55 protein-coding genes (1 of these 55 running past the window's edge) are annotated in these 57,671 nt (G+C 66.2%); 29 read left to right on the top strand and 26 right to left on the bottom strand.

Annotated elements, in window-relative coordinates; translation table 11 throughout:
* The 5 genes from GV792_RS22535 to GV792_RS22515 form a co-directional block, all read right to left on the bottom strand.
* Window positions 1-14, bottom strand: partial view of an MCE family protein gene (locus GV792_RS22535; RefSeq protein ID WP_256668090.1) — the start only. The gene continues 1,114 nt to the left of window position 1, outside the view; only the first 14 of its 1,128 coding nucleotides appear in the window; it begins with the start codon at window positions 12-14; the stop codon falls past the left edge of the window.
* A gap of 130 nt (window positions 15-144) precedes the next feature.
* Window positions 145-996, bottom strand: coding sequence for an MlaE family ABC transporter permease (locus GV792_RS22530; protein WP_163826275.1), 852 nt, complete (start codon window positions 994-996; stop codon window positions 145-147).
* 4 nt (window positions 997-1,000) lie between these two features.
* The gene (locus GV792_RS22525; protein ID WP_163826274.1) at window positions 1,001-1,765 is read right to left on the bottom strand and encodes an MlaE family ABC transporter permease; all 765 of its coding nucleotides are present in this window, start codon (window positions 1,763-1,765) and stop codon (window positions 1,001-1,003) included.
* A 292-nt stretch (window positions 1,766-2,057) separates the two neighbouring features.
* Entirely contained in the window at window positions 2,058-2,963 is a 906-nt protein-coding gene (locus tag GV792_RS22520; protein WP_163826273.1) for a 3-oxoacyl-ACP reductase, read from the bottom strand.
* 120 nt (window positions 2,964-3,083) lie between these two features.
* Complete coding sequence (locus GV792_RS22515) at window positions 3,084-3,272, bottom strand: ferredoxin (RefSeq protein ID WP_163826308.1); 189 nt, start codon at window positions 3,270-3,272, stop codon at window positions 3,084-3,086.
* A 178-nt stretch (window positions 3,273-3,450) separates the two neighbouring features.
* On the opposite strand from GV792_RS22515, the gene GV792_RS22510 reads away from it, so the two are divergent.
* On the top strand, window positions 3,451-4,644 hold the full coding sequence (locus GV792_RS22510) for an acyl-CoA dehydrogenase family protein (protein WP_163826307.1): 1,194 nt from the start codon (window positions 3,451-3,453) through the stop codon (window positions 4,642-4,644).
* A gap of 28 nt (window positions 4,645-4,672) precedes the next feature.
* Window positions 4,673-5,779 carry an acyl-CoA dehydrogenase family protein gene (locus GV792_RS22505; protein WP_163826272.1) on the top strand — a complete coding sequence of 369 codons (1,107 nt, stop codon included), beginning with the start codon at window positions 4,673-4,675 and terminating at the stop codon, window positions 5,777-5,779.
* A gap of 128 nt (window positions 5,780-5,907) precedes the next feature.
* On the opposite strand, the gene GV792_RS22500 is transcribed toward GV792_RS22505, so the two are convergent.
* A complete protein-coding gene (locus GV792_RS22500; RefSeq protein ID WP_163826271.1) occupies window positions 5,908-7,557 on the bottom strand; it encodes an acyl-CoA synthetase in 1,650 nt (549 codons plus the stop codon).
* 79 nt (window positions 7,558-7,636) lie between these two features.
* On the opposite strand from GV792_RS22500, the gene GV792_RS22495 reads away from it, so the two are divergent.
* A complete protein-coding gene (locus GV792_RS22495; RefSeq protein WP_163826270.1) occupies window positions 7,637-8,419 on the top strand; it encodes a crotonase/enoyl-CoA hydratase family protein in 783 nt (260 codons plus the stop codon).
* A gap of 63 nt (window positions 8,420-8,482) precedes the next feature.
* Here the strand turns inward: GV792_RS22495 and GV792_RS22490 are convergent, their stop codons facing one another.
* Entirely contained in the window at window positions 8,483-8,902 is a 420-nt protein-coding gene (locus GV792_RS22490; protein ID WP_163826269.1) for a VOC family protein, read from the bottom strand.
* 212 nt (window positions 8,903-9,114) lie between these two features.
* Between GV792_RS22490 and GV792_RS22485 the strand changes: the two genes are divergently transcribed.
* The gene (locus GV792_RS22485) at window positions 9,115-10,104 is read left to right on the top strand and encodes a sigma-70 family RNA polymerase sigma factor (protein WP_163826268.1); all 990 of its coding nucleotides are present in this window, start codon (window positions 9,115-9,117) and stop codon (window positions 10,102-10,104) included.
* A 7-nt stretch (window positions 10,105-10,111) separates the two neighbouring features.
* On the opposite strand, the gene GV792_RS22480 is transcribed toward GV792_RS22485, so the two are convergent.
* A complete protein-coding gene (locus GV792_RS22480; RefSeq protein WP_163826267.1) occupies window positions 10,112-11,047 on the bottom strand; it encodes an AMP-binding protein in 936 nt (311 codons plus the stop codon).
* Window positions 11,048-11,199: 152 nt separating this feature from the next.
* Here GV792_RS22480 and GV792_RS22475 point away from each other — a divergent pair, with 152 nt between their 5' ends.
* Entirely contained in the window at window positions 11,200-12,075 is an 876-nt protein-coding gene (locus GV792_RS22475) for a hypothetical protein (RefSeq protein ID WP_163826266.1), read from the top strand.
* 45 nt (window positions 12,076-12,120) lie between these two features.
* Here GV792_RS22475 and GV792_RS22470 read toward each other — a convergent pair whose 3' ends face one another.
* The 4 genes from GV792_RS22470 to GV792_RS29825 form a co-directional block, all read right to left on the bottom strand.
* A complete protein-coding gene (locus tag GV792_RS22470) occupies window positions 12,121-13,524 on the bottom strand; it encodes a hypothetical protein (RefSeq protein WP_163826265.1) in 1,404 nt (467 codons plus the stop codon).
* Window positions 13,525-14,724, bottom strand: coding sequence for a YcaO-like family protein (locus GV792_RS22465; protein ID WP_163826264.1), 1,200 nt, complete (start codon window positions 14,722-14,724; stop codon window positions 13,525-13,527). It lies immediately after the preceding gene.
* Window positions 14,699-15,964: a TfuA-like protein gene (locus GV792_RS22460; protein WP_256673869.1), complete on the bottom strand. Its 1,266-nt coding sequence runs from the start codon at window positions 15,962-15,964 to the stop codon at window positions 14,699-14,701. The genes GV792_RS22465 and GV792_RS22460 overlap by 26 nt, the downstream gene beginning before the upstream one ends.
* A 63-nt stretch (window positions 15,965-16,027) precedes the next feature.
* Window positions 16,028-16,150, bottom strand: a complete 123-nt coding sequence (locus GV792_RS29825; RefSeq protein ID WP_256668087.1) for a hypothetical protein — start codon at window positions 16,148-16,150, stop codon at window positions 16,028-16,030.
* A gap of 463 nt (window positions 16,151-16,613) precedes the next feature.
* Between GV792_RS29825 and GV792_RS22455 the strand changes: the two genes are divergently transcribed.
* Both GV792_RS22455 and GV792_RS22450 read left to right on the top strand, forming a co-directional pair.
* Window positions 16,614-18,059 carry a DUF4135 domain-containing protein gene (locus GV792_RS22455; RefSeq protein ID WP_163826262.1) on the top strand — a complete coding sequence of 482 codons (1,446 nt, stop codon included), beginning with the start codon at window positions 16,614-16,616 and terminating at the stop codon, window positions 18,057-18,059.
* On the top strand, window positions 18,056-19,324 hold the full coding sequence (locus GV792_RS22450; RefSeq protein ID WP_163826261.1) for an MFS transporter: 1,269 nt from the start codon (window positions 18,056-18,058) through the stop codon (window positions 19,322-19,324). The genes GV792_RS22455 and GV792_RS22450 overlap by 4 nt, the downstream gene beginning before the upstream one ends.
* A 56-nt stretch (window positions 19,325-19,380) precedes the next feature.
* On the opposite strand, the gene GV792_RS22445 is transcribed toward GV792_RS22450, so the two are convergent.
* Entirely contained in the window at window positions 19,381-20,418 is a 1,038-nt protein-coding gene (locus GV792_RS22445) for an LLM class F420-dependent oxidoreductase (protein ID WP_163826260.1), read from the bottom strand.
* 61 nt (window positions 20,419-20,479) lie between these two features.
* Between GV792_RS22445 and GV792_RS22440 the strand changes: the two genes are divergently transcribed.
* From GV792_RS22440 to GV792_RS22420, 5 genes are read left to right on the top strand one after another with little or no spacing between them, the layout of a single operon-like run.
* Window positions 20,480-21,496 carry a Zn-ribbon domain-containing OB-fold protein gene (locus tag GV792_RS22440; RefSeq protein ID WP_375154332.1) on the top strand — a complete coding sequence of 339 codons (1,017 nt, stop codon included), beginning with the start codon at window positions 20,480-20,482 and terminating at the stop codon, window positions 21,494-21,496.
* A 12-nt stretch (window positions 21,497-21,508) separates the two neighbouring features.
* Window positions 21,509-22,576: a thiolase domain-containing protein gene (locus tag GV792_RS22435; RefSeq protein ID WP_178124438.1), complete on the top strand. Its 1,068-nt coding sequence runs from the start codon at window positions 21,509-21,511 to the stop codon at window positions 22,574-22,576.
* Window positions 22,573-23,742 (top strand): thiolase domain-containing protein, encoded by a 1,170-nt coding sequence (locus GV792_RS22430; protein ID WP_163826259.1) that lies wholly within the window; start codon window positions 22,573-22,575, stop codon window positions 23,740-23,742. Before GV792_RS22435 ends, GV792_RS22430 begins: the two co-directional genes overlap by 4 nt.
* Entirely contained in the window at window positions 23,739-24,614 is an 876-nt protein-coding gene (locus GV792_RS22425) for a TIGR03619 family F420-dependent LLM class oxidoreductase (RefSeq protein ID WP_163826258.1), read from the top strand. The genes GV792_RS22430 and GV792_RS22425 overlap by 4 nt, the downstream gene beginning before the upstream one ends.
* Window positions 24,615-24,634: 20 nt before the next feature.
* Window positions 24,635-25,066, top strand: coding sequence for a nuclear transport factor 2 family protein (locus GV792_RS22420; RefSeq protein ID WP_175583085.1), 432 nt, complete (start codon window positions 24,635-24,637; stop codon window positions 25,064-25,066).
* Window positions 25,067-25,182: 116 nt separating this feature from the next.
* Here the strand turns inward: GV792_RS22420 and GV792_RS22415 are convergent, their stop codons facing one another.
* Window positions 25,183-26,454, bottom strand: a complete 1,272-nt coding sequence (locus tag GV792_RS22415; RefSeq protein WP_163826257.1) for a cytochrome P450 — start codon at window positions 26,452-26,454, stop codon at window positions 25,183-25,185.
* Window positions 26,455-26,641: 187 nt separating this feature from the next.
* On the opposite strand from GV792_RS22415, the gene GV792_RS22410 reads away from it, so the two are divergent.
* Window positions 26,642-27,805 (top strand): steroid 3-ketoacyl-CoA thiolase, encoded by a 1,164-nt coding sequence (locus GV792_RS22410; protein ID WP_163826256.1) that lies wholly within the window; start codon window positions 26,642-26,644, stop codon window positions 27,803-27,805.
* 362 nt (window positions 27,806-28,167) lie between these two features.
* Window positions 28,168-28,584, top strand: a complete 417-nt coding sequence (locus GV792_RS22405) for a helix-turn-helix domain-containing protein (RefSeq protein WP_014348820.1) — start codon at window positions 28,168-28,170, stop codon at window positions 28,582-28,584.
* Window positions 28,585-28,750: 166 nt separating this feature from the next.
* On the opposite strand, the gene GV792_RS22400 is transcribed toward GV792_RS22405, so the two are convergent.
* The 5 genes from GV792_RS22400 to GV792_RS22380 form a co-directional block, all read right to left on the bottom strand.
* The gene (locus GV792_RS22400) at window positions 28,751-29,788 is read right to left on the bottom strand and encodes a hypothetical protein (RefSeq protein WP_163826255.1); all 1,038 of its coding nucleotides are present in this window, start codon (window positions 29,786-29,788) and stop codon (window positions 28,751-28,753) included.
* Entirely contained in the window at window positions 29,785-30,300 is a 516-nt protein-coding gene (locus GV792_RS22395; protein ID WP_036532694.1) for an ImmA/IrrE family metallo-endopeptidase, read from the bottom strand. The genes GV792_RS22400 and GV792_RS22395 overlap by 4 nt, the downstream gene beginning before the upstream one ends.
* A 6-nt stretch (window positions 30,301-30,306) precedes the next feature.
* Window positions 30,307-31,578 carry a hypothetical protein gene (locus GV792_RS22390; protein ID WP_163826254.1) on the bottom strand — a complete coding sequence of 424 codons (1,272 nt, stop codon included), beginning with the start codon at window positions 31,576-31,578 and terminating at the stop codon, window positions 30,307-30,309.
* 546 nt (window positions 31,579-32,124) lie between these two features.
* Complete coding sequence (locus GV792_RS22385) at window positions 32,125-33,036, bottom strand: SDR family oxidoreductase (protein ID WP_163826253.1); 912 nt, start codon at window positions 33,034-33,036, stop codon at window positions 32,125-32,127.
* An 83-nt stretch (window positions 33,037-33,119) separates the two neighbouring features.
* Window positions 33,120-33,923, bottom strand: coding sequence for an SDR family oxidoreductase (locus GV792_RS22380; RefSeq protein ID WP_163826252.1), 804 nt, complete (start codon window positions 33,921-33,923; stop codon window positions 33,120-33,122).
* A 60-nt stretch (window positions 33,924-33,983) separates the two neighbouring features.
* Between GV792_RS22380 and GV792_RS22375 the strand changes: the two genes are divergently transcribed.
* The 5 genes from GV792_RS22375 to GV792_RS22355 all read left to right on the top strand — a co-directional run bounded on the left by GV792_RS22375 (window position 33,984) and on the right by GV792_RS22355 (window position 38,718).
* A complete protein-coding gene (locus GV792_RS22375; protein WP_163826303.1) occupies window positions 33,984-34,748 on the top strand; it encodes an enoyl-CoA hydratase family protein in 765 nt (254 codons plus the stop codon).
* Window positions 34,749-34,754: 6 nt separating this feature from the next.
* Complete coding sequence (locus tag GV792_RS22370) at window positions 34,755-35,630, top strand: CoA transferase subunit A (RefSeq protein ID WP_163826251.1); 876 nt, start codon at window positions 34,755-34,757, stop codon at window positions 35,628-35,630.
* Complete coding sequence (locus GV792_RS22365) at window positions 35,627-36,439, top strand: CoA-transferase subunit beta (protein ID WP_175583086.1); 813 nt, start codon at window positions 35,627-35,629, stop codon at window positions 36,437-36,439. The genes GV792_RS22370 and GV792_RS22365 overlap by 4 nt, the downstream gene beginning before the upstream one ends.
* Window positions 36,436-37,527 (top strand): NAD(P)H-dependent flavin oxidoreductase, encoded by a 1,092-nt coding sequence (locus GV792_RS22360; RefSeq protein WP_163826250.1) that lies wholly within the window; start codon window positions 36,436-36,438, stop codon window positions 37,525-37,527. Before GV792_RS22365 ends, GV792_RS22360 begins: the two co-directional genes overlap by 4 nt.
* 135 nt (window positions 37,528-37,662) lie before the next feature.
* Window positions 37,663-38,718 carry a Gfo/Idh/MocA family protein gene (locus GV792_RS22355; RefSeq protein ID WP_163826249.1) on the top strand — a complete coding sequence of 352 codons (1,056 nt, stop codon included), beginning with the start codon at window positions 37,663-37,665 and terminating at the stop codon, window positions 38,716-38,718.
* A gap of 27 nt (window positions 38,719-38,745) precedes the next feature.
* Here the strand turns inward: GV792_RS22355 and GV792_RS22350 are convergent, their stop codons facing one another.
* Entirely contained in the window at window positions 38,746-39,132 is a 387-nt protein-coding gene (locus GV792_RS22350; protein ID WP_163826248.1) for a MerR family transcriptional regulator, read from the bottom strand.
* A 65-nt stretch (window positions 39,133-39,197) separates the two neighbouring features.
* Here GV792_RS22350 and GV792_RS22345 point away from each other — a divergent pair, with 65 nt between their 5' ends.
* A complete protein-coding gene (locus GV792_RS22345) occupies window positions 39,198-40,304 on the top strand; it encodes an alkene reductase (protein WP_163826247.1) in 1,107 nt (368 codons plus the stop codon).
* 7 nt (window positions 40,305-40,311) lie between these two features.
* On the opposite strand, the gene GV792_RS22340 is transcribed toward GV792_RS22345, so the two are convergent.
* The 5 genes from GV792_RS22340 to GV792_RS22320 form a co-directional block, all read right to left on the bottom strand.
* On the bottom strand, window positions 40,312-41,460 hold the full coding sequence (locus tag GV792_RS22340; RefSeq protein ID WP_163826301.1) for an acetyl-CoA C-acetyltransferase: 1,149 nt from the start codon (window positions 41,458-41,460) through the stop codon (window positions 40,312-40,314).
* Between the two features lie 49 nt (window positions 41,461-41,509).
* Complete coding sequence (locus tag GV792_RS22335; RefSeq protein WP_163826246.1) at window positions 41,510-42,118, bottom strand: TetR/AcrR family transcriptional regulator; 609 nt, start codon at window positions 42,116-42,118, stop codon at window positions 41,510-41,512.
* A gap of 49 nt (window positions 42,119-42,167) precedes the next feature.
* Window positions 42,168-42,908, bottom strand: coding sequence for a hypothetical protein (locus tag GV792_RS22330; protein WP_256670422.1), 741 nt, complete (start codon window positions 42,906-42,908; stop codon window positions 42,168-42,170).
* Window positions 42,909-43,140: 232 nt separating this feature from the next.
* Window positions 43,141-43,944, bottom strand: a complete 804-nt coding sequence (locus GV792_RS22325; RefSeq protein WP_163826245.1) for an SDR family oxidoreductase — start codon at window positions 43,942-43,944, stop codon at window positions 43,141-43,143.
* Window positions 43,941-45,116, bottom strand: coding sequence for an acyl-CoA dehydrogenase family protein (locus GV792_RS22320; protein WP_163826299.1), 1,176 nt, complete (start codon window positions 45,114-45,116; stop codon window positions 43,941-43,943). The genes GV792_RS22325 and GV792_RS22320 overlap by 4 nt, the downstream gene beginning before the upstream one ends.
* Window positions 45,117-45,253: 137 nt before the next feature.
* Between GV792_RS22320 and GV792_RS22315 the strand changes: the two genes are divergently transcribed.
* The 9 genes from GV792_RS22315 to GV792_RS22275 all read left to right on the top strand — a co-directional run bounded on the left by GV792_RS22315 (window position 45,254) and on the right by GV792_RS22275 (window position 57,021).
* Window positions 45,254-46,828, top strand: a complete 1,575-nt coding sequence (locus tag GV792_RS22315; protein WP_309138580.1) for a FadD3 family acyl-CoA ligase — start codon at window positions 45,254-45,256, stop codon at window positions 46,826-46,828.
* Window positions 46,829-47,731 (top strand): enoyl-CoA hydratase, encoded by a 903-nt coding sequence (locus GV792_RS22310; RefSeq protein WP_163826244.1) that lies wholly within the window; start codon window positions 46,829-46,831, stop codon window positions 47,729-47,731. It begins immediately after the preceding gene.
* On the top strand, window positions 47,732-48,871 hold the full coding sequence (locus GV792_RS22305; protein ID WP_163826243.1) for an acyl-CoA dehydrogenase family protein: 1,140 nt from the start codon (window positions 47,732-47,734) through the stop codon (window positions 48,869-48,871).
* Window positions 48,868-49,908 (top strand): acyl-CoA dehydrogenase family protein, encoded by a 1,041-nt coding sequence (locus GV792_RS22300; RefSeq protein WP_163826242.1) that lies wholly within the window; start codon window positions 48,868-48,870, stop codon window positions 49,906-49,908. The genes GV792_RS22305 and GV792_RS22300 overlap by 4 nt, the downstream gene beginning before the upstream one ends.
* A complete protein-coding gene (locus GV792_RS22295; RefSeq protein ID WP_163826241.1) occupies window positions 49,905-50,963 on the top strand; it encodes an acyl-CoA dehydrogenase family protein in 1,059 nt (352 codons plus the stop codon). The genes GV792_RS22300 and GV792_RS22295 overlap by 4 nt, the downstream gene beginning before the upstream one ends.
* A 273-nt stretch (window positions 50,964-51,236) precedes the next feature.
* Complete coding sequence (locus GV792_RS22290) at window positions 51,237-51,779, top strand: MarR family winged helix-turn-helix transcriptional regulator (RefSeq protein WP_309138581.1); 543 nt, start codon at window positions 51,237-51,239, stop codon at window positions 51,777-51,779.
* A 13-nt stretch (window positions 51,780-51,792) separates the two neighbouring features.
* Window positions 51,793-53,034 carry an MFS transporter gene (locus GV792_RS22285; RefSeq protein ID WP_163826240.1) on the top strand — a complete coding sequence of 414 codons (1,242 nt, stop codon included), beginning with the start codon at window positions 51,793-51,795 and terminating at the stop codon, window positions 53,032-53,034.
* Window positions 53,035-53,309: 275 nt separating this feature from the next.
* The gene (locus GV792_RS22280) at window positions 53,310-56,207 is read left to right on the top strand and encodes a VWA domain-containing protein (protein WP_163826239.1); all 2,898 of its coding nucleotides are present in this window, start codon (window positions 53,310-53,312) and stop codon (window positions 56,205-56,207) included.
* Window positions 56,208-56,274: 67 nt separating this feature from the next.
* Window positions 56,275-57,021 carry a DUF427 domain-containing protein gene (locus tag GV792_RS22275; RefSeq protein ID WP_163826238.1) on the top strand — a complete coding sequence of 249 codons (747 nt, stop codon included), beginning with the start codon at window positions 56,275-56,277 and terminating at the stop codon, window positions 57,019-57,021.
* A gap of 138 nt (window positions 57,022-57,159) precedes the next feature.
* On the opposite strand, the gene GV792_RS22270 is transcribed toward GV792_RS22275, so the two are convergent.
* Window positions 57,160-57,671, bottom strand: a 512-nt coding sequence (locus GV792_RS22270) for an AraC family transcriptional regulator (RefSeq protein WP_163826237.1), incomplete at its 5' end; no start/stop codon positions are given.

Raw genomic sequence — 57,671 nt, 5'->3', positions numbered from 1 at the left:
AGGCCCAGCACCATACCGATACCGGCGAGCCGGATAACCCACGGCTTCTCCAAAGTGTCTTTCCGTCGTTCTTTCGAAACCGGGCCGGCGCCCATGGGGGCTCCGGCGGCATCTCGATCGTGCGTACCCGCCATTTTCGCTGCCCTACCCGGAGAGATGGAAGTTGCCGGAGGTGCCGTATATCGCCAGCGACGTCAACAACGTCACCATGACCACCGCGACCAGCGAGGCCCGTACCGCATTACCGACTGCGACGCCGACGCCGACCGGTCCGCCGGCGGCGTGGAACCCGTAGTAGGTGTGTATCGCCATGACCGCTACGGCCATGAAGATCGCCTGCGCGAACGACCAGAGGATGTCACTGGGAATCAGGAACGTTTCGAAGTAGTGGTCGTACACGCCCGCCGACTGTCCGTAGACGACCACTGTCGAAAAGCGACTCGCCAAGAACGAAGCGACGACCGCGAGTGAATACAACGGAACGATGGCGAGCATGCCCGCGAGGATGCGGGTGCCGACGAGGAATGGCACCGGACGGATCGCCATGACCTCCAATGCGTCGATTTCCTCCGATACCCGCATGGCGCCGAGCTGGGCTGTCGTACCGGCCCCAAGCGTCGCCGCCAGCCCGATACCCGAAATCACCGGGGCCGCGATTCGGACGTTGATAAATGCAGCAAAGAAGCCGGTAAGAGCTTCGACACCGATATTGCCCAGCGAACTGTAGCCCTGGATGGCGATGACGCTACCCGCACCGAAGGTCAGGAACCCGACGATCGCGACGGTGCCGCCGATGACCGCCAGAGCTCCGGTCCCCATGGATATTTCGGCGATGAGCCGGATGGTTTCGGTGCGGTAGTGAATCAGTGCGCGAGGTACTGACGCCACCGACCGCAGGTAGAACACCGCATGGTTGCCAATGGAATCGAACGCTGCCACTGCCCGGCGGGCGCGATTGGTCATCCGCGGGAATCGGGATGCGATTACGAATGCCATATTCTCACCGCATCGCGAACTTGAGGCCAACGGCGGTCACGACGACGTTCAACACGAACAGCACGATGAACGAGAAGACAACAGTCTGATTGACGGCGTCTCCGACACTCTTGGGCCCTCCCTTGACATTCAGCCCCAAATAGCATGCGACCAGGCCGGCGGCCAGACCGAACAGGGTCGCCTTCACCTCGGATATGACCAATTCCGGGAAGTGCGTCAGCAACGTGATGCCGTTGACGAATGCACCCGGATTGACGTCTTGCAGGAACACCGAGAAAAAGAAGCCGCCGAGAATTCCGATCGTGCTGACCAGGCCGTTCAGCAGGGCCGCGACGAACATCGACGCGAGTACCCGCGGCACGACCAGTCGCTGGATGGGGTCGATTCCGAGGACCCGCATCGCGTCTATCTCCTCGCGGATCGTGCGAGCGCCGAGGTCCGCGCAGATAGCGGTAGCGCCGGCTCCGGCCACGATGAGCACGGTGACCATGGGTCCGACCTGCGTGACCGAGCCGAATGCGGCACCTGCGCCGGAAAGGTCGGCGGCGCCGATCTCGCGCAGCAGAATGTTGAGCGTAAAGCTCACCAGCACTGTGAACGGGATAGCGACCAGCACCGTCGGAACGATGGATACGCGGGCGACGAACCACGACTGATCGATGAATTCACGCAGCTGAAACGGCCGGCGCACACTCGCGCGCACCACGTCCGCGGTGAGCTCGAAGAACCCGCCGACAGCCCTTAGTGGCACGGCAAGGACTTCGTTCATCGCCGATCCTCCTTGCCTGACTACCTATCCAGCTGGCGGGCGCGTTGCTGCGACTCCGCCCCGGACAAGTAGAACATGTTCACTAGATTCCGCGAGGGTTTTTGGCCCCATTTGAAGTGCTATTTCATCCAAATCCGAGGACTCGGATTGAAACCTGTTTCATACGTGTTGAGCATCACGGTTGTGAGCCTTGGCACATACGATCCTCATGTCTACCAACTACTGGACGACTGATCAACTCTTGGACGCTCGTTCAGAAGGCATACGAACTGACCGGATAGCGATCAGGCGGTCAGCCCAGTTCGTGCAGAGATGTTGCAGAGAACGTACGACCTTCGGGCCGCTCGGCGAAGTACCCGCCCAGCGTGGCGGCCAGATCGCCGGTCGACCACTGCTCCCCCGGCGCGTCGAAGCGCTGCTCGACCACCGGCGCCGCCATCAGCGCGACCATCGGCCCATACACCACGAACACCTGACCGTTGACCGTTTCGGACGCGGGCGAGGACAAGTAGGCCACCAGCCGCGCGACATGGTCGGGCGAGAGTGGATCGACCACCCCTTCAGGTGCCTCACTGAACACCGATTCCGTCATCGCCGTGCGAGCACGCGGACAGATCGCGTTCGCCCGCACGCCGTAGCGAGACAGACCACGCGCGGATGACAGCGTCAACGCGGTAATACCCGCCTTGGCCGCGCCGTAGTTCGCCTGCCCCTCCGGTCCGAGCAAACCCGCCTCGGAGGAGGTGTTGACGATGCGGCCGTACACCGGCCCGCCGGCCTCCTTGGATTTGGCCCGCCAATACGCGCCCGCATTGCGGCACAGCAGGAAATGCCCGCGCAGATGGACGGCGATCACCGCGTCCCAGTCCTCGTCGGACATATTGAACAGCATGCGGTCGCGGGTGATGCCCGCATTGTTGACCACGATGTCCAGCCCGCCGAACGCCTCGGTGGCGGCCCGGATCAGCTCGTCGGCGGTCGCCCGTTCGGCGATGCTGCCCGCGACGAACTCCGCCTTTGCACCGAGCGCGCGAATGTCGGCCATGGTCTTGGCCACGGCTTCCGACTCGGACAAGTCGTTGACGACGACCGAGGCGCCGGCACCGGCGAGGGCCAGCGCCTCGGCGCGACCGAGGCCGGCACCCGCCCCGGTCACGATCGCAACACGTCCGGCAAGGCTCACATCGTTATCACTCACGACCGGGCCTCGCTGGCGCTCGGCCCGGCCGTTCCCGGAGACGCTGTGTTGTCGGTTCGCTCGCTTCGCTCACTCACGGGGCCGACTTTAGAACGTGTTCCAGTTCACGGCAAGAGTCGGTCACAACAATTTCAACGCCGCTTTCGGGCATTGCGCGACCGCATCCTCCACCTCGGCGACGCGATCGGCGGGCACTTCACCCTCGGCGATGTGCAGCACGTCTTCATCGTCGAGTTCGAACACGTCGGGGGCGATTCCGACACAGATTCCGTTCGCTTCACACTGGTCGAGATCAACACTGACCTTCATCAGAACTCCTTCACCGCGGCTCTCGCCGAAGAGTAACAAGCCGATGCGGCCACGCGGGCCGACATCGAGTGGATCCACTATCAATACTGGAACATGTTTCAGTCGATATGCAATGATCGGAACGCCGGTTTCATATCCGCGTGTCCATATTCGATGAATGAAGGCCGAGGTAACGCCCATGCGTATCGCCTACACGCCGCAGCAGCAAGAGCTACGAGCGGAGCTGCGCGACTACTTCGCCAAGCTGATCACCCCCGAACGTCGAGTCGCGCTCAGCGCGCAGACCGGCGAATACGGGCAGGGCAACGTGTACCGCGAGGTCGTGCAGGAGATGGGTCGCGACGGATGGCTGGCCCTCGGCTGGCCAAAGGAGTTCGGCGGCCAGGACCGCCCGATGCTCGATCAGCTGATCTTCACCGACGAGGCCGCCATCGCGGGTGCGCCGGTGCCGTTCCTGACCATCAACTCCGTCGCGCCGACGATCATGCACTACGGCAGCGACGAGCAGAAGAAGTTCTTCCTACCCAAGATCGCCGCGGGTGAGCTGCACTTCGCCATTGGCTACTCCGAACCGGGCGCAGGCACCGACCTGGCCTCCCTGCGCACCACCGCGGTCCGCGACGGCGACGACTACGTCATCAACGGCCAGAAGATGTGGACCAGCCTCATCGCCTATGCCGATTACATCTGGCTGGCCTGCCGCACCGATCCGACGGCGAAGAAGCACAAAGGCATCAGCATGCTGATCGTGCCGACCGACGCCGAAGGCTTCTCCTACACCCCGGTGCACACCATGGCCGGTCCGGATACCAGCGCCACCTACTACCAGGACGTACGCGTACCAGCGACCTCGCTGGTCGGTAAAGAGAACGGCGGCTGGCCGCTGGTCACCAACCAGCTCAACCACGAGCGCGTCGCACTCACCTCGTCCGCGCCGCTGGCCCTCGCGCTGAGCCAGACCGTCGAATGGGCCAGGGAGACCACCTCCTCGGACGGATCACGGGTGATCGATCGTGAATGGGTGCGACTGAACCTGGCCCGCGTCCATGCCAAGGTCGAGTATCTGAAGCTGCTGAACTGGGAGATCGCCAGCCGTGCCGATGCGGGCGGCGACGCCGCGCCCCGACCGTGGGACGCCTCGGCGTGCAAGGTGTACGGCACCGAACTGGCCACCGAGGCCTACCGCCTGCTGATGGAGGTCCTCGGACCGCAGGCCTATCTGCGCCAGGACTCCCCCGGATCGGTGCTGCGCGGCCGGCTCGAGCGGATGCACCGGGCCGCGCTGATCCTCACCTTCGGTGGCGGCACCAACGAGGTCCAGCGCGACATCATCGCGATGACCGCGCTGAAGCAACCCGCCGCCGCCCGCTGACACCGGACTTCGAAAGTAGGTATTCACCATGGATTTCACCCCTACCGAGGCCCAGGGCGATCTGTCCCGGCTGACCGGCGAGGTATGCGCCAAGCTGGTCACCGACGACCGTCTGCGCGAACTCGATACCGCCGCGGTGCGCTTCGACGAACCGCTGTGGCAGTCGCTCGGCGACACCGGTGTGCTCGCGGCGGCGCTTCCGGAATCGGTCGGCGGCAGCGATTTCGGCGTGCTCGAGCAGACCTCGATTCTGCGCGAACTCGGCCGGTACGTGGCGGCCGTGCCATATCTGTCCTCGATCGTGCTCGGCGCGGGCGCACTCGCCCGCTACGGCAGTACCGACCAGCAGGAACTCGCTCGGCAGGCCGGCGCGGGCGAGGTGATCCTCAGTGCCGCGCTGACCGAGGAACGCAATTGGGATACCGGGAAACCGGACACCACCGCCACCGAGACCTCCGACGGCTGGCACGTCACGGGCGTCAAGACCACCGTCCCGGTCGCCGACCGCGCGCATCGGATCCTGGTGCCCGCCGTCGCGTCCGGGCGGACCGCGGTGTTCCTGGTCGACCCGTCGCATCCCTCGGTACAGGTGACTGCTCAGCAGGTGGTCGACCGCAGCGCGGAATACGCCGTCGAGCTCACCGAGACGCCCGCCGAACTGCTCGGCACCGTCGAAACCGGTGCCGAGATCCTGGATTGGCTGTTGCTGCGGGCCTGGCTCGGGGTCAGTGCCCAGCAGCTCGGCACCCTGGAACGCGCGCTGGAACTGGTGGCCGAGTACGCCCGCGAACGCGAACAATTCGGTAAGGCCATCGGCAGCTTCCAGGCCGTGGCCCAGCGCTTGGCCGACGCCTACATCGATGTCGGCGGTTTGCGCTTGACCGTCACCCAAGCCGCTTGGCAGCTATCGGAAGACCTGCCCGCGGCACCGGCGGTGCACACTGCCAAGTTCTGGGCCGCCGAAGCAGGCCACCGTGTGGCGCACACCGTCGTCCACGTCCACGGTGGCGTCGGCATCGACCGCGACCACATCGTGCAGAACTACTTCACCGCCGCCAAACACAACGAATTCGCCCTCGGCCCCACGCCTGACCACCTACTCCCCCTCGCACAGCACCTGGCCGACTCCGCCTGAGCCGCCCGAAACGAGATCGGCCCGCCGGACCTCCGGCGGGCCGTTCTCGTTCTGTCAGTGAGTGACGTGCACGGACACGCCGATCAGGGCCGCCGCGGAGTTCGCGGCGGCCCTGATCGGTGGTGTGGCTACTTGCCGCTCGCGTCGGCGTGTTCGTCGGCGGGGCGATCTTCCGTCTGCGCCTTGGCCCAGCGGTAGTCGGGCTTGCCGGCCGGGGAACGCTTGATCTCCTCGACGAACCAGAGGCTACGGGGCATCTTGTAGGACGAGACTTCCTTGGTCAGGACCGGGCGCAGCTCTTCGAGGGTCGGGCGCTTGTCGCCGCGACACTGGACGACCGCGGCGACCCGCTGACCCCAGCGCTCATCAGGGACACCAACGACCAAGGCATCGAAGATCTCCGGGTGGGTCTTGAGTGCGCCCTCGACCTCTTCCGGGTAGATCTTCTCGCCACCGCTGTTGATGCTCACCGAACCGCGGCCGAGCATGGTGACGGTCCCGTCCTCCTCTACGCGGGCATAGTCACCCGGGATCGAGTAGCGGACCCCGTTGAACTCCTTGAACGTCGCAGCCGTCTTGACCGGGTCGCCGTAGTAGCCGAGCGGGATGTGACCCTTGCGGGCGATCATGCCGACCTGGCCCGAGCCCGGCACGACCGGATTGCCGTCGTCGTCGAGCACCTCGGTGGACGCGTCGATCTTCACCCGCGGACCACCGGTATGCGTCGCCCCCTTGGCTGCGATCGACAGGCCGCCGAACCCGGTCTCCGAGGAGCCGATCGAGTCGGTGATAACGGTGGTCTGTAGCAGTTCCAGGTACTGGTCCTTGAGCGTCGGCGAGAACAACGCGGCACTGCTGGCCATCGCCCACAGGTTCGAATGCTGGTAGGCCGCACCGGTTTCCGGGTTGCCTTCGCGCAGCGCGTCCAGCATCGGACGGGCCATCGCGTCGCCGGTGATAAAGATCATGTTCACGCCGTGGCGATCGATCGCCTGCCACACGCTGTGTCCGTTGAACTCCGGCAGCATGACGGTCTTACCGCCGTCGAACAGCCCGTGGAACGTCGCAGCCTGCGAACCACCGTGGATCATCGGCGGGATCGGGTAGCGCACCAGCGGCGCACCACTCGCGCCCGCCTTGGCCTGCTGCCATTCGTCCTCGACCTTCTCGCCGGTACCGAAGTTGATGCCACCGCCGAGCACCCGCCACCAGTCCTCCTGGCGCCACATCACACCCTTTGGCATGCCGGTGGTGCCGCCGGTGTAAATCATGAAGGTGTCGTCGGGGGAACGTTCACCGAAGTCACGCTCGCCCGAGGAGCCGGCGAGGGCGGTCTCGTATTCGGCCGAATCCACTGCGGTGGGCACCTGTCCGGCGGTATCGTCGTCGACCACGATCACGGTCTTCAACTTCGGCGCATTCGGCCGTACGGCGGTCACCTTGTCGGTGTAGCGGCGCTCGTGGATCAACGCGACCATGTCCGAATTATCGAAGATGTATTGCAACTCGTTCTCGACGTAACGGAAGTTGACGTTGACCATCACCGCGCGCGCCTTGAACACCGCGACCATCGCCTCGACGGCCTCGATGGTGTTGCGCGAGTAGATGCCCACTTTATCGCCCGGCTGGACACCCTGTTCCTGCAGGTAGTGGGCTAGCTTGTTGGTCCGCTCCTCCAACTGGGCATAGGTGACCTCACGAACGTCGTCGACCAGTGCGACGCGATCGGGCATGAGGTCGATGGTGTGCTCGATGAGGTCCGCTATGTTGTAGCTCACAGACCTAAAAATAGAACGTGTTACTGTTCCTGACAAGGGTGCTTTTTACACCACGTCCTCGAGCCAGGAGATTTCCGCGATGCCGCACTGCCTCGTCGAGAAGCGCGACCACGTTCTCATCGTCACCATGAACCGCCCCGAGGCCCGCAATGCGCTGTCGGGCGAGATGATGGCGATCATGCGCGATGCCTGGGATCAGGTGGACAACGATCCCGAGATCCGGGTCGCGATCCTGACCGGTGCGGGCGGCGCCTTCTGTGCCGGTGCGGATCTGAAGGCCATGACCTCGCAGCACCCCGGTGACTCGTTCTCCGGCGGCGGCTGGGATCTGTCCAAAATCGAGGCACTGCTCAAGGGCCGCAGGCTCACCAAGCCGTTGATCGCGGCCATCGAGGGTCCTGCCATCGCCGGCGGCACCGAGATCCTGCAGGGCACCGATATCCGGGTCGCGGGTGAGAGCGCGAAGTTCGGTGTGTCCGAGGCGCGTTGGGGTCTGTTCCCGCTCGGCGGTTCGGCCGTGCGGCTGGTGCGCCAGATTCCCTACACCGTCGCCGCCGACATCCTGCTCACCGGCAGGCATGTCACGGCCGCCGAGGCCAAGGAGATCGGTCTGATCGGCCATGTGGTGCCCGACGGCACCGCACTGGACAAGGCGCTGGAGCTGGCAGAGAAGATCGCGGCCAACGGCCCACTGGCGGTGCAGGCCATCCTGCGCACCATCCGCGAGACCGAATGCCTGCCCGAGGAAGACGCCTTCAAGATCGACGCCGAGCTCGGCATGGCGGTGTTCAAGTCGGCCGACGCCAAGGAAGGCCCGAAGGCCTTCGCCGAGAAGCGCAAGCCGACCTTCAGCGGTAACTGAACGCTTCCCACACCACAATGTCCCCGGCGGGCTCGACGCGCCGGGGACGTGTGCTGTCCGGGGTCAGTTGGCGCCCGGGTAATCCATCCAGAAGGGCTCCCACTGGTGGCCGTCGGGGTCGAGGAAGGTACGCCCGTGCATACCGACCTGGGCCTCCTGGGCGCGCTTGTCCTCGTTGATCTCTTCACGACCACCCGCGGCCACCGCCGCGTCGGTGAGCTGGTCCACTTCCTGCGCGCTGCCGAGTGAGAGGGCGTAGCCGGCGGCCGCGGTCGCCGCGGTGTCGGCGATCGGGCGCGTGCTGAAGGTGGCGAAGTACTCCCTGGTCAGCAGCATCAGGCAGATATTGTCGTCGATCACGATGCAGGAGGCGTTCTCATCGGTGAAGTCCTGGTTGACCTTCCAGCCGAGCGCCTCGTAGAAGCTCTTGGACCGCGCCAGGTCGGTCACGGGGAGATTCACGAAGATCATCTTGCTGCTCATTGTTTCGGCCTCTCGGTCGTTGTTTGCTCGCTTCACCCATAGAGACGGGGGCCGTTTCGGAAACTCATCGCTGTCGCCGAATCGGGTTCAGAGAGTCGATACCCGTTACTGACGGTACTGGTGAGATGCGTGTGACTGAGGTGGTGTTTCCGTCGGCAAACGACCACGTCGACGTCTGTTTGTTGTCGGTGGCTTGTGCCACAGTGACATCCATGAGCGAGACGTCGGGCACAGCCACCGCCGAAGTCATGGATTCTTTCGAGGTACACCGCCGAGAGTTGTGTGCCTACGCCTACCGCATGCTCGGATCCTCGTTCGAGGCCGAAGACGCGGTGCAGGAGACCTTCACCCGCGCCTGGAAGGCCTACGACGGGTTCGAGGGCCGGGCGAGCCTGCGGTCATGGCTGTACCGGATCACCACCAACGTCTGCCTGGACATGCTCGACGGTCCGCAGCGGCGGGCGCGGCCGATGGATATGTCCGGTCCGTCGAGCCCGGATTCACCACTCACCGCGCCGCAGCCGGATTACGTCTGGGTCGAGCCCATACCCAACGCCTTGGCCTTCGGCGCCGATCCGGCGGAGCACGCCAGCGCCAAGGACACACTGCGGCTGGCTTTCGTTGCGGCCTGTCAGCATCTGCCGGCCACCCAGCGCGCCATCCTGATCATGCGTGAGGTGCTGCGTTTCTCCGCCAGCGAGACGGCTGAGGCCCTCACCATGTCGCCGGCCTCGGTGAACAGTGCCCTGCAGCGCGCCCGCGCCACCATGTCCAAGGTTCAGCCCGCGGTCACGGACACCTACGACGATACCGACGACGATCAGCGCAAACTGATCGACGATTTCGTGAAGGCGTTCGAGTCCTACGATATGGACACCCTCACCACGTTGTTGAAAACCGATGTGGCGCTGTCCATGCCGCCGCTCGAGTTCTGGGTGTCCGGGCCTGCCAATGTCGCGGAGTTCATGCTCGGCCACGGCTCGGCCTGCCGGGATTCGCGCCTGGTCCGGCTCGAAGGCGCCAATGGCCTGCCCGCATTCGGCCACTACAAGCCGAGCGGCGAGCCCGGCGTGTGGGTGCCGTGGTCGATCACCGTCCTCGAGTTCACCGACGGCGAGATCTCCGGACTCAACTTCTTCCTCGACACCGACAAGCTGTTCCCGCTGTTCGGCTTGAAGCCGGAGCTGCGCGAAGCCGCCTGAGTACCGGTCAGCCGGGAATCAGGTCCGAGTGGCGGTCACGGTCCGGGTCGCCGGTCGCCGTGGCGACCTCGGTGGCGCGTCGATAGTCGGTGAGCACGGGGCCCAACCAGTCGAGCATGCGCTGCTCGGTGGCCGAGGGGCACGGCGCGGGTCCGTGCACGATCCGGCGCAGGGACGACAGGTCGTACCGGTACCGGATCGCTTCGGGCAGCGCGAGTAGACGGTCGAACTGCGCCGGTGTCACGAAACTGTGTGTGACCCGGTGCCGTTCGATCAGACGCAAGGCTTCCGCGGGATCCCACCCATCCATCAGCACCGCGCGATGGCCGAGCTGGATCGAGACGGTGAGGAAGTCGAGCGCCTCGGGACCCGATAGCGCCGATCCACACAGGTGCACATGTTCGCCGTGCGGCGCGAGCCCGAACAGGCCGAAGAATCCGGTCGAATGCGGTGCGACCACTTCCGGATCGGCTCCGGTGAGCGGCCGCCGGATACCCGCAGCACCGAGCCACGCCAGCGATTTGAACCCCTCGATATCGCCGTCGGAAAACCGCACCGCGCCAGGCAATCCCGCGGCGTCGGCGGCGAGCCGGGCGGATTCGCCGAACCGCTGCCCGGCGACGAACGCTTCGGCCGCACTGTCGAGGAGTACGTGCGCGATCTCTGGCACGGTCAGATGCCAATCCACCGCCACCAGATACAGCCCGGTCTGAAACGCCGCGAAATACATCGCAACCGCCTCGACACCGTTGGGCAGCATGCTCGCCACCGTGGCACCGGGCCGTAGTCCCAGCGCCCGCAGGCCACCCGCGTACCGGTCCGCCAGAGTGGCCAGTTCCCGGAAGCTCACCATCCGTCCCGATGGTGCGATCAGCGCGATCCGCCGCGGCTGGGCCGCGGCGATATTCCACAATCCGAGAACTTCAGCCGACTCCTGCGTCACGCCATCGAATTTAGAACGCGTTCTATATATCGACAAGGGTCGTCGTCGACCCTTTCGGATCCGACGGCCGAGACCTGCTCCGCCGCGTAGGCGAGGGATATGCTGGCGATGCCCGGAGTCCCGTTCGGGGCAGATGATTTCATGGGGGGATCATGGCCGAGTACGGCAGTCACGTTGTGCCATCCGACCTGAGTCACGACGATGTCCAGCGCGGATACGCGCGCATCGAGCGCGGCATTCTGTCCGAGGCGACGCCGCGCTCGGAGTGTCCGCGCACAGCGGACTACGCGATCGCTTATCCACCCGTGTGCCGCAAGCCGTATCTACTGGTCAATTTCCACGGCATGGTGACACGGCCCAAATATCAGCCCCCGATCTACGGCCGCTTCACCTCGTCGGCGCAGCTGGGCGCGATCACAGTCTTCGTCTCCGACCCGGTGTTACGAATGCACCCGGAATCCCGTATCGGCTGGTTCCTCCAGGCCGAGCCGATGTCGGATGATCTGCTCCGGCTGGCGGTCGGCATCGCCCGGCGAAACGATCTCGCTGCCATCGTCTGGAACGGGTGGTCTGCCGGCGGCTACGCTGCCATCCGCTATGCGTGGCGAGCATCTTCGGAATCGATGCCTTCCATGGCGTTCGCCTATGCACCACAAAATTACCCCCCGGATCTTTCCTGGTGGGGCAACTACCGCTCGTCACTACCCGCTGAACTGGCATCGGATCCATACTGCGAGCGGACCGGGCAGCACCCGCCACGACGCCAGCTGCCCCGGCGGGTCTGCACGCTGTTCGAGGAGGAGTTCCGAAACGACTATTTCCGGGCCGCTATTCGCGCCAACGATGGCGATGTCGCCCACATTGTCGAGCATCTTCGCCCGATCCTCACCTCTGCGCGCGAATCGGATCGACTGGATTGGGCGGTGCTACGCAACGGCCTCGGACACGGCGAGGAGTCCAACGAGATCTTCTGGGAGGAATTCGAGATCGCCACGACTCGGTGGTGGCGGGCGCACGGGACGACCTGACATGCCGGCCGCAACTCGACCCGGCCGACGACGGGATCCGACAGATCAGCCGACGACGGGATCCGACAGAACAGCCGGGATCAACGGAGGAAACAGCAGACAACACGCCCGGTCCGAGGACAGGTCGGTCCAGCCGGAGATGTCTTCCGCCACCATCGGCATCATCCGGCCGAGGCGCGGATCCGCGAGCGCGCGGCAGGCTACCAATGTCGCTCCGTGATCACGGAATGCCCGCGCCAGCCAGGTAGCTGTCGAACGGTGCACGGCCATCTCGCCGGATGTCGCTGCTTTGAGAAAAACCGGCGGCACGTGGCTCAGCAAGGACACCGGGATCTGTTGCGGCAGCCGCAGGAAGTAGTACCGGGGTTCGATGAGCGGACGTGGAACGAGATAGATCCAGTCCGTCCCGTAGGGGCGGAGATTGGACAACATCGCGAAAGCGAACTCCAGGCGGGCACCGAGCACGACGGCACCCACCGTTGACATGAGCGTCAGCAGCAGCGGGACGACCCCAACAGCCACTGTGACCGCGGAATCGACCGTGACCAGCGACGCCAAGGAAAGCACACCGAAGAACAACGCGGCGAACAATTCGTTGATCAGCCCGGACCGCCGGTTCAAGTAGTGCCAGGTGCACTGCCAAGCTCCGGTCGCAGCCACCAGCATGGCGAGGTAGACGACGGTTCCGGGACCGGCCGACACGACTCGATCGACGACCTGCCCGAGCGAAACCGGTTGCGAAAGCACGACCAACGCCAACCAGACGGCCACGGCGACCATCGAGAATTCGAAGTTGCCGCTGATCCCGAACGCGAAGTGCAGCAGCAAGCCCACCAACAGACACCACAGCAGCGGGGCGCCGACGATCATCGCTACGGCGAGAATGATCTCCGCTCCTGGCACCACCACCATGGCCGCGAGGTTCATCAACCGACGAAGGCCCGCTGGTGTACGAGCGAGCAGGTCGGAATTGTTGTTCAGGTTCAACTCGACAACACGCCGACCGAGGCTGCGTTCGCCGCGAAGGTAGCCGCGGTTCAGCTTCGCGATACCGGCGGCTGCGTACATCGCCGCGAGTACCGCCGCGGTCGTGGCGGCGGCCGACGCCCGATCCGAGCTCAGCGACAGCATCACGATCGTGACGACGGCCAGAAACGAGTGATTCGAGACCCGTAGGTTCTTACACAGCAGCCAGAACCCGAGCAGACCGATGACGACGACGTTGCGGAGGAAGTCGCGCTCACTCAGCGCCACCAATGCCACGCTCACGCCCGGCGGAGCAGCGACGTTTCCGATCAGCACCAACCGACGCGGCAACGCGATACCGAACACCGGCGAGAAATTCCAGCTCAGTGCCCGGCGGCCGAGCATCAGATACTTCGTGACCGCGAACGTGTTGAGCGGCAACGATACGATGAAAGCGGCCTGCACCGCACTGATCATGGCCATTCAATCGGCTCGACGCGCCTGCGTCGGCCCGGGGATCCCGCCGCGGCGGTCCGCTGCCGCACCTGGCAGTAGCACCTTGATCACCGAGAGGTCCGCGCGCATCCCCGAATCGGTCAGATCGAGAAGCACCGGCTCGAACCCGGTGACCGACAACGCGCGATGCGCTGCTTCGGCGAGGTCGTCGGTGATCGTGTCGCCATCGATCGCACGAAACCCGTACTCCGCGGTGGCTTCCTGTACCGACCTCGGCTCGCTCGCCGTCGACCGTCGCGGACCGGCACCGAGGTGCTCCCACACCGGTACCACCGGCAGGTCGTCGCGAGTACCCGATATTCCGGTAAGCCGGGTCTGTGCAGCCTCACTGAGGGCACGGCTCATCGCGATGCCGCTGTCGCCATGCGTACCCGCCCCGGCGCATTCGACCGGAAATTCGTGGGAGAAGACGCTCGCGATGAACGTCGGCACACCGAAACGGGAGGGAACAGCATCGAGTGTGACCTCCCACCCGGCCTCCAGCATGCGCTCGATCAGAAACGCGCAGTGCGTGTCCCGCACCGACAGCAGGTCGATCGGAATCCGATCCCCGGCCGTGCCGAGGCCGGCGCTACTGTCACGTTCGAAGATCTCGTAGAGCCCGTGTAGTGCCGCTTCGTCGGCACTGTTGCCCGACGCAAGCCCCGAACTCGTCTCCCGGAACGGATTCATGCGGAAATCGCACCGCGCGAAGCTGATATCGACGAGACCGCGCGGAACGGCGGTCGGCTCGCGGGAGATCATGGTCGTCGCCGGGTAGTACTCGATTACCTCGTCCACCAGCAGCGGACGGCAGAGGTGACTGCCGAATTCCGATGTCACGCCGTATCCCAGATCGCGCCGGCCGTGCGGTTCACGCATCGTGGGTAGGTCGATATTCTCGGCGTGCCAGGTTTCGAGTGATTCCATCGCCGCGGATATCTTCGCCAGGGGGCGGCTGGCACCTTTGCCCTGCGACACCGACAACGATTCCGACAGGGGCCGGACCGCCATCGCCACCGGGATCCGGACGTAATCCAGGTCGGTCACGTCGGCGACCCTGGTGATACCTGCCGTCTGGAGATACGGTTCTATCCGGCGCCAGGTCTGGTCCGCGGTGCGCGTTCGCGCGGTGCCGTCCAGCCGAATCTTCGGCGCGAGTTCACGGTCGTCGATCGGTGTGCGCATCGGTGGTCCCCCGGATTATGTCGTGATGACTGAAGATAAAGCGGCGCAGTGCCCGCCGTGCGTACTTCACACCGGCGAACCCCCGGCGGCGGCACTCGTCCTCGAGGGCGAGACCCGATCCCCAGAGCTCACGCAGTAGCTCGTCCGCGACGTCCGCTTTGAGCTGTCTGGACCCAGGGATGTTCCGTTCCGATTCCGCATGCTTGGCCATACGTACGCGGGTCACATCCGCCGCGGATTCCGCCGATAGCAGGATCGCCACTGTCTGCGCGTCGGCGAGTGCGTAGCGAGGGAGGAATACCTGGGGTAGGCGATCGGGCGCTGCGGAGGATGCCATCGATCGAAATCGGTCGCTCATAGATCGCCCCGGCGACGAATCGTAGGGGTGCTCGGAAATGTAATCCAGATACCTCAGCCAGATGGCCGGAAATTCGGCACAGTAGAGTTGCTGGTATTCGACCCTGGCGACGAGCCGACCCGAATCGATCGTATCGTTCTGCCACTGATAGAAATACGGAGTTCGCCAATCCGCCGTCGCCAGCTGCGACCGGCGGCCATCTGATGCGGTATCAGAGAAATGCGCGTGTCGAAGCGCGGTGAGCGCGTCGAGTTTCTTGACGTCATGTTCTCTACGCATTTTCTTATCCGGCAGAAGAGCTGATGCGACCGCCGAGCCGAGTTGCGCCTCGATGGCATTGACGAGCGCCGAGCCAGAGCGCTCGGCATAGAAAATCTCGCGGGCGATCGAGATGATCCGGTCGACAACGGCCGAATCGAAACCACAGCGCTGTGCGGCGTACCGGATATTCACCATCGGAATGCTCAATGGCCGCCACCCATGCTCATCGTCGAGATGCGCAACCGCGACTTCGGCGTCGGAATCGATCTCGCCGTGCACATACCATTGACCGACCGTTCCGACGACTTCCATTCCGAAGCGAGACAGTTCGGCGCCCCTGATCGCACCGATGCTGCTCGCACCGATCACCCGCGCACCGGCATGCAATGCGTGCAGGTATTCCTTGTGCCGCAACGCGGGGTTCTGGTGGTAGAGACCGTCGATGACGACGACGGTCTCATCCGGTCCGAGTGCCGAACCGAACAGGTCTCCGTGCTTGATCGGCGACCGCAGCACAGTCGTTGTGTGGTGCTCACGATCGAATTCGGCCACGTCATCCCGGTTCAGAGTCGGACCGGCGTACACCGTAACGTTTCCCCCCACTACTTTCACCCTTCTCATAGCCCGGACCCACGAGAACATTGCGGGCAGGCAATGGAATCGCCTGCCCGCAACGAATGCCCGTTAGTCGGGCTCGGCCGTGGCGGCGTTGTTGGTCCGAACCACTGCGGTCGGATCCTCGAAGATCTTGTCGAATTCCTCGACCGTGATGTACTTCTCGACCGTGGTAGCAAGCGAAGTGCTCATGATTTCCCTCCCTTCAGTTCTCGACTGAGTGATCAATGATCACCCTTCGGACGTTAGCAAGACTTTCCGGCCTCGACCAGTGACATATGGCCTCTCGGCCGAGAGGTCACGAAACGCCGGCTCTACGCACATCCCACTGCCGCCGCACGAACGCGGGCCGATGCGGATCACTGCGATCACAAACCTTGACACGGTTCGCAGGGCGATCCGCCTCCTAGCTGGCCAATCCTTCCTAGCCACATCCAAAATGAAAGGCTCACAACGCGTTCCACCCTCTGATAAGAGCGATTCGGGCTTTCGACAAAGCAGTCCTCACAACCCTTGATGTGATGTAAGTCACTAAGCCTCCGCGACGGGCAGTCAGAACGTTCGCGATGCGCACAGCCGTGACTACGATCGAAACCGGCGTTCACCGTCGGCCACTGCGTCACGGATCGGCCAATCGAGAAATGGGGAGGTTCTCATGCGGTATTCCGACTATGACCTGATGGTGCTCGAGGTGTTCGATGACCACCTTCACGAGTCCTACCGGGTTCCCGGATACATCGATCTCACGAGAATGCGGCACGAATGGTTGCGGTACCTGATTCTGCGGATCGCGGTCGTATCCAAAGAGACTGGAACAGCGGTGAACGCCGGCAATGCCGGTCGACTCCTCCCCGAACTCGCTCGTCGTGTTTTCGACGACCCCATCATCTGGCGCGGCATCGTGGCTCCGCAGATCGCGCTCTGCCTCGACGAAGCCGGGCGCCTGCACCGGGCGCTGACCGACGGCGGCGCCGAGCCCGACCGCATCGAACCGGGAATCGGTGATCCACACCGTTACGGCAGGACGACCACCAAGGTCTCCAGGAACGGTTCGTTTCAGTACTACAAGCCCGGCCGCGTCTCGCGCCGCGCCACGCTGACGGCCCTGTTCGGCGAGGCCGATATCTCGGAGTCCATCCACGTTCCGCCCGATACACCGATTCTCGATGGCTACCTCCAGGATGCGGTCCCGGCACCGTCCTCCCCCGCTCCGGACGAGGAGTTCTGGTATCACGCGGGAATTTTCGCCGCCGCAGCCGACTGCGCAGGGATCATCGATCTGCATTACGGCAATATCGCGCCGACCGATGATGCCGTAGCCATCATCGACGATGAGACCGTTCTGGCCCTGAGCCCCTTCGATCGTGAACGAAACCTGCTGACCACCTTGCTACTTCAGGATCCCACCCCCAGCGAAACGGAGGTATCTGCCGGGTTCATGGCGATCTCGACTCCCGGCATATCCAGATACTTCCCGTCACTGCGGGAGTCGGGTCCGGACCGGCAGCTCACCGTTCGCATGACCACCCGGCTGGATAGCAAGCCGACCCCGATCGGACGCCATTTCCGGAGCCTCCGCGAGTACGTCGACGAGTTCGTCGCGGGTTTGGCGCACGGATACGCCAATATTCGCCGGAACAGACACGCCGTGGTACACGCACTCCGGTCCTGCCCCCGAGAGTCGCGATCTCGAGCGCTCATGTACTCGACCCCTGGATACGCGCGACTGTCGGCACTGGTCGCCGTTTCCCCGTCCGCCGCGTCCTCCAGCGAAATCCACGACCGCTTGGTCGAGGAATTGGGCCGGTATCCGCGCGCCACCGTCGGCCGAGAGATCATCGCGTCGGAGGCCCGTCAACTCCTCAGCGGCGACATTCCCCTGTTCAGCATTGATCCGCACTCGACCCACATCGTCGACGGCGCAGGCCGAGTAGGCCGGGTTCGACGCGCCCCGATCGACGAATGCTGCCGGCGAATCCTGGCCCTCGACCAGAACTACGCGACGGAGCAGGCGCGGATCGCAGCGCAGTGCTTTTCGGCCGACTACCTTGCCTCCCCGGACAACAGGGGAGCGGCAATCGCGACGGAGGTGCCGGCTTGACCACCGTCTCAGACGAGGACAGGTCGGAGGTCCTGAAGGTCCCCGATTTTCGCAACCTCTGGCTGGCGAATGGTTTCCGCGACGCGTCAGGGGAGATCGCGGGCTTCGCGCTGCCGATCACCGCAGTGATCCTGCTGGGCGCATCCCCGGTCCAGATGGCGTTCATCGCGATGTGCGCCAATATCGGCTATCTACTGTTCGGGCTTCCGGCGGGTGTGTGGGTCGACCGCATGCCAAAACGCACTGTGTTGTCGGCAGCCGAGACGGCATATGTGCTCGCGCTCGCGAGCATCCCCATCGCGTATCTCGCCGGTTCGCTCACCGTGGTTCAGCTCATGCTGGTCGCGGTAATACTGAGTGTCGCAGAGGTGTTCTTCGGGATCGCGCATCTGAGCGTGCTACCGCTGATCCTGCCCAAGAAGCGGGTTTCCGACGCCAAAGCGCGACTGACGACGTCGTCCACGTCCATCAGCGTCATCGCGCCCGCAGCGGCAGGCGCGGCCGCTCAATCCATCGCCGCACCCGTCCTCTACGGCGTCGCGGCGGCATGTCAGCTGGTGTCTGCCGTCTTGGTCCGCCGCATCCATCCGGTCGAACCGCCACCGCCACAGCAGGTTCAACGCAACTTCCGCGCCGAGATCATCGATGGCGTCCGGATCGTATTCCGCCAGCCTCTACTGCGCCTGCTGCTCGGTCAGACAGCGGTGAACAACCTCGGCGCCGGAATCATGATCGCGGTAATGGCGTATTTCTTGCTCGACACTCTTGCCATCGAACCGTGGTTGTTCGGGGCGTTGTCCGCCGTCGGCGCGGTCTCCGGCCTGATCGCGTCGTTGGTATGCCCCTGGCTACGGCGGCGGTTCGGCGAAATCCGGATGACGATGCTGTTCTCGGGACTGGCGCCGGTCGCGATGTTGTTCCTGCCCCTGGCCGGGGTGCTGCGCGATCAGGCGATCGTACTGATCGCGATCGGGCAGATACTTCTCGGATCGGCCCTGGTCGGCCGTTCGGTGGCGGTCGCAGGGCTGCGCACACGCGTCACCCCGAATCGGTATCTGAGCCGCGTCACCGCCGCGGCGGCGGTCGTCACACAGGGCGCGACACCCCTCGGCACCGTCGCCGGTGGGTTTCTTGCCGGAGTGTGGTCGGCGCAGACGGCGCTGTGGGTCGGTGTGGCCGTCATGACCGTTCCGATCGTGATGCTGCTCCGGTCACCGCTACGCGCGCATAGGACCCTGCCACCCGAGTGGGAGATCGACGACTGAGCACCGTCCCAGATAATTGCGGGCGGCCGCGGCCGCCCGCAATTCTGCAACATGTTCTATGGGGCGACCAGTGGCGTCAGACGCCGCAGTTGATCGAGATCGCTCACCGAGACGAGCATCATCGTGACACCTGCTGCCTCCCACACGCCGATCTGCTTACGCACCTCGTCCTCGTTGCCGATGATCGTGGTATCGAGCACCATCTCGTCCGGGACAACGGCCGCGGCCTCGGCCTTGCGGCCGGCCTGGAAGAGCTTGCCGATCTCTTCCACCTCGCGCTCATAGCCCATCCGCCGATAGACCTGGGCGTGGAAATTGAGTTCGGGTGCGCCCATGCCGCCGATGTAGAGCGACATCACCCAGCGCAGCCGTTCGATCTCGGCGGCCGGGTCGTCGGTGACGATCACCTGGGCGCTGGCGGCGATCTCGAAGGTCTCGCGGGTCCGGCGAGCGCCGGCGCGGGCAAACCCCTCGTCGAGCCATTCGTTGTACATCCCGGCGAGCCGGGGTGCGTAGTAGATGGCCAGCCAGCCGTCGGCGATCTCGGCGGTCAGCGCGACATTCTTCGGACCCTCCGCACCCAGCCAGATCGGCAGATCCGCACGTATCGGGTGCACGATCGGCTTGAGTGGCTTGCCGAGACCGGTGGCACCGGGGCCGGTGTAGGGCAGCGTGTAGTGCGGCCCGTCGCTGACGACCGGCGCCTCCCGCGCGAGCACCTTGCGGATGATGTCGACGTACTCCCTGGTGCGCTGCAACGGCTTGGCGAACGGCTGCCCGTACCACCCCTCCACCACCTGCGGACCGGAGACACCGAGCCCGAGGATGGCGCGTCCGCCGCTGAGATGATCCAGCGTCAGCGCGTGCATCGCGGTCGCCGCGGGGGTGCGCGCCGACAGCTGCGCGACGGAGGTACCCAGCCGGACCCGACTGGTCGACGACCCCCACCAGGCCAGTGGGCCGAACGCATCAGACCCCCACGACTCGGCCGCGAACACCGCGTCGAAGCCGGCCTCCTCGGCGGCGACAACCAATTCACCGACCTGCTGCGGCGGCGCCGCACCCCAGTATCCGAGCTGCAATCCGAACCGCATATCGGTCCCCTTTCCGGTCCACTGCTTGCCAGCAGAATAAGAACCTGTTCTACTCGATATCGTGACTCTTGGGAATACTGCACCCACGGCAATCACGCAGGATCGCCCGCCCGGATTGGAACCGAGCGACGTACTCAGCGCGCCGCTGCGAATGAAATTCGACTACACCCGCTCGGTGGGACCGATCATCGGCAGGTTCCTGACCGAGTTGCGCGATCGCCGCATCGTCGGCGTGCGCGGATCGGACGGCCGAGTGCTGGTTCCGCCGTCCGAATACGATCCGGTGACCGCCGATCCGCTCAGTGATTTCGTCGATATCGCCGATGTCGGCACGGTCGCCTCCTGGACCTGGGTCCGTGATCCACTGCCGGGTCAGCCCTTCGATCGCCCATTCGCCTACGCGCTGATCAAGCTGGACGGCGCCGACACCGCAATGCTGCATGCGGTGGATGTCGCGAGCCCGGACCAGATCAGCACCGGGATGCGCGTCCGCGCCCGCTGGGCCGCCGAAACCACCGGCAGCATTCACGACATCGCCTGCTTCGAGCCCGGCGAAACCTCCACCGCGGGCGGACAAACCCCGGCCTCGGACGCTGATCCGGTCACCATGCTCGTGACGCCGGTGGATATGAGCTACAAGCACACGGCCTCGCCGCAGGAGACGGTGTATCTGCGTGGGCTCAAGGAAGGCAAACTCATCGGTGGTCGTACCGACGCCGAGGACAAGGTCTACTTCCCGCCGCGCGGCGCCAATCCGACCACCGGCAAGCCGACCGATGACATGGTCGAGCTGGCCGATACCGGCACAGTCACCACCTTCTGCATCGTCAACGTGCCCTTCCTCGGACAGCGGATCAAGCCGCCCTACGTGGCCGCCTACGTCCTGCTCGACGGTGCCGACATTCCGGTGCTGCATCTGGTGCTCGGGTGTGCGGCCGACGAGGTCCGGATGGGTATGCGGGTGCGTGCGGTGTGGAAGCCGCGCGAGGAGTGGGGTTACGGCCTGGAGAACGTCGACCACTTCGAGCCCTCCGGCGAGCCGGATGCCGATTACGAAACCTACAAGCATCACCTGTGAGAGGGCTCCCGAGTGACCATCACCGAGCGTTCGACCGATAACGCCACCGACATCGCCGTCGTCGGCTTCGCGCACGCGCCCCATGTGCGGGAGACCTTCGGCACCACCAACGGCGTGGAAATGCTGCAACCGTGCTTTCAGCAGCTCTACGACCAGCTCGGCATCACCAAGTCCGATATCGACTTCTGGTGCTCCGGCTCCTCCGATTACCTTGCCGGACGCGCCTTCTCGTTCATTTCGGCGGTCGACACGATCGGCGCGGTTCCGCCGATCAACGAATCGCACGTCGAGATGGACGCGGCCTGGGCGCTGTACGAGGCGTGGGTGAAGCTGCGTTCCGGCCAGGCCCGTACCGCGCTGGTCTACGGCTTCGGCAAGTCCTCCGCCGGCACGCTGCGCCAGATCCTGTCGATGCAGCTGGATCCGTATCTGGTGACGCCGCTGTGGCCGGATTCGCTGTCCATCGCGGGCTTGCAGGCCAGGGCAGGCTTGGATTCGGGCCGCTGGAGCGAGCGCGATATGGCCGCGGTCTCGCGGGCACATCGCAGCGACGGAACCGCCATCGACGAGCTGCTTGCCGGACCCTATGTGGCCGATCCGTTGCGTGAGCACGACATCGCACCCATTACCGACGGCGCGGCGGCGATCGTGCTCGCGGTGGGTGACCGGGCCCGCGAACTGTGCGAACGTCCGGCCTGGATCACCGGTATGTCGCACCGGATCGACTCCTCGGTCCTCGGCGGGCGTGATCTGACCGCCTCCCCGTCGACGCAGGCCGCCGCGCATGCGGTGACCGGCGGCGACACCAGCGCATTCGATATCGCCGAGCTGCACGCTCCGTTCAGCCATCAGGAGTTGATCCTCGCCGAGGCGATCGGTCTCGACAAGCGCACCCGGATCAATCCCTCCGGTGGCGCGCTGGCAGGCAACCCCATGTTCGCGGCCGGGCTCGAGCGCATCGGTTTCGCGGCGAAGGAAATCATGGCAGGCACCGCCGAGCGCGCGCTGGCGCACGCCACCAGCGGACCCGCGCTGCAACAAAACCTTGTGACCGTTCTGGATTCGGAGGCTGGCCGATGAGTTTCCCGGCTGCGGTGCTCGGCACCGGACAAACGCATCACGTGACGAAACGCAGCGAAGTTTCGATGGCGGGCATGGTCCGCGAAGCCATCGATCGCGCGCTGGCCGACGCCGACCTGACCATGGCCGATATCGACGCGATCGTCATCGGCAAGGCGCCGGACATGTTCGAGGGCGTGATGATGCCCGAGCTGTATCTCGCCGATGCGCTCGGCGCGCCGGGTAAACCGCTGCTGCGCGTGCACACCGCCGGTTCGGTGGGTGGCTCGACCGGTGTCGTCGCCGCCAACCTGGTGCAGGGTGGCGTGCACGAGCGGGTGCTCGCGGTGGCGTGGGAGAAGCAGTCGGAGTCGAATGCCATGTGGGCGTTGTCGATTCCGGTGCCGTTCACCATGCCGGTGGGCGCGGGCGCGGGTGGCTACTTCGCACCTCATGTTCGGTCCTACATACGCCGTTCCAATGCACCGGGTCATATCGGCGCGATGGTGGCAGCCAAGGACCGACGTAATGGCGCCAAGAACCCGTACGCACATCTGAAGCAGCCCGATATCACCATGGAATCGGTGCTGGCCTCGCAGATGCTGTGGGATCCGATCCGCTTCGACGAAACCTGCCCCTCGTCCGACGGCGCGTGCGCGGTCGTGATCGGTGGCGAGAAGTCGGCCGCGGCGGTGGAAGCGGCGGGTAGGAAGGTCGCGTGGGTACATGCCACCGCGATGCGGACCGAGCCGACCACCTTCGCCGGACGTGATCAGGTCAATCCGCAAGCCGGTCGCGACGCCGCCGCCGCACTGTGGAAGCAGGCAGGCATCACCGATCCGCTCAGCGAGATCGACGCCGCCGAGATCTATGTCCCGTTCTCCTGGTTCGAGCCGATGTGGCTGGAGAACCTGGGCTTCGCCGCGCCGGGTGACGGCTGGAAGCTCACCGATAAGGGTGAAACCGAGATCGGCGGAACACTGCCGGTGAATCCGTCGGGTGGCGTGCTGTCGTCCAATCCGATCGGCGCCTCCGGCATGATCCGTTTCGCCGAGGCCGCCAAGCAGGTGATGGGCCGAGCAGGCGCCTGCCAGGTGGACAATGCCCGCAAGGCACTTGGCCACGCCTACGGCGGTGGGTCGCAGTACTTCTCGATGTGGGTGGTCGGCTCGGAGCGTCCGGCATGAAATTCACCCTCGGGATCGCACTGAGCCCGCTCGAGCAACTGCCCGAGCTGGCTCGCACTGCGGAGGAATGCGGCTTCTCCTCGATCGCGCTGCCCGATTCGCTGTTCTACATGAAATCGGCGGCGGCGAAGTACCCCTATACGCCCGACGGCAGCCGTTTCTGGGGCCCGGACACCCCATGGGTCGATCCGCTGATAGCCGCGACCGCCATGGCCGCGGTGACCACTCGGCTGCGCTTCTACACGAATGTTCTGAAGCTCGGCTCCCGCAATCCGCTGCTGCTGGCCCGCCAGGTCGGCTCAGTGGCGAATTTGTCGGGAAACCGATTCGGGTTCGGCGTCGGTATCGGTTGGGCGCCGGAGGAGTTCGAGTGGTGCGGCGTGCCCTTCGCGCGCCGCGGCGCCCGGGTCGACGAGATGATCGATGTCATCAAACTGGTGCTTGCCGGTGGGATGGTCGAATACCACGGCGAGTTCTTCGATTTCGAGCCGTTGCAGATGAGCCCGGCACCGACCGAACCGGTGCCGTTCTACATCGGCGGCCACACCGACGCGGCCCTGCGCCGGGCGGCGCGGGTCGGCGACGGCTGGACCTCGGCCATGATGAAGTTCGACCAGCTCCGCGAAACCATTGACACACTTGGACGGTTGCGCGCGGAGTACGGCCGCGCCGATAAGCCGTTCGAAATCCAGGCGGTCTGTATCGATAAGTTCGGCCGATCCGGTTATCAGGATCTGGCCGGCGCCGGTGTCACCGACGCGATCGTGGTCCCGTGGGTGATGGATGGCATCGGGTTCGATGGCGAACTGGCCGCCAAACAGGAGTCGCTGCGCAAGTTCGCGGCGGCGAATATCGACGATCCGATCATCTGAGGCCGACCAGAAGGGCAGCTATGACCGTCGACTCCTCCCCTATCACCGACCACCCGGCGCGCGCCGCGGGTATGGCCTCCCAGGCAGCCGTTCGGGCCCGCGATAAAGAGGCCTGGCTGGATCTGTTCGCGGCCGATGGCATCGTCGAAGATCCGATCGGGCCCTCGGGATTCGATCCGGAGGGCCTCGGCCACCGTGGTCGCGACGCCATCTCGGCGTTCTGGGACAAGGCGATCGCGGCCACCGAGTCGATCGAGTTCTTGTTCGGCGATTCGTTTGCCTGCGGTTCGGAAGTCGCCTTCACCGGGTTGATCCGCAGCACGGTCGGCGGACACGTGATCGATGCCGAGGGCGTGTTCACCTATCGGGTCGACGCGGCGGGCAAGATCGCCGCGTTGCGTGCGTACTGGGAGGTCGATCGGGCCATGGCGACGGCGCGAAAGGCCGGCTGAGCCGAAACGACCGGTCGGCCGAGCCGGCTGCCGCGCCGCTCCTGGCCGAATCGCAACGATGCCCCTCGATCCGCGGATCGAGGGGCATCGTCGTTTCGTTCGACGGACAGTGATTGTCAGTCGGCGGACTGGCCGGTGACCGGACAGGCCTTGTAGTCGACCTGGAATTCCTTGATGCCGTTGAGCCAACCCGACCGCAGTCGCTTCGCATCGGCCAGCTTGCTGATATCGGGCAGGTGATCGGCGATCGCATTGAAGATCAGATCGACCTCGAGACGTGCCAGGTTCGCCCCGACACAGAAATGCGCACCGGTGCCGCCGAAGGACAGGTGCTGATTGTCCTCGCGCATGATGTCGAACTTCTCCGGATTCTCGAAAACGTCCTCATCGAAGTTGGCCGAGCGGTACAGCATGACCACCCGCTGGCCCTTCTTGATCTGCACACCGCCCAGCTCGACGTCCTCCAGGGCGGTGCGCTGGAACGAGGTCACCGGAGTGGCCCAGCGGATGATCTCATCGGCTGCGGTGGCCGGGCGTTCCTTCTTGAACAGCTCCCACTGGTCGGGGTGCTCCAGGAACGCCATCATGCCGTGGGTGATGGCATTGCGAGTGGTCTCGTTACCCGCCACCGCCAGCATGATGACGAAGAATCCGAACTCCTCCTCGGAGAGCTTGTCGCCATCGATATCGGCCTCGATCAACGTGGTCACGATGTCATCGGCCGGACACTTCTTGCGCTCAGCGGCCATCTGGTAGGCGTAGCCGAGAATTTCCGCCGAGGCCACGACCGGATCGGCGTCGTTATCGGGATCGTCGTAGCCGGTCATATCGTTCGACCACTGGAAGACACGCATGCGGTCCTCCTGCGGGACACCGATGAGTTCGGCGATGGCCTGCAACGGAAGTTCGCACGCGATCTGGGTGACGAAGTCGCCGGAACCGGATTCGGCAGCCGCCTTCACGATGGCCTCGGCGCGTGCCGAGAGCTCGGCGCGCAAGCCATTGATCGCGCGCGGGGTGAAGCCACGAGAAATGATCTTGCGCAGTTTGGTGTGCTCGGGAGCGTCCTTGTTGATCAGGACGAACCGCTGCAGCTCGATCTGCTCGCGGGTGATGTCATCGTTGAATCGCGGAATCGCGGTGTTCTCGTAGGTGGAGAACACATCGCTGCGCCGCGAGACCTCTTTGACATCGGCGTGCTTGCTGACGACCCAGAACCCGTCGTCATGGAACCCGCCGACCTCCGGTGGCTGCGGGTTCCACCACACCGGGGCGGCCCGGCGTAGCTCGGCGAACTCCTCGACCGGAATACGGTGGGCATAGATTTCGGGATCGGTGACATCGAATCCGTTCGGCACATCGGGCCGAACCGTTCGAGGGGCTACCACCACTTGCCTCCTTCGCGATACCGCGACCGCGAACCCACGGGCCAGTGAATCCGTTCGACCACGGAACTGAAACACGTTCTACAATTATTGAAGCACAGGCGGGAAAACTAGGAAAGAAACCGGACAGATCCGCCTGTGACAAGTGTCAGGAACACGTTCCAGTTCTGTCCACGAGGAAAGGTTGGAGATGGGTACACCCGTCATCGTCGAAGCCGCCCGCACCCCGATCGGCAAGCGCCGCGGCTGGCTGTCCGGCCTGCACGCGTCCGAGCTCATCGGCGTCGCCCAGCGTGGCCTGCTCGACCGCGCACATCTTGACCCCGCCCTCGTCGAGCAGGTCATCGGCGGCTGCGTCACTCAGGCCGGCGAGCAGTCCAACAACGTCACCCGGGTCGGCTGGCTGCACGCGGGACTCCCCTGGCAGGTCGGCTGCACCACCATCGACGCCCAGTGTGGCTCGGCCCAGCAGGCCAACCATCTGATCGCCGGACTCATCGCCACCGATGCCATCGAGATCGGCATGGCTTGTGGCGTCGAGGCGATGAGCCGGGTTCCGCTCGGCGCCAACGTCGGCGAGAACGCGGGCCCGCGCAGGCCCGCGTCGTGGGATATCGACCTGCCCAACCAGTTCGAGGCCGCCGAACGAATCGCCAAGCGGCGCGGCATCACCCGTGACGACGTGGACGCACTCGGCGTGCGCTCGCAGCGGCTGGCCGCACAGGCCTGGGCCGAGGGACGCTTCGACCGCGAGGTGCTCACCGTGACCGCTCCCGTCGCCGACAAGGAAGGCAACCTCACCGGCGAGAAGATGGACGTCACCCGCGACCAGGGCCTGCGGGAGACCACAACCGAGAGCCTGGCCGGCCTGAAGCCGGTGCTCGAGGGTGGCATCCACACCGCCGGTACGTCCTCGCAGATCTCCGACGGCGCCGCCGCGGTCCTGCTGATGGACGAAAAGGCCGCGCGCCGCGAAGGTTTGACGCCGCGGGCGCGCATCGTCACCCAGTGCCTGGTCGGTTCGGAACCCGAATTCCACCTCGACGGCCCGGTGCAGGCCACCACCCGCCTATTGGAGCGCTCCGGAATGAGCATCGGCGATATCGATCTGTTCGAGATCAATGAGGCGTTCGCCTCGGTGCCGCTGTCGTGGGCGTCGGTACACAAGCCCGATATGGACCGGGTGAACGTCAACGGTGGCGCGATCGCGCTCGGCCATCCGGTCGGCTCCACCGGATCCCGCCTCATCACAACGGCTTTGCACGAGCTGGAGCGCTCCGATCGCAGCATCGCAATGGTGCTCATGTGTGCCGGTGGCGCACTCGCGACAGGCACGATCATCGAGCGGTTGTAGGCGTTTCAACCAATTCCCCGGTGTAAGTTGAACGTTCATCTCGGGGGCGGCAAAACGTGTCGTACGCCACACAAACTTCGGTACAGATGAGTAGATGAGGTGTCAGCTAACTTGCGGCTACCGTCGCTCTGACCGGGAAGAACCCCGCGACGGGCTAGAACTTGCTGGCAGGACGGCTCCACAAGAGCCGTTGGTGGAACCCGCAAACGCCACGCTCGGAGCCTCTGCACTGGATACCGACCTGGAAGCTTCAAGGAAATTCGGAATCAGGCGTAGGTTTTCAGTTACTGAGCCGCTAATATCAATGATACGTATCCGAGATAACGACTGTTAGTACAGCGAAGGGAATTGGGCGGCTCACAATGGCTGATTTCGCGGCGCGGCTGAACAAGCTGTTCGAAACCGTGCATCCCCCGGGGCGTAAGCCGCACACGAACGCGGAGGTCGCAGCTGCGCTGACGGCCTCAGGGCATCCGATCTCCAAACCGTACCTGTCACAGTTGCGGTCCGGGCAGCGGACCAATCCGTCGGACGAGACGGTGGCCGCGTTGGCGAAGTTCTTCAAGGTCAAGCCGGACTACTTCTTCAACGACATCTACGCCGCCAAGATCGACCATGATCTGGAACTGCTGTCGCAGCTGCAGGGTTACGGACTACGCCGGCTGTCGAGCCGGGCATTCGATCTGTCCGAAGAATCTCAGAATCTACTGACGTCCATGGCGGAGAAACTCCGGGCAAGTGAAGGTCTGCCCGAAGTTCCTCCGGACGGGACCGAATAGACTCTCGCACACCACAACACAGTGCGGCCCAACGGGCCGCACTGTGTTGTGGTGTGTGATCAGCGCCACCCCACAGCGAATACGCGTGCGGTAGTGGGCCGAAAACCGCTGCCCCGGAGCGTGAGCCGCGCCGGAGCAGCGGAAGGACGGAATCGACCCGCCGGGTTCAGCGCTGCGCCTCGGCCGCTGCCGGCTTCCTCTTCTGCTGCTCGCGCGCGGCGGTATCGAAGGCCTGCGCAATCGCATTGACCCAACCGCGCGGACTCACCCCCTCGGGCGGCGCGATCCACCGAGCGTCGACCACCACATCGCCGAGCGGATGACGCGCCCACCGCGCGACGCGATCGGCGCGCTGGGTCACCGAGGCCGGCGGATCGCCGGCCGACACGATCTCCACACCACCACCGGATTGCAGGTAGAGCGCATCCATGATCTGCGCGACCCGGTCGGAAGCCTTCAACTGCGTGGACGTTCCGCCCTGCTCATGTGCCACGACCTCCGGGAAACGCTTCACCAGCACCCGATGCAGCAGCTCGATGCGCCGCAGCAGCAGCCGCGCACGCACCCAGAGCTCGATCACGATCCACACCGCACCGAACGCGATCAACAGGCTCGCGATCTGCCACGCAGGCCAACCCCAGTCCGCCACACCGGGTTCGGCACGTGGGGCATCGATGGCGGCGCGACGGATCTCCACCACCGCCATCACCACCATCAGCGCAGTGCCCGCGGTATAGATCGCGATGCCGCGACCGAGCGCGGTCCAGTCCAGATTGCGCAGACCGGTGACGACGATGAACAGCCCACCCAGCGCAGCGATCACCCAGCCGACAACATGCGTCCACGCCAGCGTCGTCGCGGCTGCGACGGCGCCGACCGCGTAGATCGCCAGCGCGATCTGGCGCAGGTTACGGCGCGATACGACCGGCCATGCGGCCGAGGCGACCACCGAAGTGGCCGTAGTGAACAGCAGCCAAGCCGCGACAACGACACCGTCGGAGGGCATCCCGGAGCGCAGGCCGTCCGGTAGCAGGTTGTCGACCGCAAGTCCCACATCGGGAATCGCAACGGTGGCGGCCAGCGCGACCGCGGACACCGCGATCACGATGGCAACCCGGGCGGTCGTCGCGGGCTTGACCAGCACGCGCCCCACCCGCGCACCGGCTGCCACCCAGACCAGCATGGCCGTCAACCAGAAGGTCATCCAAGAGCCTCATCGAATCGAAGGACCGAGACGCCCGCGCCCCGGTTGTTGAATACGCGCAGCCGCGTCATCAGCATCGCGGCGAAGGTCTCGGCCTCCCACTCGGCCTGTTCGTCCTCACCGTCGTCGACGATCTGCTGATGAGCGCGCTGGCTCAGCATGTAGGCGATCAGATCGTCGCTGGCTTCCAGCGTCACCTCCGGTGCGGGCGCACCCTCGTGGTCGAACACGATGTGCCCCAGCTCATGTGCGAGGGTGTGCTCGCGACTCGGCAGCGCGGTGGCCAGCACGATCACGTCTTTGTCCGGATAGAAGCGGCGCTGACCGCAGACACCGGGGCCGAGGTCGGCATCTGCGATCTCGATCATGCGTTTGCGTTCGGCGGCGATGGCGAGCACCACCTCATCGAGGGTGGTGGCGTCGAAATCGGCCGCGACCGCGCACACCGCGTCCACCGCCGCGGCAACCCGGCGGTAGGACCGCGAACCACTCTGCGCCTTACTCTGTGTCATCGCCGATCACGCACCCGTTCCGAAGAATTCGGCGCGCGCGGCATCGATCCGCGCCTGCGCCGCCGACGCACTCTGGAAGCTGACCGCACCGGAACCCGCTCCGGCCAGGGTGAGCGCGATCAGACCACCGATCACCGTGAGCATCTTCGGCTCCGGCAGACCGTCCTCGGCGCTGGTGTTGCGCACGTCGGGGTCCGACGGCGCGGCCATCGCGGGCGGTGACGCGGGAGCCGGAGCTGCGGCGGGCGGTGCGGGAGCGGCCGGGGCCGGAGGTGCGACGACCGGCACGGCCGGAATCGCCGGAGCCACCGGCGCGATCACCGGCGGCGCCGGCACCGGAGCAGGCGGAATCGCAAGCGGCGGCAGTGCGGGTACCGGAGGCACCGGCGGGATGGGAAGCAGCAGCAACAACAGCGGAGACGCCGAACCGACCGCCGCGGAGCCGACGGCCGCCGAGCCCACCGCTGCCGAACCCGTTGCGGCCGAACCGATTCCCGCGGAGCCAAGTCCGGCTGAACCGACCGCCGCCGAGCCGGTGCCGAGCGCACCGACGCCCGCCGATCCGACTGCGGCGGAACCTGTACCGAGGGCTGCCGAACCGGTGCCAAGGGCCGCGGAACCCGTCGCGAGCGCTCCGACTCCGGCTGAACCCACCGCCGCCGAGCCGGTGCCGAGCGCACCGACGCCCGCGGATCCGACTGCCGCCGAGCCAGTGCCGAGCGCGGCACCCAGCCCGACCGAACCGAAACCGAGAATCGTACCGAGAGAGGAAGATCCGGCGGCGAGACCAGCACCGAGTCCGGCCGACCCCGCGGCGGCGGAGCCGGCAGCTGCGGAGCCCGCGGCGGCTGATCCAGCTCCGGCCGAGCCGGTACCTGGACCGGCGACGTCTGTCGGTTCGATGCCCGCGTCAACCGATTGCCGACCGGGGATGGTCAGCGGTTGCCATTCCTCGCCCTTGTCATCGACCGGGACGGCTCCGTTGGTCGCGTTCGCACCGTTGCCGGCATCCGGCGCGGCGCCATTCCCCGCGTTCGCGCCAGGGGCGTTGCCCGCGTTCGCCTCCGGGTTGGCGCCGGCGCCGCTGCCCGAGTTCGGCAGCAGCCCGTTGCCCGCGTTCGCCGGGTTCGGCACGGCACCGTTGCCCGGATTCGGGGCGCTGTCCCCGCCCTGCCCGGAACCACCCGGCTGGGCCTCTGCCGCTACCGGGCCGAGTAGCCCGAGGCAGCCGACGGCCCCCGCTACCGCGAGCACACGCGTAAAGCGACCAATGGCCATGCGACGGCCTTCCCCTCATAGAGACTGCGCAGAACTTCGCCCGGCCACACGCACACCCCGGACTTCAACAACGGTTGCCCATAGTAAACCGTGGGCTCCGGACCGCGCAGGAGTACCGCCCGCAGACGGGCGACGGTCGACCGGCCCTTCCCATTGCCTGGACGGCGTAAACCATGTCCGTCGAGGCCGGAGGCTCGCCGCGCGGACCCGGGCACGAGGGACCTGACGGTCGGTTTGCTGGCGAGGTCGATTCCGCGCCGGTCGAACCCGCGGTGTGCAGTCGGTCACAGCATCGGCCGAGACGCTCCGGACTCCGGCACAGAACGGCCGCCGCGTCGGCACACTGCACCCGCCCCACCTGGCGGGCATCGGAGGCACTACCACCGGGCACGAAGCGATACGCCGGGAGCGACATCACGCTGAGACCATCACTACGGGCGGCAATACGTTGGCGCCCAGGATCTTCCGATGGCAGCCATAACAGCCCTGCGGCGGCGGACCGGAATGCCGGTCCCCCGCCGCAGGGCCTGTCCAGCTCCGGCTGGATTACGCGCCGTAGACCGGCTCGGGCGGGTTGGCCTTGGCGAGCAGGTCGGCGACGACCGGACCGAGTTCGGCCGGATCCCAGCGGGCGCCGCGGTCGACGGGGACGCCGTGGCGCCAACCCTCGGCGACGGCGACCTTTCCGCCTTCGACCTCGAACATGCGGCCGGTCACGCCGGCGGACTCGGAGCTGCCGAGCCAGACGACCAGCGGGGAGACGTTCTCGGGGGCCATGGCGTCGAAGCCCTCCTCGGGCGCGGCCATATCGTCGGCGAAGACGGTTTCGGTCATCCGGGTGCGGGCGGCCGGGGCGATGGCGTTGACGGTGACGCCGTAGCGGCCGAATTCCGCGGACGCGGTGAGGGTGAGACCGGCGATGCCTGCCTTGGCCGCGCCGTAGTTGCCCTGGCCGACGCTGCCCTGCAGACCGGCACCGGAGCTGGTGTTGATGATGCGGGCATCGACCGGGCGGCCAGCCTTGGACTCACCGCGCCAGTATTCGATGGCGTGACGCATGGTGGCAAAATGGCCCTTGAGGTGCACGCGAACGACGGCGTCCCATTCGTCCTCGGCCAGATTGACCAGCATCCGATCGCGGACGAAACCGGCATTGTTGACCAGCACATCCAGCCCGCCGAAGGTGTCGACGGCCTGGCGGATGAGCCGGCGCGCGCCCTCCCAGTCCGCGATGTCGTCACCATTGGCGACGGCCTCCCCGCCGAGCGCGCGGATCTCGGCGACAACCTGTTCGGCCGGGGTCTCGCCGGTATCGGCGCCATTGAGCGCGGAGCCGAGGTCGTTGACGACCACCTTCGCACCCGCAGCGGCAAACGCAAGCGCGTGCGCGCGGCCGATGCCTCGGCCGGCGCCGGTGACGATCACGGTACGTCCGGCGCAGATCCCACTGGTTTCCATCGTGTTCCTAATCTCTTCGCAGCGGTTTGTGGGCGATCAGGCCGGTCCGGTATAGGCCGGTGGCGCTGACCAGGTCTGATCGGCTAGGGCTTCGGCGCGCCATTCGGCGTGGCCGCGTTCGCGGTAGCGGCGTCAAGGAAGGCCGGGCGCTCACCGCCGCCGTGCACCTCGAGGGTCGCGCCACTGACGTAGCCGGCCAGCGGTGACGCGAGGAAGGCCACGCAGCGGCCGATGTCTTCGGGGCGGGCCAGACGACCGAGCGGGATGGTGGCGCCAACCGCCGCCACACCATCGGCGTCGCCATAGTGCATCTGGCTGAGTTCGGTTTCCACCGGGCCCACCACCAGCGAGTTCACCCGGACCTTCGGCGCCCACTCCACAGCGAGCGAGGCGGTGAGGCTGTCGACGCCGGCCTTGGCGGCACCGTAGGCGGCGGTGCCCGGCGAGGCCCGGTGGCCGCTGACGCTGGAGATATTGACGATGGAGCCGCCGTCCGGTTGCGCCTGCATCACCGCATTGGCGATCTGGGAAACGAGCAGCGGCGCGAGCAGATTCAGCTCGACGATCTTGGCGTGGAAGTTCTTGCTGGCATCGGCGGCCAGGGCGAACGGGGCGCCGCCCGCATTGTTCACCAGGTGGTCGAGGCGGCCGTGCCTGGCGACGACGGTGTCGATCATCTCGCGCACCGCATCGCCGTCACGGACATCGCAGGGCAGGAATTCGGCCTGCCGTCCCTCGTACTCCACTGGGGCGTCTCCAGGACGGCGTGCGCAGGCCAGCACGGTCGCGCCCGCGGCGAGCAGGGCCCGGCTCACGCCGGCGCCCACACCGCGAACACCGCCGGTTACCAGAACGACGCGTCCGGACAGATCGATTTCGAGTGCCACCGTGCTAACCTACCAAGCAATTGCTTGCTTAGCCAAGGTTCGCTCACGATGGGAACTGCGATGGGGATCAACCGTCACACCGAATCAACCGGCATCACCGTCATCACGGTCGACTATCCGCCGGTCAACGCCATACCCTCGGACGGCTGGTTCGCACTCGCCGACGCACTGCGCGAGGCAGGCCGCGATCAGGAGACCAAAGTGGTGGTCCTGCGCGCAGAAGGTCGCGGGTTCAACGCGGGCGTGGATATCAAGGAGATGAATCAGGACACCGGGCACACCGCCCTGATTCGCGCCAACCACGGGTGCTTCGAGGCGTTCGCCGCCGTCTACGACTGCCAGGTCCCGGTGATCGCCGCCGTCAACGGCTTCTGCCTCGGCGGCGGCATCGGCCTGGTCGGCAATGCCGATATCGTCGTCGCCTCCGATGACGCCACCTTCGGTCTGCCCGAGGTCGACCGCGGCGCGCTCGGGGCGGCCACTCACCTGTCGCGGCTGATCCCCCAGCACTTGATGCGGGCCATGTTCTACACGGCGGGCACCCTCACCGCGCAGCAGCTGCACCACTACGGCTCGGTGCTCCAGGTGGTACCGCGCGCCGAGCTCGACGCCGCCGCCATGGACGTCGCCAAGAACATCGCCAACAAGGACGGCCGCGTCATCCGCGCCGCCAAACGCGCACTCAACGGCATCGACGTGCAGGACGTGCATCGCTCCTACCGCTATGAGCAGGGCTTCACCATGGAGCTCAACCTCGCCGGTGTGGCCGATGAGATCCGGGCGCGCTTCGACGACGACCTGGCCGCGCAGAAGAAAGGGAAGTAGGAAATCATGCGCGACAAGCAAATGACGCTCGACGAGGTCGTCGGCGAACTGCGGAGCGGAATGACCATCGGCCTCGGTGGCTGGGGTTCGCGACGCAAGCCGATGGCCCTGGTCCGGGCACTGCTGCGGTCGGACATCACCGATCTGACCGTCGTCACCTACGGCGGGCCCGACCTGGGCCTGCTGTGCTCGGCGGGCAAGGTGCGCAAGGCGTACTACGGATTCGTGTCGCTGGACTCGGCTCCGTTCTACGACCCGTGGTTCGCCAAGGCCCGGACCGAGGGCGCGATCACTGTGCGCGAGATGGACGAGGGCATGATCAAGTGCGGCCTTCAGACTGCCGCCGCCCGTCTGCCGTTCCTGCCCATCCGCGCAGGCTTGGGTTCGGCAGTGGTGGATTTCTGGGAAGGCGAACTGAAGACGGTTCAGTCGCCGTACCCGACCGACGGCAAGACCGAGACCCTGATCGCCATGCCCGCCCTGAATCTGGATGCCGCGTTCGTGCACCTGGATCTGGGCGATAAGCACGGCAATGCCGCCTACACCGGCGTCGACCCCTACTTCGACGACCTGTACTGTCTGTCGGCCGAGCGGCGCTATCTGTCGGTGGACCGCCTGGTCGAGACCGAGGAACTGGTGAAGGCCGTTCCGCAGCAGTCGATCATCCTCAACCGCATGATGGTCGACGGTGTGGTCGAGGCGCCGGGTGGTGCGCACTTCACCTTCTCCGGCAGCTACGGCCGCGATGAGAAGTTCCAGCGCCACTATGTGGAGGCCGCCAAGACGCCCGAATCGTGGGCCGAGTTCACGGCGCGCTACCTGGATGTGTCCGAGGACGAATACCAGGCCGCCGTCCGCGCTTTCGCCGAGGAGCAGAAATGACCACAGCATCGCAGAGCGATTCCGTGAGGGGCGGCGGCCGGGGCTCGGGTGGGCGCGACACCGCAACCATCACACGTGCCGAGGTCTGTGTCGTCGCCGCGGCCGAGATCTTCCGTGGCGCGGGCGAGATCATGGCCAGCCCGATGTCCACCGTCACCACCATCGGCGCCCGGCTGGCGCGGCTGACCTTCGAGCCGGATCTGCTGCTCTCCGACGGTGAGGCGCTGCTGTTCGCCGAGGTTCCGGCCATCGGCGGCAAGGCTCCCGTCGAGGGCTGGATTCCGTTCTCCAGGGTGTTCGATGTGGTCGCCTCCGGCCGCCGCCACGTCGTCATGGGCGCGAATCAGCTGGACCGCTACGGCAATCAGAATCTGTCGGCCTTCGGCCCGCTGCAGCAGCCGACCCGCCAGATGTTCGGCGTGCGCGGCGCCCCGGGGAACACCATCAACCACGCGACCAGCTACTTCGTGCCGCGGCACAACAAGCGTGTGTTCTGCGAGACCGTCGACGTCGTCTCCGGAATCGGTTACGACAAGATCGATCCCGAGAATCCCGCCTACCGGTTCCATCACCTGCACCGCGTGGTGAGCAACCTCGGCGTCTTCGACTTCGGCGGCCCCGGCCACACGATGCGCGCACTGTCGCTGCATCCCGGCGTGACCGCCGACGAGGTCGCCGAGAACACCTCGTTCGACATCGCCGAGCTGGGCGAGGCGGGCGAAACCCGGCTGCCGACCGAGGAAGAGTTGCGGATCATTCGCACCGTTCTCGACCCGAAGGGGTTCCGCGAGAAGGAAGTGACGGCATGACTCGGCTACGGACTCCGCTGACCGAACTGGTCGGCATCGAGCACCCGATCGTGCAGACCGGTATGGGCTGGGTCGCCGGCCCGCGGCTGGTCGCGGCCACCGCGGAGGCCGGCGGGCTCGGCATTCTGGCCTCGGCCACCATGACCTACGACGAACTCGAAGCTGCCATCGCGAAAACCAAATCGCATACGTCGAAGCCGTTCGGTGTGAACATCCGCGCCGACGCGTCCGACGCAGGTGAGCGCATCGACCTGCTGATCCGGGAGAAGGTCAAGGTTGCTTCCTTCGCCCTTGCACCAAAGCAGGATCTGATCGCGAAGCTGAAAGACGCCGGTGTCGTGGTGGTTCCGTCGATCGGCGCGGCCAAGCATGCGGTGAAGGTGGCGTCCTGGGGCGCGGATGCGGTGATCGTGCAGGGCGGCGAGGGTGGCGGGCATACCGGTCCGGTGGCCACCACGCTGCTCCTGCCGTCCGTGCTCGATGCGGTCGACATTCCCGTGGTCGCGGCAGGTGGTTTCTTCGACGGCCGCGGCCTGGCCGCAGCACTCGCCTACGGCGCCGCGGGCATCGCGATGGGTACGCGATTCCTGCTGACGCAGGAAAGCCAGGTCCCCGACGCGGTGAAGCAGGAATACCTGAACCGCCACCTCCAGGACACGGTGGTTTCGCTCAAGGTCGACGGCATGCCGCACCGCGTGCTGAACACCGAATTGGTGCAGCGCCTGGAGCATTCGGGCAACTGGCGCGGCCTGACCGCCGCAGTCGCCAATGCCGCCAAGTTCAAGAGCATGACCGGCATGAAGTGGTCCACCATGGTCCGCGACGGTCTGGCCATGCGTAAGGCCAAGGACCTCACCTGGTCGCAGGTCATCATGGCCGCGAACACGCCGATGCTGCTGAAGGCGGGTCTGGTCGAGGGCAATACCGAGGCGGGCGTGCTCGCCGCAGGCCAGGTCACCGGCATCATCGACGATCTGCCGACCTGTCAGGAACTCATCGACCGCATCATTCGCGATGCGGTCGCGCGGATCGACCAGATATCCGCGCTTACCAACGACGCCCAGGCGATCCCCGGCGCGTCGAAGTAACCGAGTCTGCTCGGTCACCGGTCAGGCGGTCTCCCTTCACGGGAGGCCGCCTGACGTCGTTCGACCGGGCACCTTCCCGCAGGTGGTGTCGAAAACTGATTGCGAGGCCTCCGATTTCCCACGTATACCGAAAGGATGCGTATCGGAATTGTGGGGTTGCTGCGGGGTCTGTACATGGCGGAGTGGGCGGAGAGGATCGGGTTGGAGGTGACCGCGATCTGTGACCGTGACTCCGAACGTCTGGCTGCCGCGCACGAGCGATTCCCTTCGGCTCGGGCGAGTGCGGATTGGGCCGAACTGCTGGTGGCGGACCTGGACGGTGTAGTGCTCGCCAATGATTTCGACGCGCATGCGGAGTTGGCCATCGCGTTCCTCGACCGCGGGATACATGTGCTGTCGGAAACGGCAGCCTGCAGCTCCGAGGAGGAGGGGCGAAAACTCATCGCCGCCGCCGAGCAGTCGACGGCGACCTACTCGTTCGCCGAAAACTATGTCTTCCATCCGCATACGCGAGTGTTGCGCGAGTCGGTGGAATCCGGCGAGCTCGGCGGTGTCGTCTCGGTCGAGGCCGACTATCTGCACAGCCTGTCGCCGCAGGACACCGCCGGACTCATCGGCGACCCGGCGCACTGGCGTGGCCGTATCGCGCCGACCGCGTATTGCACGCACACCGTTTCCCCGCTGCTGCACCTCACCGGCGCATGGCCGGTCGAGGTCAGCACCTTCCCGGTCGGCCCCGATCGTGACCGGCCGGCCGCCGTGGTGCTCGTCATCCGCCTCTCCGACGGCACCCTTGCCCAGGCTCGCCACGGCTTTCTCGCCGGCGAAACCGACAGCCACTGGAGCTGGATATCGGTGCGCGGTGCCCACGGGCTCGCCGAATCGATGCGCACGTCCGGCGAAAGCGCCTGGTCGGTACGGGTACGCACGGAAGGCTGGGCGCAGCCCGACGGGCAGACCCGGGAGGAGGTTCGCGAACCTCGCCACTACCAGGTGAGCGGCGAACCGATCGATCGGATGGCCGAGGGCACCGTCGCGGTACTGGAGGGATTTCGCGCGTCCATCGAACGCGGTGCGGCGCCGCTGATTCCGGTACGCCCCGCGGTCGCGGCCTCACTGGTCGGAATTGCCGGCGCGATATCGCTCGCTAGCGGCTCTGCGCCCGTCCGCGTGCCGAGCGTATCCGCCTGAACGGATTCGGTCGAACTCGCTCGCGGGTCAGACGGCAGTCGCGGTGCTGATGGCGAGACCTTCGGCGGCCCTATCGATCACATCATCGAGTACGTCCCGAGACCGCAGCAGATCGTTGATGGTGCGGTCGATACGGGCGCGCTCGATTTCGAGTTCGGCGACCAGGTCCGGGGTCGCGAGTTCATTGGCTCGGCCATCGGCATCACGCATACACGGCAGGATCTGGGCGATCTTCTTACTGGACAGCCCTGCGGCATAGAGCTCCTGAACATGGATCACCCGGTCCACCGCCATCCCTGGGTAGTCGCGGTGGCCGCCCGGGGTCCGTCCGGAGACCAGCAGACCCTGCTCCTCGTAGTAGCGCAACGAACGTTCACTGACACCGGTTCGCCTCGCCAGTTCACCGATTCGCATCCGCGACCTCGCTTTTCACATTCCGACTTGATTCTCACATTGATGTGAAGTTTTACCGTATCGGCATGACGAACGCAGCACGAACCACCAACCTTTTCGACACCGCCACCCTGGGCACGCTCCAGCTCCCGAATCGGTTGATCATGGCCCCGATGTCACGTCAGCGCGCCGACGCCGACGGCACCCCGAACGCACTCATGGCCGCCTATTACGCACAGCGCGCCGGTGCCGGACTGATCGTCGCCGAAGCCGCGACGCCGAACCTGGTCGGCAAGACCTTCGCCGGGATCCCGGCGATCTACGCCGACAGCCATATCGCGGGCTGGCGGCAGGTCACCGATGCCGTGCGTACGCGGGGCGGGCGGATGTATCTGCAATTGCAGCACGGCGGCCGGATCGGGCACCCGGACAACACCGGTCTGACACCGATTGCACCGTCGCCGATTCCGCTGCCCGGCACGGTATACACCGCCGACGGCTCCAAGGATGCCGTTGTCCCCCGTCAGATGACAATCGACGAAATTCACGCGACCGTCGCCGACTTCGCGGCGGCGGCTCGCAACGCCGTCGCGGCCGGCTTCGACGGCGTCGAAGTGCACAGCGCCAACGGCTTTCTGCTGCATCAATTCCTGTCCGACAACACCAATCAGCGCACCGACGATTACGGCGGGTCGGTCGACAACCGGATCCGGTTCACCGTCGAAGTCGTCGAAGCCGTCGCCGCCGCGATCGGCCCCGAGCGGGTAGGTGTGCGTATCGCACCCGCGGTCACCGCCAACGGAATCGCCGAAAGCGATACCGCCGAGCTGTATCCCGCGCTGGTCGAGGCATTGAACGGCCGGGGACTTTCCTACCTGCATGTGGTGTTCGCCGACCCGGCATCGCCCGTCTTCGGGCAAATCGCCGCCCACTGGCAGGGCACACTGATCGCCAACCCGTACCTCGGTTGGGGCGAACCGCTGCCCGACGATGGCGGCAAGGCCAGAGCCGAGGAGCTGCTCGCCGCCGGCGCGGACCTGGTCTCGCTGGGCCGATCCTTCCTCGCCAACCCGGATCTGGTGGACCGCCTCCGTTCCGGAGCACCGATCAACCAGACCAGGGACGCCTATTTCTACGGCGGAAGCAACCTCGGCTACACCGACTATCCAGAACTCGCGGCCGCGGCGGTATGAGCGCCGGTCAGATCCGCTCGATGATGGTCACGTTGGCCGTGCCGCCACCCTCACAGATGGTGAGCAGGCCATAACGGCCGTTGATCCGCTCGAGCTCGTTGAGCAGGGTGGCGAACAGCTTGGCGCCGGTGGCGCCGAGCGGGTGACCGAGAGCGATGGCACCGCCGTTGACGTTCACCTTCTCCGGATCCGCGCCGGTCTCCTTCAGCCAAGCCAGCACCACAGGGGCGAAGGCCTCGTTGATCTCGACCACATCGATATCGTCGATGGTCAGCCCGGCCTTCTCCAGCGCCCACTTGGTGGCCGGGATGGGCGCGCTGAGCATGAAGATCGGGTCGGCGCCGCGGGCGCTGACGTGCACGATGCGCGCACGCGGGGTGAGGCCGTACTCCTGCACCGCCCACTCGGAGGCGAGCAGGGTCGCGCTGGCGCCGTCGGAGATCTGCGAGGCGACGGCCGCGGTGAGCGGGCTGCCCTCGGCGAGCGCGGGCAGCGAGGCCATCTTCTCCAGGCTGGTCTCGCGCGGGCCCTGATCGATCCAGAAATCGCCGACCGGAACGATCTCGCGATCGAAGCGGCCGTCCTTGATCGCGTGGCGGGCGCGCTCATGGCTGCGCAGCGCCCAGCGCTCCATGTCCTCGCGGCTGATGCCCCACTTCTCGGCGATCAGCTGCGCGCCGTGGAACTGCGACACCTCGCCGGTGCCGTAGCGGTGATCCCAGCCCTGCGCTCCGACGAACGGCGATTCGTAGCCGTATTCCTTACCCGCGAGCATGGCCGCCGAGATCGGGATGGCGCTCATGTTCTGCACACCACCGGCGACGATCACCTCGGCGGTACCGCTCATGATGGCCTGCGCGCCGAAGTTGATGGCCTGCTGGCTGGAACCGCACTGCCGGTCCACCGTGACGCCGGGAACTTCTTCCGGATAGCCGGCCACCAGCCAGGCGGTGCGGCCGATGTTGCCTGCCTGCGGGCCGATGTTGTCGACGCAGCCGACGATGACGTCATCGACCACACCGGGATCGATCGGGTTGCGGTCGAGCAGACCACGCAGGGCTGCGGCACCGAGATCGGCCGGGTGCACGCCGGCCAGCGCACCACCGCGCTTGCCGACGGGGGTGCGCACCGCGTCGATCACGTACGCCTCGCGCAGCGGGGTGTAGGGGCGGCGCGAACCGGAAGGTGTTGACATGAACAGACTCCTACGTGGTGTGCTCGGGCACGGTCAGCCCGTCGAGCACGATGGTCAGATATTGCTTGGCCAGGTTGTCTACGGTGACCGGACCGCCCGGCTGGTACCAGCGCACCGCGACCCAGACGGTGTCGCGCAGGAACCGGTAGGCAAGCTCGATATCGAGCTCGGCCCGGAAGCTGCCGTCGCGGACGCCGTTGGTGAGCACCTGATGCCAGAGGGCGCGGAACTCCTTGTTGTATTCGTCGATGTAGGTGAAGCGTTCGACGCCGCGCAGGCGTTTGGCCTCGGCCTGGTAGATGGCGACCGCGGCGTGCGAGCGGTCGAACGATTCGTATGAGGCCAGTACCAGCGCCTCGAGGGTGTCGCGGGAACTCAGCCCGGACTCGACGATTTCTCGGTAGCGGCCGAACAGGTCGTCGAGGAAGCCGCGCAGGATTTCGTCGACCATCGATTCCTTGGAATCGAAATGGTGGTACAGGCTGCCCGATAGGATTCCGGCCGCGTCGGCGATATCGCGCACGGTGGTGGCGCGCAGACCCCGCTCTGCGAACAGGTTGGCCGCCAATCCGAGCAGTTCGTTGCGCCGGGCTGATTTGGACGGGTCTGGTGCGGTCACCCGGCCATAATACAACCAAGCATTTGCTTGGGGTAGTGGGTAGAGATTTTCAGCGCGCGGAGTACCGCAGCGGCGACGACATCGACAAGTCCGCCAGCAGCCGGTCGCAGATGACGATCGGCGAGATTCCGGCGCGCATCATGCGCATCACCAGAGCCAATCGCCGTTCACAGCTGTCCCATTCGACCGTCAGAGGTTTGCGGCCGGGACCGGCGTCGACGGTCGCCATGACCCGCGGCGGACCGTACCGCGTCGGCTCCTCGATCAGTTTCAACACCATGCCACGCTGCCAGGCCTGGTAGGTGTCCATATCCGCGCCGACGACAAGTTTGTCGGTGGCGGCGCACAGACCCTGAGCGATCTCATCGGAGAAGGTGACGCGGTCGAAACGGAACTTGCGTGACCTGCGCACCACGTCGAGCAGATCGGCGCGCACCTCGTAGAGCCGTTCGATCTGCCCGGTCCTGCGCCGCTCGCCCGCACCACCGCTGCCCACCCCGATGCGACGCGCACGCGCCCGCTCCCGCGCCATATCGGCGCGCAGCGCACCGCGGGGATCACTGGCGATGTCGTTCTCGTCGACGGCGTAGGAGTCGAGAATGCGGCCCGCCCGCGCTGCCACGGTCGATTTGCGCTTGTGGGCGAGCAGCTGCGCACCGAAGGCCAATGCGGCCAGGACCAGGGATTCCTGCCTACGCCTGGCTAGCACGACGTCACGCACCAACTCGAGTTCGAGTTGCTCACGTGTGGGCTTTTCTCGGGCAGATCGGCGGTCAAGGCCCATAGCCATCGCCCCTCCGGTGTGCGATCCCGACCCCAACCAGCATCGCATAACCGGCCGAGCAAGACCCGCCCTTTTCGGCCAGCACACCAGCATTCCCACGCAATGCCTGATTTCGCACGGTCCGGGTAACTCACCGGGCACGGGCTAACCCGGCCACACCCCCACCGACACTCGCCAGCGCTACCGATCCAGCACCTGAGTCTGGCCAAGAAACGCGGAGAGGCGGGACCGCCGCTGCTCAAGCGCGCTGGCTGCTGATGGAGACGATCTCGCCGGTCAGGTATGTGGTGTAGTCGCTGGCCAGCATGGCGATCGTGGCCGCGACCTCCCATGGTTCGGCGGCCCGGCCGAAGGCCTCACGTTCGGACAGCCGATCGAGCAGCTCGGTGGAGCTGACCTTGTCCAGGAAGGCGTGCCGAGCGATGCTCGGCGCGACGGCATTGATCCGCACACCCAGCTCCGCGGCCTCGACCGCACTGCACCTGGTCAATGCCATGACGCCCGCCTTGGCCGCGGCGTAATGGGCCTGACCGTACTGGGCGCGCCAGCCGAGCACGCTGGCATTGTTGACCACGACACCTCCGTGGCCGGCCTCGCGGAAGTAGGCGAGTTCGGCGCGGGTGCAGCGGAAGGTGCCGTTGAGGGTCACATCGAGCACCCGGTCCCACTGCTCATCGGTCATATCGACCACGGGGGTCTCACCGCCGAGGCCGGCATTGTTGACGAAGATGTCGACCCGGCCCAGCGCCGCGGCGGCGCCGCGCACCAGTTCGTCGACCTGTTCGGTGCTGCACACATCGCAGACGATGGCCTCGACCTTGCGGTCGGGGAATTCGGCACTCAGCTCGGCGCGGGTCTCCCCCAGCCTGCGCTCATGCCAGTCGGAGACGACGACGTCCGCGCCCTCCGACAGCAGCCTCCGCGCCGTCGCCGAGCCGATACCGGTACCGGCTGCGGCGGTGACCACCGCTTTCCGATCGGTCAGCAGACCATGTCCGGCCACCACTGCGGGCGCGACAGACAACGAAACGCTTTCACTCATGACGGACGAGCCTCCCGCGGCAGACCGAGCACGCGCTCGGAGATGATGTTGCGCTGCACTTCGTTCGAACCTCCGTAGATGGTGTCGGCGCGGGTGAACAGGTACAACCGCTGCCATTCGTCGAGATCGTCGTCGGCGGCCACCAGGCCCGCCGCTCCGCGGACAGCCATGGCGAGTTCGCCGAGCCCGCGATGCCAGTTGGCCCACAGCAGTTTCGCGACCGAGGCCTGGCCACCGCCGTCATCGGCACCCGCGTTTTCCATGGTGCGCATGGCGTGCGCGCGCAGTACCCGCAGCCCGACCCAGGCGCGATCGATCTGGTCGGCGATCAGCGGGTCGTCGAGGGCGCCGGTCGTGCGGGCCATTTCCTCGACGCCGGCGAGTTCGCGCTCGAAGCGGATCTGCTGGCCGAGGGTGGAGATGCCGCGTTCGAAGGTCAGCGTGCCCATGGCGATGCGCCAGCCGTCACCGGGCTCGCCGACGACCAGGTCGGCGGTGGTGCGAGCGTCGTCGAAGAAGACCTCGTTGAATTCCGAGGTGCCGGTGAGCTGATTGATCGGGCGCACGGTGACGCCCGGCTGCTTCATGGGAACCAGCAGATAGGACAGGCCTTTGTGCCGCTTGGAGCCGGGCTCGGTGCGCGCGACCACGAAGCACCAGTCGGCAACGTGCGCCAGCGAGGTCCAGATCTTCTGGCCGTTGATCGACCATTCGTCACCGTCCAGCCGCGCCGAGGTGGTGACGGCGGCCAGGTCGGAGCCTGCGCCGGGTTCGGAATAGCCCTGGCACCACAGCTCGCTGACGGTCCGGATACCGGGCAGGAAGCGTTGCTTCTGTGCCTCGGTACCGAAGGCGAGCACGGTCGGGCCGAGCAGTTCCTCACCGACGTGAGAGACCCGCGCGGGCGCGTCGGCCTTGGCGTACTCCTCGTGGAAGATGATCTGCTGCCGGACGGTCGCCTCACGCCCGCCGTATTCCTTCGGCCAGCCAAGGCAGGTCCACCCGGACGCCGCCAGATGGCGATCCCAGGCCAGCCGTTCGTCGAACGCCTCGTGCTCGCGGCCGGGACCGCCGAGGCCACGCAGCTGCTTGTATTCGCCGTTCAGGTTCTCCGTCAGCCATGCCCGGATCTCCGCGCGGAAGGCGGCATCGTCGCCGGTAGCAGCCGATATCGCCGAAGTCGGCCCGCCGTTGCGGCCGGTGTCGGATTCTGAGGTCTGGATCGCACCCACGCCGGTAGGATAACCTACCAAGCACTTGCTTTGTAAGACTCTGGTCTTACTGACCGCACCGACGGTGAGGACAACCCGTGACAACCCCTGCACAGACCACCCCGATGGCGCTGCACGATGCGGCGTACACCTTCGGCACCGCACCGGCCGTGGCCGACGGTGACATACGCCTGGACTGGACACAGTTGCTGGAAGCGGTGCAAGACGTGGCTCGGGCGCTCATCGCACGTGGGGTGGAGCGCGGCGACCGGATCGCGATGTGGGCGCCGAACACCCATCACTGGATCACCGCCGCATTGGCCGCGCACTACTGCGGCGCGGCGCTGGTTCCGCTCAACACCCGCTACACCGCAGACGAGGCGGCCGACGTGCTGCGCCGGGTGCATGCCAAGGCGTTGTTCATCTCCGGGCCGTTCCTACGGCGCGAGCGGCTCACCGAACTGCTGGCCGCCGCGCCTGATCTCGATATCCCGACCATCGTGGTCATCCCGGTCGAGGCACCGATGACGGTCGAGTCGTCATCGGTGGCCTCGGCCGATCCCCGGGTAATCGACTGGTCGGAGCTGCCGCGGGTTGCCGAGCCGGTGACCCGTGAGCAGGCGCGCGAGCGGGCGGAAGATGTCAGCCCCGACGACGTCGCCGACATCCTGTTCACCTCGGGCACCACCGGACGCAGCAAGGGGACGCTGGTCGCGCAGCGGCAGGCGCTGTCGGTGGTGCGCGCGTGGGTCGAGTGCTCGACGCTCGACAGCTCGGACCGCTACCTGATCGTCAACCCGTTCTTCCACAACTTCGGCTATAAGGCGGGCATCCTCGCCTGCCTGGTCACCGGCGCGACGATCGTGCCGCAGGTGGTGTTCGATGTGCCGCAGACGATGCGGATGATCGGCCAGGAGAAGATCACCGTGCTGCCGGGGCCGCCGACGATCTACCAGACCATCCTCGAGTTCCCCGACAGGCAGCAGTACGACCTGAGTTCGCTGCGCGTCGCGGTCACCGGCGCCGCGACGGTCCCGGTGGTACTGATCGAACGGATGCGTTCGGAGCTCGCCTTCGATGTGGTGATCACCGCGTACGGACTGTCGGAATCGGCAGGCTTCGGCACCATGTGCCGAGCCGAGGACGACGCCGAAACCATCGCCAACACCTGTGGTCGCGCCATCGCCGGCTACGAGCTGCGGATCGACACCACCGGTGAGGTGCTGCTGCGCGGACCCAACGTCATGCTCGGTTACCTCGATGATCCCAAGGCCACCGCCGAGACCATCGACGCCGACGGCTGGCTGCACACCGGCGATATCGGCACCGTCGACGAGCGCGGCTACCTGAAGATCACCGACCGGCTCAAGGACATGTACATCAGCGGCGGCTTCAACGTCTATCCCGCCGAGATCGAGCAGGCACTGGCCCGGCTCGACGGCGTCGCCGAATCGGCCGTCATCGGGGTGCCCGATACCCGGATGGGTGAGGTCGGCAAGGCCTATGTCGTGCGCAAACCCGGGTCCGCGCTCACCGAAGAGCAGGTGATCGCCCACGCCACCACCGTGCTGGCCAATTTCAAGGTGCCGCGCGTCGTCGAATTCCGCGACCAGCTGCCCTACAGCGCCGCCGGGAAGGTGCTCAAACGTCAACTACGTGAGGAGAAGTCGTAAATGCCTGCCGAAGAAGCAGCGGTGCCGTTCGAACCGGATGTGGTGATCTATGAGCGCCGCGGCGCGGTCGCTGTCATCACCATGAACCGCCCGGACTACCGCAACGCCCAGAACTCGGTGATGACCTACGCACTCGACGCCGCGTTCGAGCGGGCCGTGGAGGATCCGGAGGTCGGTGTCATCGTGCTGGCCGGCAACGGCAAGCATTTCAGCGCCGGACACGATATCGGCACGCCGGGCCGCGACCATCACGTGCGTTACCCGAACAAGGCCGCCCTGTGGTGGGATCACGTGGACCGGGTCGGTGGCGATCAGCGCTTCGCGCGCGAGACCGAGGTGTACCTCGGGATGTGCCGTCGTTGGCGCGAGATCCCCAAGCCGACCATCGCCATGGTGCAGGGTGCCTGCATCGCGGGTGGACTCATGCTGGCCTGGGTATGCGATCTCATCGTCGCCTCCGAGGACTCGTTCTTCTCCGATCCCGTGGTCCGGATGGGGATTCCGGGTGTCGAGTACTTCGCGCATCCGTGGGTGCTCGGTCCGCGGGCGGCGAAGGAGTTCCTGTTCACCGGTGACCGGTTCAGTGCCGAGCAGGCCAAGGAATGGGGCATGGTCAACCGGGTCGTGCCGCGCGAGGAGCTGGAGACCGAGACCTTCGCACTGGCCGACAAGATCGCGACCATGCCGCAGTTCGGCCTCGCGCTGACCAAGAAGGCTGTCAACCAGGCCGAGGATCTGATGGGGATGCGCGCGGGCATGGACTCGGTGTTCGGCCTGCACCATTTCGCGCACGCCCACAACGCGGAGGTCGGCGCGGACTCCCTCGGCGGTATGAACGCCAAATCAATGAAGGCCACGGCGAGTTCGGCACAGGCCGACGCCACGCAGAACGGGGCGAAATAAGTGGATCTGGATCTGGATAAGGCCACCCGCGACTTCCAGTTGGAGGTCCGCGATTTTCTGGCCGCGAACAAGCCGGCCCAGCCGTTGCCGTCGATGGACACCAAGGCCGGGTTCCAGGCGCATCGGGAGTGGGAGCACACCCTCGCCGAGGCCAGGTACTCGGTGGTGTCGTGGCCGGAAGAGTTCGGTGGACGTGACGCATCGCTGCTGGAATGGGTGCTGTTCGAGCAGGAGTACTACGCGGCGGCCGCGCCCGGCAGGGTGAGCCAGAACGGCATCTTCCTGCTGGCGCCCACCCTGTTCGAGCACGGCACGCCCGAGCAGCTGGCGCGGATCATGCCGCGCATGGCCCGCGGCGACGACATCTGGGCGCAGGCCTGGTCGGAGCCGGAAGCGGGCAGCGACCTGGCCGGTATCCGCTCCACCGCGCGCCGCACCGACGGCGGCTGGCTGCTGAGCGGACAGAAGACGTGGAGTTCGCGTGCGGCCTACGCGGACCGGGCCTTCGGCCTGTTCCGTAGTGACCCGGAAGCCGAACGGCATCGCGGACTCACCTACGTGATGTTCGGGCTGGACGCCGAGGGTGTCACCGTGCGCCCGATTCCGCAGCTCGACGGCGAGCCCGGTTTCGCGGAGATCTTCCTCGACGAGGTGTTCGTCCCGGACTCCGATGTCATCGGCGCCCCCAACGAGGGCTGGCGGGTCGCCATGAGCACCTCCAGCAATGAACGCGGACTGTCGCTGCGCAGCCCCGGCCGCTTCAGCGCCACCGCACAACGGCTGATCGAGCTGTGGTCGAGCACCGAGGACGCGGGCACCGCCGCGCGCGATGCCGTGGTGGACGCCTGGATCGGCAGCGAGGCCTATCGGCTGCACACCTTCGGCACCGTTACCCGGCTGAACGAGGGCGGCAAGCTCGGCGCGGAATCCTCGATCACCAAGGTGTTCTGGTCCGAACTCGATATCGCCATGCACGAAACGGCGCTGGATCTGCTCGGTGACACCGCCGAACAGGCCGGACCGTGGACCGACGGCTACCTGTTCTCGCTGTCGGGCCCGATCTACGCCGGTACCAACGAGATCCAACGCAACATCATCGCCGAGCGGCTCCTCGGCCTACCGAGAGGAGGCGGCCGATGAGGTTCGCACTCAGCCCGGAACACGTCGATTTCGCCGCCAGTGTGCGCAAGCTGCTCGACGCCGGTAAGCCACCCGCCGCGGTCCGCGCCTGGGCTGCGGGTGAGCACGCGGCCGGACGCGCGCTGATCGAACAGCTGGCCGAGGCGGGAGTGTTCGGACTCGCCGTCGCCGAGGAGTACGACGGTATCGGTGCCGAACCGATCGACCTGGTGGTGGCCTTCGGTGAGCTCGGACGCTCGGCGGCGCCGGGACCGCTGGTGGAATCCGCGGCGGCGATTCCCGGTGTGCTGCAAGCGCTTGCCGGGGCTACCGATGCCGAAGGCGAGTCGAGCGCTGCCACACGATGGCTGCCCGGCATCGCGGCGGGAACCACCGTCGGCACCATCGCGTTCGCCACGCCGGCGCGTGGTGCGATCGCGCTTGACGCCGATATCGCGGATGTGATCCTGGTGGCCGACCGCAGCGGTCTGCATACCGCGCGAGTCGGTGAGCAGGTGCGTTCGGTCGATCCGGCGCGGCGGTTGTTCACTGTCGTACCGGACGAGGTGATCGCCGAGGGCGAGCAGGCCGCGAACGCCATCGCCGCCGGTTTCGATGCCGGTGCACTGGCCTGCGCTGCGCAACTGCTCGGCGCAGGCCGCGGCCTGCTCGACGCGGCGACCGAATACGCCAAGCAGCGCAAACAGTTCGGCCGACCGATCGGCGAGTTCCAGGCCGTGAAGCAGAAGCTCGCCGATGTGCTCATCGCCCTCGACCTGGCCGAGCCGCTGCTGCACCGCGCGGCGCTGACCGCAGGCGGTCCAGACCGTAGTCGCGACGTGTCCGCGGCCCTGGTTGCCTGCGGTGATGCCGCCCACCTTGCCGCACGCACCGGCCTCCAGGTGCACGGCGCCATCGGCTACACCGCCGAGTACGACCTGTCGTTGCTGCTCACCAAGGTCACCGCGCTCCGTTCGGCGTGGGGCACACCGGACTTCCACCGCGCGCGCATCGCCGCAGCGCTGCGCGCCGCAGGCAAGAACGGAGATGTTGCGTGATCACCGAGGAGCAGCAGGAACTCGTCGCCGCAGTGCGCGGAGCCGTCGCTCGTAGCGGTGGGCCCGCGGTCGGCCGGGAGGCGCTGGAGAGCGAGCTCGGTTACGACGCCGCACTGTGGCGGACGCTGTGTGAGCAGGTGGGGGTCACGGCATTGGCGATTCCCGAGGAGTACGGCGGGTTCGGGGCAAGCCTGGTCGAATCTCTGCTGGTGGTCGGGGAATTGGGCCGGTCGCTGGCTGGTGTCCCGATGCTCGGGTCGGCGGTGCTCGGCGCGCAGGCGGTGCTGTTGTCCGGGGATTCCGAGGCCTGCGAGCGGTTACTGCCCGAGGTGGCCGAGGGTGCAAGGACGATTGCCGTGTGCTGGGCCGGCGCGGACGGCTGGGACAGCTTCGGCGTCCGTGCCGAGGGCGATACCCTCAACGGCACGGCGCACTACGTCCTCGACGCCAACCATGCCGCGACGTTGATTGTCGTCACCGAGTCCGGCCTGTTCGAGGTCGATCCGGCTGCGGCGGGTATCGAGCGCCGCGCGTCCGCCACCATGGATCCGACGCGCAAGCTCGGCGAGATCACATTCACGAACGTGACCGGGCGCAGGCTCGGCACCGGCGACTCGACGCCGATCATCACCCGGTTGCGCGAGATCGCCTGGGCTGCACTGGCGGCCGAGCAGGTCGGCGCCGCCGAACAGTGCCTGGAGCTGACGGTCGAATTCGCGAAGTCTCGGGTGCAGTTCGGCAGGCCGATCGGTAGCTTCCAGGCGCTCAAGCACCGCATGGCCGATATGTATGTGCTGGTCGAATCCGCCAAGTCCACCTCCTATGCCGCGACGTTCGCGGTCGGCGCCGACAGCCCGTCGGCCGCCGAGGACGTCTGGGTCGCCCGCCGCCACTGCTCGGAGGCCTACTCGACGGTGGCCGCCGAGATGATCCAGTTGCACGGCGGCATCGCCATCACCTGGGAGCACGACGCCCACCTGCACTTCAAGCGGGCCCACGGCGACGCACTGCTGTTCGGTAAGCCGCACCACCGACCGCTTCCCCACTCGGCGTAAGCGGACTGCTCACCTCGCCTGCCCGGCCGCGCTGTGATGCGCGGCCGGGCAGTCACATCTTCAGGGTCCGCAACGTGTGCACCGGCCGCGGCGGGATCCGCCCACGTCACGGTCGCCCATCCGCGCAGTGGGATGGGTCGGTGCGATCCGAGAAGTCGGCACCGCATGATCGGCGGTCAGCCGGGCACCGCTCGGCCCACGCGACGGCCAACGCGCCACTCCGGTGACTCATTTCACCACGAATAGATAGTTAGCTTATGTAATAATATTCGGGTGCAGCAGAGCAACGTGACGTCCACGGAGGACATCGTCGTCGATCTCGTGGTCAACGCCGCTCGGCTGACTCGGCTGGCCGGGGTGATCAGTGGTGATGACCTCCCACCGCGCGCGGAACTGCGGGCACTGTCGGTGCTCGACGAGCACGGTGAACTACGGGTCAGCGAATTCGCCCGCATCGATCGATGTTCACAACCGGCGGCAACGGCGCTGATCGGCAAGTTGGTCGCGGACGGATACGCCACCCGGCACAAAGACCCGGACGATGCCAGGGCCGTTGTCATCGCCCTCACCCCGGCCGGACGCGAGCGGCTGGTCGAATCCCGCCGAGCCTTCGGCGCCGCGCTCGCCGCGCGACTGCCCGGCTACGACACCGACCGACTGATCCGGCTGGAGGCCGAACTCACCGAATTGCTGGACGCGCTCAAAGCAACCGACGACACGCACCGGCACGAAACGACACCGAGGGAACCCCACCGTCATGAGCGGTCAGGCCTGGAGGCGGCAGCGAAGCGTCACCACGGAGGGCCCCGCTCATGACAAAGGAGCACAGATGACAACGACCAGGACGCACAGCGCCGCGCCCGCAGCAGAGAAGACCAAGCAACCCAAGGCGGTGTGGGCCGTCGCCTTCGCGAGCGTCATCGCGTTCATGGGCATCGGTCTGGTCGACCCGATTCTCAAGCCGATCGGTGAGCAGCTCGATGCCTCGCCGTCGCAGGTATCGCTGCTGTTCACCAGCTACATGCTGGTCACCGGCGTGGCAATGCTGATAACGGGTGTGGTGTCGAGCCGGTTCGGCGCGAAGAAGACACTGCTGGCCGGCTTGGCCATCATCGTGGTGTTCGCGGCGCTGGCGGGTATGTCGAACAGCGTCGAACAGATCGTCGGTTTCCGTGCGGGCTGGGGGCTGGGTAATGCCCTGTTCATCGCGACAGCACTGGCGACCATCGTCGGCGCGGCCAGCGGTGGTGTCGCGCGCGCCATCATCCTGTACGAGGCGGCGCTCGGTATCGGCATCGCGACCGGCCCGCTCGTCGGCGGCCTGCTGGGCGGGATCAGCTGGCGTGGACCATTCTTCGGCGTTTCCGTGCTGATGGCCGTCGCGTTCATCTGCCTCGTGGTGCTGCTGCCCGAGACGCCGAAGCCCGCCGAACCGACCTCGATCACCGCGCCGTTCAAGGCGCTGCGCCACCGCGGCCTGCTCGTGGTGAGCCTGACCGCGCTGTTCTACAACTTCGGCTTTTTCACCCTGCTCGCCTACACCCCGTTCCCGTTGGACATGGGCACCTACGCGATCGGCTTCATCTTCTTCGGCTGGGGCCTGATGCTCGCCGTGGCGTCGGTGTACTTCGCTCCCGTGCTGCAACGCCGCTTCGGCACCCTGCCGATGATGGGTCTCGCGCTGGCGCTGTTCGCCGCCGACCTCGCGGTGATGGCCATGTTCGCCGAGCACAAGCCCGTGCTGATCGTCGGTGTGGTTCTGGCCGGTCTGTTCCTTGGCGTGAACAACACCCTGATCACCGAGGCCGTGATGATCTCCGCGCCGGTCGAACGTTCGACCGCGTCGGCCGCCTACAGCTTCGTCCGCTTCGCCGGCGGTGCCGCGGCACCATGGCTGGCGGGCAAGCTCGGTGAGCACAACACCGCACTGCCGTTCTGGGTGGGTGCCGCCTGCACCGCGGTCGCCGTACTCGTCCTGCTCGGCGGACGATCCGCCCTCGCTCATATCGACGATCACGATCCCGAACCGCACAGCGTCGAAGAGGCGCAAGCGATTACCGTCGGCGACTGACGACCTCGGCCGTTCGACCCACAGGCCCCGCCCACCCGGCGGGGCCTGTGCTATGCCCTGCTCGACCTGTCGCGCGCATGGGCTACTCGTACGCGCCCACCTGATCCCAGCGCGACCTCCCGTTCGATATTTCGGGTAGTCGACTACGCATGACGCTGGACACGGCGATTCGTAACGTCAGAGACGCTCGACGATGTGGGACGCACCGCCAGAGCGCCTGCCTCATCCATCGGTGGGGTGTAGGCCAGTTCGATCCCGAAGGATGGAAGGCCGTCATGACTCACAATCTCGGACGCGTCGTCGCCGACGGACGAACCCTGACCGAGGCATCCGGTATCGACCTGGTCCCGGCTTCCGGGCCGGTCGGCCCCGCGAGGTTCGTCATCCTCCACTTCGACAACGTCAACCTGACCGGCGGGGCCGAACTGACGGTCGACCTCGGCTATGGACAAGACGTGTTCTCCGCAGGCTCCGGAGCGACCCTGTGGACCCGACCGGCCGACCCTGGCGCCGGGCCGATCCGGATCCGCATCGTCGGCGGGACCGGCACCGCCAGACTGCGCGACTATGGCGTCGGTGAACCGTCGATCACGCCTGGCCAGGCGCCTGGAACATCGATCGGCAGCCAGAGCAATCCCGACGTCTTCCTGCACACCAGCCCCTACCAAGAGCCGATCTATGAGACCAGGTTGGAGTGCAATCCGGGCTTCGCATGGCGCAACGCGGCGTGCTCGCTGGCGCCCGCGGTGCCGGATTCGGTGAAGAACCGGGTCAAGGCCGCGACCGGCATCATCGTGGAAGTACACGACGGCCATGTCTCGAGCTGCACGGGGACACTGATCGGCGCCGACCTGTTCCTCACGGCCCGGCATTGCCTGACCGATCCCTCTCGCGAGGATCTGCGCAGCGCCTCGGTGACCTTCGACTATCACCCCAACTGCGACGGGACCAGGCCCGCCGGCCATGGCACTCGTTTCTTCAAGGTTCTCGGCGAGGTCGCCTCCGGCAGCCCGCCGACCGGCTCCAATCCACCGGTCTCGACGGACTGGGTGGTGCTGCGGCTTGACGCTGCTCCCGGCGCCCTGCCCGCGCCGCTCCCGATGCGCAGCGCCACGCTGATGAATGGCGAGACGATCTTCACCATGCACCACCCCAACGGCGCTGCGAAGAAGACTCAGGCGGGCGTGCACGATGGCGGCACCATCTCCGGCTTCGATTTCGCCGGCGGCAGCTCCGGCTCATCCCTTTTCGACGTGAACGGCCAGGTAGTCGGCGGCCCATTGGCCTCGGGCGCAGGATGCGGTGTCTCCTTCGCGCCGATAGCCAACGTGATCGCCGGCCTTTCCACGCCACCGCCGCCACCGGCGCCGATGGACGTCATGGTGGTGCTCGACAGGTCGGGCAGCATGTCGAGCAGCGCCCCACCGGTCGGGCGTAGCAAACTCGACGAGGCGAAGGACGCGGCGGCCTTGTTCGTGCAGCTGGTACGCGAAAACGGTGGGGACCGATTGGGGCTGGCTACGTATTCGTCGACATCGAGTATCGACACGCAACCCGCGGCCACGGCGACGGCCAAACCCGCTCTTGTGGGACCACCCCCCTTCACCACCGGCACGATCGGTGCGATCACCGCGAATGGGGCAACGAGTATCGGTGCCGGGTTGGGGTCCGCCCAACTCGCGCTGACCGGCGGACCGGCCGACAACGCGATTCTGTTGCTCACCGACGGGCTGCAGAACACGGCCCCGACAATCCAAGAGATCGAGCCGCACCTCGGTGCGACCGAGATCAACGCCATCGGTTTCGGCTCCGACGCCGACATCGACGCAGCCCTGCTCAACCGGCTCGCACACGACCACGGCGGCCACTTCACCCGCGCCCTCGATGGCCTGTCCTTGCGCAAGTTCTTCGGTCTGGCGTTCGGCAACATGTTCGAGAGTGGCGCGCTCACAGATCCGGACTTCCTGCTACCCGCCGACAAGAAACAATCCGAACCGCACCGTTTCGATGTCTGCGGCGAGGAGCGGATCACTGTCATCCTCGGCTGGGACGATCTGGCGGCACCTCTGCGAGCCCGGGTATCCACACCCTCGGGAAAGGTGGTCGGCGACAGGCGAATCCAGCCGGTCCGCGGCCGCAGTTGGTTGTTCTGGCGTATCCCACTGCCCTACGAGTCGGAGCGCGACGGGACTTGGCAATGCGTCGTCGATCGAGTGCCCACCGGCGGGGAGTTCCCGCCCCCGCCGACCGACGTTCGCTATTTCTTCCTTGTGGTCTGCTCCGGCGGTCCGAAGCTCACGCCACTGGTACGCCGTGGTCGGGTATACACAGGCGACACGGTGGATCCGATGGTCGGGCTGCACTATCGCGACCGAACCACGCCGCACGGCGCCCAGATCATGTTGACCATCGACGCCCCCGGGGTCGCTCTCGGCGAGCTGACCACCCAGGCGAAGCTGTCCGCTCCTGTGGTCTCCAGCGATCCCGTCGGCTCGTTCCACGCAACCTTGCAGGCGATCGCGCAGTCCGCCGGCGGCACACTACCGGTGGCGACTTCGACTTTCACCGTGCCCCTTTTCGACGACGGTACCCACGGCGATGGAGCCATGGAGCCGGACGGAATCTTCAACAATCCGCTGCCGACCCTCACCAAGGCCGAGGGCACTTACCACTTCCGGGCCGTGGCGACCTACGGCGATCGATGCCGGGCAAGCCGTGAGGCGCACTGGTCGATTCATGTCGAGCCCGGTATCGATCCGGGCACTACTGGCGTCGTGTTCGAAGGTACCGACGACAACGGGGTGCTGGTGATCACCCCGCGCGACCCGTACGGCAACCCGATCGGCCCGGGACGCGGCCACATTTTCGAGATCTCGCCGATACCGGGTGTGCAGATCCGCGGCAAGGCCGAGGACCGCGGAGACGGATCGTATGGGGTCCCGGTCATCTGGGACACCGCCATCACACCAGCACCCGGCGTTGTGGTGCGCCAGCCCGAACGAGATCCGGTGATCCTCGAGGTGCCGAACGGCAAGCCACCGAGCGGCGACTGCACCGGGGTAGCCGAGGACCTACTCGAATGCATCGGACTGCCCGACCCCGATGTGAAGCGGGTGCGGATCAAGAAGGTCGTGGTGGAAATGGACCTCGATCAGGACGACTGCGGCTGCTGAACGAAGCGATGGTTCGCTACCTGCGACCGACGTCCGCGGCGGATGAGTCGGGGTACCGTCAGAAGGTATGACCGAAGCGCAGCGGGGACAGGTCAGGATCGAGCCGTGTCACAAGCGGGTGCGGGTGTATTTCGGGGGGAAGCTCGTCGCCGACACCACCCGGCCGTCCTTGGTCTGGGAGATCCCCTACTACCCCACCTATTACATCCCGGTCGCCGACCTGCGCGCGAAGCTCGAGCCCAACGGCAGTGTCCGCGAATCCATCCACCGTGGTGAGGGCACCGGGTACGACCTGGTCGTCGACGGCGCCATCGTGCCGGGCGCGGCGGTGCGGTACCTGGAGTCGTCCGAGCTGAGCGAGCTGGTGCGGCTGGACTGGAATGCGATGGACGAATGGTTCGAGGAGGACGAGCCCATCTACGTCCATCCGCGCGATCCGTACTCGCGAGTCGACATTCTGCACAGCTCGCGTAATGTTCGGGTGGAGCTCGACGGCGTCACCGTCGCCGACTCGAAAGCCCCGCGCATTCTGTTCGAAACCGGCCTGCCCGCACGGTATTATCTGCCGCTCACCGATGTGCGGATGGATCTGCTGCACCCCTCCGCCACCCACAGCAGCTGCCCGTACAAAGGCAATGCCGACTACTGGAACATCCGCATCGGCGATACCGAACACGCCGACCTGGCGTGGATCTACCGCACCCCGGTCGCGGAGAGCCAGAAGATCGCGGGCCTGGCCTGCTTTTACAACGAGAAGGTCGACATCTATATCGACGGTGAACTCCAGGAGCGTCCGCAGACGCCGTTCAGCTGAGGCGTGCACAACCGCCGGCGTCCGCTACCGGCGACCACTGTCGCCTGACCACTCAGCGTTCCTGCGCAATCCGTGACGGGCTCGGTGCGGGCCACCCGTTCGGTGACCTAGGTGGGCGATGGTGGACCGGCCGCCGCGTCAGACCGCGACAGTGCTCGGCGTATCGGCCGCGCGCCGGTACTGCCCGGGCGGTACCCCGTATTCCCGTTTGAATGCCTTGGCGAAGGCGAACTCGGAGGTGTAGCCGACGCGGGCGGCAATCGTGGCCAGCGCGGAGTCGGTCTCGCCGAGCAGACGCGCGGCGGTGAGCAGGCGCCAGCGGGTGAGATACGACAGCGGGGGTTCGCCGATGGTGGCCGTGAAGCGGCGGGCGAGGGTGGCGCGGGAAACGCCGGCGATCGCGCTGAGTTCGGGAACCGTCCACGCGTTGGCGGGGTCGTCGTGGATCGCGCGCAGTGCGGCGGCGACGGCCGGATCGGTGAACGCGCCTGCCCATCCGCCGGCTCGGTCGCGAGCCTGTTCGTCGAACCAGGCGCGCAGCACGAACAGCAGCAGGGTGTCGAGGATGGCGGGGATGGCGGCATCGCTGCCCGCGCGCGGTTCGGCGACCTCGGCGGCCAGCAGGTCGACGGCTGCGCGCAGGGCGGGGT

The sequence above is a fragment of the Nocardia cyriacigeorgica genome, from assembly GCF_010868145.1.
GTDB lineage: Bacteria > Actinomycetota > Actinomycetes > Mycobacteriales > Mycobacteriaceae > Nocardia > Nocardia cyriacigeorgica_D.
This window is presented reverse-complemented; position numbering and strand designations above follow the sequence as displayed.

Coding starts and splice junctions, on each gene's coding strand:
- GV792_RS22420 (WP_175583085.1), top strand. CDS start 24,635: ATGACCGTCGACTCCTCCCCTATCACCGACCACCCGGCGCGCGCCGCG.
- GV792_RS22370 (WP_163826251.1), top strand. CDS start 34,755: ATGCGCGACAAGCAAATGACGCTCGACGAGGTCGTCGGCGAACTGCGG.
- GV792_RS22515 (WP_163826308.1), bottom strand. CDS start 3,272: ATGAAGGTCAGTGTTGATCTCGACCAGTGTGAAGCGAACGGAATCTGT.
- GV792_RS22395 (WP_036532694.1), bottom strand. CDS start 30,300: ATGACACAGAGTAAGGCGCAGAGTGGTTCGCGGTCCTACCGCCGGGTT.
- GV792_RS22275 (WP_163826238.1), top strand. CDS start 56,275: ATGACCGAAGCGCAGCGGGGACAGGTCAGGATCGAGCCGTGTCACAAG.
- GV792_RS22280 (WP_163826239.1), top strand. CDS start 53,310: ATGACTCACAATCTCGGACGCGTCGTCGCCGACGGACGAACCCTGACC.
- GV792_RS22345 (WP_163826247.1), top strand. CDS start 39,198: ATGACGAACGCAGCACGAACCACCAACCTTTTCGACACCGCCACCCTG.
- GV792_RS22525 (WP_163826274.1), bottom strand. CDS start 1,765: ATGAACGAAGTCCTTGCCGTGCCACTAAGGGCTGTCGGCGGGTTCTTC.
- GV792_RS22300 (WP_163826242.1), top strand. CDS start 48,868: ATGAGGTTCGCACTCAGCCCGGAACACGTCGATTTCGCCGCCAGTGTG.
- GV792_RS22400 (WP_163826255.1), bottom strand. CDS start 29,788: ATGACCTTCTGGTTGACGGCCATGCTGGTCTGGGTGGCAGCCGGTGCG.
- GV792_RS29825 (WP_256668087.1), bottom strand. CDS start 16,150: ATGAGCACTTCGCTTGCTACCACGGTCGAGAAGTACATCACGGTCGAG.
- GV792_RS22430 (WP_163826259.1), top strand. CDS start 22,573: ATGAGTTTCCCGGCTGCGGTGCTCGGCACCGGACAAACGCATCACGTG.
- GV792_RS22365 (WP_175583086.1), top strand. CDS start 35,627: ATGACCACAGCATCGCAGAGCGATTCCGTGAGGGGCGGCGGCCGGGGC.
- GV792_RS22445 (WP_163826260.1), bottom strand. CDS start 20,418: ATGCGGTTCGGATTGCAGCTCGGATACTGGGGTGCGGCGCCGCCGCAG.
- GV792_RS22310 (WP_163826244.1), top strand. CDS start 46,829: ATGCCTGCCGAAGAAGCAGCGGTGCCGTTCGAACCGGATGTGGTGATC.
- GV792_RS22350 (WP_163826248.1), bottom strand. CDS start 39,132: ATGCGAATCGGTGAACTGGCGAGGCGAACCGGTGTCAGTGAACGTTCG.
- GV792_RS22455 (WP_163826262.1), top strand. CDS start 16,614: ATGCGGTATTCCGACTATGACCTGATGGTGCTCGAGGTGTTCGATGAC.
- GV792_RS22485 (WP_163826268.1), top strand. CDS start 9,115: ATGAGCGAGACGTCGGGCACAGCCACCGCCGAAGTCATGGATTCTTTC.
- GV792_RS22495 (WP_163826270.1), top strand. CDS start 7,637: ATGCCGCACTGCCTCGTCGAGAAGCGCGACCACGTTCTCATCGTCACC.
- GV792_RS22425 (WP_163826258.1), top strand. CDS start 23,739: ATGAAATTCACCCTCGGGATCGCACTGAGCCCGCTCGAGCAACTGCCC.
- GV792_RS22505 (WP_163826272.1), top strand. CDS start 4,673: ATGGATTTCACCCCTACCGAGGCCCAGGGCGATCTGTCCCGGCTGACC.
- GV792_RS22385 (WP_163826253.1), bottom strand. CDS start 33,036: ATGGAAACCAGTGGGATCTGCGCCGGACGTACCGTGATCGTCACCGGC.
- GV792_RS22410 (WP_163826256.1), top strand. CDS start 26,642: ATGGGTACACCCGTCATCGTCGAAGCCGCCCGCACCCCGATCGGCAAG.
- GV792_RS22330 (WP_256670422.1), bottom strand. CDS start 42,908: ATGGCTATGGGCCTTGACCGCCGATCTGCCCGAGAAAAGCCCACACGT.
- GV792_RS22375 (WP_163826303.1), top strand. CDS start 33,984: ATGGGGATCAACCGTCACACCGAATCAACCGGCATCACCGTCATCACG.
- GV792_RS22470 (WP_163826265.1), bottom strand. CDS start 13,524: ATGGCCATGATCAGTGCGGTGCAGGCCGCTTTCATCGTATCGTTGCCG.
- GV792_RS22285 (WP_163826240.1), top strand. CDS start 51,793: ATGACAACGACCAGGACGCACAGCGCCGCGCCCGCAGCAGAGAAGACC.
- GV792_RS22405 (WP_014348820.1), top strand. CDS start 28,168: ATGGCTGATTTCGCGGCGCGGCTGAACAAGCTGTTCGAAACCGTGCAT.
- GV792_RS22390 (WP_163826254.1), bottom strand. CDS start 31,578: ATGGCCATTGGTCGCTTTACGCGTGTGCTCGCGGTAGCGGGGGCCGTC.
- GV792_RS22530 (WP_163826275.1), bottom strand. CDS start 996: ATGGCATTCGTAATCGCATCCCGATTCCCGCGGATGACCAATCGCGCC.
- GV792_RS22355 (WP_163826249.1), top strand. CDS start 37,663: ATGCGTATCGGAATTGTGGGGTTGCTGCGGGGTCTGTACATGGCGGAG.
- GV792_RS22460 (WP_256673869.1), bottom strand. CDS start 15,964: ATGAGAAGGGTGAAAGTAGTGGGGGGAAACGTTACGGTGTACGCCGGT.
- GV792_RS22510 (WP_163826307.1), top strand. CDS start 3,451: ATGCGTATCGCCTACACGCCGCAGCAGCAAGAGCTACGAGCGGAGCTG.
- GV792_RS22325 (WP_163826245.1), bottom strand. CDS start 43,944: ATGAGTGAAAGCGTTTCGTTGTCTGTCGCGCCCGCAGTGGTGGCCGGA.
- GV792_RS22360 (WP_163826250.1), top strand. CDS start 36,436: ATGACTCGGCTACGGACTCCGCTGACCGAACTGGTCGGCATCGAGCAC.
- GV792_RS22465 (WP_163826264.1), bottom strand. CDS start 14,724: ATGCGCACACCGATCGACGACCGTGAACTCGCGCCGAAGATTCGGCTG.
- GV792_RS22490 (WP_163826269.1), bottom strand. CDS start 8,902: ATGAGCAGCAAGATGATCTTCGTGAATCTCCCCGTGACCGACCTGGCG.
- GV792_RS22475 (WP_163826266.1), top strand. CDS start 11,200: ATGGCCGAGTACGGCAGTCACGTTGTGCCATCCGACCTGAGTCACGAC.